The sequence below is a fragment of the Actinokineospora sp. NPDC051303 genome (genome assembly GCF_055586285.1).
On record NZ_JBVJIN010000003.1, the window covers coordinates 197,303 to 252,549 of the forward strand.

Sequence of the window (55,247 nt, forward strand, 5' to 3'; positions counted from 1 at the left end):
GGATGTGGCCGGTCTCGTAGCGGCTAGTTGTTGTCTCTTTGACGCGGAGCAGCTCGGCCGCTTGGTACAGGGTGTGGCCCGCGTCGAGCCGCAGGCGTTCCAGGAAGAGTCCGAGTCGTCGCTTGCGACGTGTTGGTACAGCAGGCATGTTGCGCAGGGTAGCGCGTTGTCAAGCCAGCGCGCTCGCGTCCGACAGTCTGCGTTGCGGGCGCGCTTGCGCCGCAGTAGTGTGGCCAATAGTTGTCATCCGGCGGAGGAAGCAGACATGGGGAACGTGATCTTGTCAGGCGGAACCCGGCCGGTGGCCGACAGATAAAAACGGACGCCCGGCGCCTCGACCTCGCAAGCCCGGCGCCGGGCGTCCTCCGGATAACGGCTCAAGTATAAGGAGAGCACCATGGGAACGCGTATCGGTGGAACCCCCTGGGCGGGTGCGGTCTGATGGGCATGAACTCGATGGGGATGACCCTGCGCCAGCACGACTCGCTCACCCTGCGGGTCAGCCGGTCAACCGGCCAAGCATGGCTGGAAATCCAGGCCGGAGAAACACACGGCGAGATCCTGCTAGACCACACCCACGTCGCAGCACTACAGGACAACCTCCCCGACGCCCTAGCCCGCCTCAACCACTGGCTGGCCGACGACGCCACCCGCCAAAAAGCCACCCTGTCAGCCGAACGCGCCACAGACGCCGCCACCACCGCCCTAACCATGGCGGCAGCCGCAGAAGCCGCAGGCTCCCCCGACGTGGCCGCATCCCTACGCACCGCGGCGGAGGCGGTAACCGCACGCTCCACCGCCGTAAACACCGCCCTCCAAGCGGTAGAACAAGCAGCCGAAGCCGCCGACCACGCCGCCGACACCCTCCTACACCTAACCACCGAAGCCGCCACCACCCCCCGCGCCCCCGCACCCTCCACCGCAAGCTAATCGCGCCCGCCCCCCACCCGACCGACAACACCCCACACACCCCACCCGGCAGCACACTGTCCACCGCCAGCGATCCCGGCCGTGCCCCGGTTCGACTGGCGACCCCCACGCGCGCCCAGGTAGCGGCACGCTGTCCGCCGACGGTGTTCGTGGCGGTGCCCCGGCTCGACCGGCGACCCCTTACGCGCCCCGCGCGGCGGCGCGCTGCCCGCCGGGGGCGGGCGGTCGTGCCCCGACTTGGCCGACGCGCTCTGCGCGGCGGCGCGCCGCTCGTCCCGGGGTGATCGTGACCGTGGGCTGGCCTGGCCAGCGACGTTCTGCATTGCCTGCGCGGCGGCATGCTGTCTGCCGGGGGCGGGCGGTCGTGCCCCGGCTTGGCCGGCGCGCTCTGCGCGGCGGGGCGCCGCTCGTCCCGGGGTGATCGTGGGCGTGGCCTGGCTTGGCGGGTGACGTTCTGGGTGACCTGGGCGGCTGTGTGTCGTCCGCTAGGAGGTGATCGCGGATGTGAACCAGCTTGGCCTGCGACGCTGATCACCTGCCTGCCCGGCGTCGGACGGCGAGGTCACCGGATCTGGGGAACCTCGCCGTCCGCGCGTCGGACTCGCGCGGATCAGGCGGTCGCGCCGCGCAGGCGGGCCGCCGGGGGCTGTGGGGCACGTTCGACGGTCACCGTGGGCTCCGCCAACAGGTTGTGCGGCAGCAGGACCCGGGCGCTGATCCCGGACGCGCCGGACTCGACCAGGTGCACGTCCGCGCTAAGAGCGCCCGCGAGGGCTCCGACGACGTAGTGGCCGAGGAACCGCGTCGGGGCGACCAGGAAGGGGTCCTCGCCGCGGAACTTGGCGTTCGCCGCGGCGATCTGGTCGCGTCCCATGCCGATGCCGTGGTCGGTCACGGCCAGCAGGTAGCCCTTCTTGGTGATTTTGCCGTGGATCTCGACCCGGCGGTCCGGCGGGGAGAAGACCAAACCGTTCTCGATGAGTTCCGCGAGCAGGTGGGCGACCTCGGCCACCACGGAGCCCGCGACGAGCGCGGGCTCGATCCGGCGCAGTTCGACCCGGGTGTAATCCTCCACTTCGGACATGGCGGCGCGGATGACGTCCACGACCGACAGCGGCGCGCCGGGCCTGCGCGGGCCGGTCTCGCCGACCAGGACGAGCAGGCTTTCGGCGTTGCGGCGCATCCGGGTGGCGAGGTGGTCGAGCAGGAACAGCTTGCCCAGCGCGTCGGGGTCCAGTTCGGTCTGCTCGAACTGGCTGATCAGGTCGAGCTGCCTGCGCACCAGGGTCTGGTTGCGCCTGCCCAGGTTCGCCAGGGACTGTCGGGCGTTGCGCCGCAGCAGCGCCTGCTCGCCCGCCAGCGCCATTGCCGAGGTGCGCACCCGGTCGATCGAACTGGCCAGCGCCGCGATCTCCTCGCACGCCTGCGGGTCGACGCCGACCGGGCCGGACGGGGTGGGGTCGGCCACGATGCCGTCCTGCACGGCGGCGATGGCCAGTGGCAGCCGCACAGCCGCGACCGAGTCCGCCTCCTTGGCCAGCCGCGCGAGCGGGCCGATGACGGACTGGTTCACCCGGCGCACCAACTGGATCAGCGCGAACGCGGCCAGCGCGGCGACCAGGACCGCGACGGCGACCTGGATCATCGCCGCGGTGCGCAGCGACCCGGCGTCCCCGGCGATGTCGTCGCCGATGGAGCGCTGCACGGTGCGCAGGTCATCGATCACCGTGGTCATCGCCGACCACCAGGCCAGCGGGTCGACCGGCCGGGGCAGCGGGCCCGCGGCGGCCTGCAGCGCGGTGTGCTCGAAGGCCACCGCGTCGCTGGCCGCGGCGGTGCGCACGGTGGCGGCGTACCGGTCGTGCTGCGCGGGGGTGGCGTGCCGCTCGAACTCGGCCACCGCGGCGAGTTTGGCGGCGCGGATCTCACTGAACCGGGTGTATTCGTCGTCGGTGAACCGTCCCGCGGCGAACACTCCGTTGAGGAACGCGCGCTCGCGGCCCGACTGCTCCTTGATCTCCCCGATGAGCCGCAGCGCCAGCAGACCGGGCCGCAGCGTGGCGTCGGCTGTTTCCTCGGTGCTCGACGTGGAATCGCTCAGCGCGGCGATGACCGACGTGTAGAACTGAAACGTCTCCAGCCGCGGCACCGCGCTCGCGTCGACCCGCGCCCGGATGGTCGGCAGCGCGGCCAGCCCGCGCATGGCCCCGTCGAGCCTGGCGGACGGGTTCTCCCCGGCCGCCTGCCGCAACGTGCCGAGCGCGGCGTCCACGGTCAGCCGCTGCCCCTTCAGCGGCTCGGCGAACCGGGTGTCACCGCCGACCAGGCCGTTGGTCAGCCCGCGCTCGCGCTGCAACTCGTGGATGGAGTCCTGGATCACCAGTGCCAGCGGCACCGCGTCCGCGGCGGCGTTCACCGCCTGGTACCGGCTGACCTCGCTGACCATGATGTACCCGATCAGTCCAAGCAGGACGGACAGGGACACGGCCAGGATCACGGCGAGTCGCTTGCGGACCGAGACCCGTCCGATGTTTCCATGTGTGCTCATCCGGTGTGAGTTCCTAGCTGCTCGGGTACGCGCCGGTCGCATACGTCTCGCCGCTGTCCCCCATTGGCGCAGGCGAGCGAAGCATATGTCGGCGCGGGAAATCCCCGATGGACTCGACCAGCGCGTTTACCGGATCGCGGCAGGTCTTAACGCAAGAGAAATCAGATTCACACTCTTTGTTCTCACGGCCAGGCGAGCCGCGATAGCGCGCGGATATGTTGCGGAATTCGCACGCCCGGGGCCCGCTCGCGGTGAGCGGACCCCGGGCGCGGATCGGCGGGCTTGGGCGCTGTCTAGTCGCGCTTGGTGGCGAGGCCGGGACCCAGGATCTTGCGGGCGATGCGGCGCGGCAGCGACTTGCGCGGGCGCGGGCGGGCCGCCGCGGGCTGCGCGGCGGCGGTCCGGGCGGCGGCGGGCTGCGGGACGGCGGTCCGGGTGGCCGCGGGCTGCGGGACGGCGGCCCGGGCGGCGGGCTGGCCGGGCGGCGCGGAGTCGCGGATGGCGGGGAATTGGACCGTGGGGCGGTCCGTGGTGGCGAGGGCATCGGGCTCGGTGGCGGGGGTGCTGGTCGTCACGCGCCCGATCTTGCCATCCGCCTCGACGCGCGCACGCACCTACCGTGTGTGAGTCGTTACCCAGCGGGGGTGATGATGGTGACCCCCGAACCGGGTGACGTTCCCATGGCGGTGAGCGCGGCTGGGGCGTCGGCGAGGCCGATCGTCGCGGTGATCGTCAACTCCGGGCTGATCACGCCCGCCGTCACCAGGGCGATCAGCTCCGGGTAGGCGCGCGCGGGCATCCCGTGGCTGCCGAGCAGGGCAAGCTCGTAGGCGACGACCCGCCCCATCGGCACCGGCGGGTCGCTCGGCAGCAGGCCGACCTGGACGTGCCTGCCCCGTCTGCGCAAGCTGAGGACCGACGCGGCGCAGGTTTGCGGGCTGCCCAGCGTGTCAAGGGACAGGTGCGCCCCGCCGCCGGTCGCCTCGACCACGGCCGCCACCGGGTCGACCGCCGAGGCGTCCACGCACACCGCCGCCCCCAACTCAGCGGCCAAGTCCAGCGCACCGGGTGAGACGTCCACCGCGACAACCCGCGCGCCCGCCACGGCCGCCACGGCGACCGCGGCCAACCCGACCCCGCCGCACCCGTGCACCGCGACCCACTCCCCGGCCGCGACCCGCCCCTGCGCGGTCACCGCCCGAAACGCCGTCGCCACCCGACACCCCAACCCCGCCGCGGCGGCGAACGTGGTCTCCTCCGGCAGCCCGACCAGGTTCACCTCGGCATGCTCGACCGTCACATATTCGGCGAACGACCCCCAATGAGTGAACCCCGGCTGGGTCTGCCGCTCGCACACCTGCTGATCCCCAGCCGCGCACGCCGCACACCCCCCACACGCGCACACAAAGGGTGCGGTAACCCGATCGCCCACCCGCCACCCGCGCACCCCCGCCCCAACCGCGGCCACCGTCCCCGCGAACTCGTGCCCCGGCACATGCGGCAGCCGGATGCCCGGCTCATGCCCCACCCACCCATGCCAGTCACTACGACACAACCCAGTCGCCTCGACCCGAATCACCGCGCCATGCTCGGTCGGAGCCGGATCAGCCACCGTCCTGACCTCAGGCTCACCACCGAACTCGTCATACACCACCGCCCGCACCGCCCACCCCCATTCCTCTCAGCCCAACCACCGACACCCGCCCGCTCACAAACGTCACCGCCGCGCTCGTCGTATCCCACCGCTCGCGCTAGCGGACCCCGGTTCGTCTCGGCCTGCTTGCTCGGCCACTGGCGCGCGCGTGACCAGGAGTGTCACCGCTGTGCTTGTCGTATGCCACCCGCTCGCACCAGCGGGCCCACTTCTCTCTGCCCGCGCACTGGCACTCGCCTGGTCAGGAGAGTCACTGGTGAATCCGTCGTGCCATCGCTCGTGCCGGCGGGCCCACGTTTCCCGCCCGCGCACCGGCGCTCGCCTGATCAGGAACGTCACCGCTGTGCCCGCCGCAGGCATCGGGCTCGCCCGCTCGGCCAGGAAAGTCACCCCTGAACCGCCGCTCGCGCCGGTCATCCCCGCCCGGCTCAGCGAGCCCGCTCGGCCGCGGGCGCCCGCGCGACCAGGAACGTCACCTCTCTCCGCCGCCGAAACCCCAGCGACTCATAGAGCCGGATAGCCCCCGTGTTGGCTGCGGTGGCATGCAGAAACGGCGTCTCGCCACGCGCCTGGACACCGGCGACGACAGTGCGGACCAGGCTGCCCGCCAGCCCCTGGCCACGCACCGCCGGGTCCGTGCACACAGCGCTGACTTCAGTCCACCCCGGCGGCCGCATCCGCTCACCCGCTATGGCGACCAAGGCCCCGCCGCGCCGAATCCCGTAGTACGCGCCCAGCGCGATAGTGCGGTCGCGGAACGGTCCCGGATCGGTGCGCGCCACCAGATCCAGCATCTCCGGCACATCGTCCGGCCCAAGCCGCACGCACTCGGGGTCAACCGCGCCCCGCACCCCCACGCCGACCAGTTGCACCCCCGGCAACCGCAGCTCGACCTCCCACCCCGCGGGCGGCGCGAAGTCACCCCCACCGATCTGAGCGACTTCCTCATGCCCGGTGAACTCGGCCACCGCCCGCCACCCTTCCCCCGAGGGCGCCGCGGCCAAACCCGAAGAACGGCGCCACGTCCCCCGGATACCGGACCACCGGCCCCTGCCACTCGGCGAGATGCGCGTGCGGCCCGGTCAACGCGGCCCAGACCGGATTGTCCAACACGGATTCGGAAGCGATCACCCTGCGAAATCTACTGCGCCACCGCAGTGGGTGACCGGAGCCCGCGGGAGGATCATCGGGGGCATGAGCACACGAACGCTGCCGCCGCCGGAGATGATCGAGGTCGCCTCGGGGGTGTTCGCCTACATCCAGCCGGACGGGAGCTGGATGGTGAACAACACCGGGATCGTGACCGGCGGCGGCGCGCACGTGATGATCGACACCACCTCCACCGAGGCGCGCAACCGGGCGCTGCTCAGCGCGGTGGCCAAGATCAGCCCGGACGCGCCGCGGGCGCTGGTGAACACCCACCACCACGGCGACCACACCTTCGGCAACTGGCTGCTGCCCGCCCACACGCCGGTCATCGGGCATGTGGCGTGCCGCGAGGACGTGCTGGCCGCCGGGCTGATCGCCGCCGAGGTGCTGCCCGGACCCGACTACGGCCACCAGGAGGTCCGCGCGCCCGAGGTGACCTTCAGCGACCGGATGACCCTGCACCTGGGCGAGCGCTGGGTGGAGTTGGTCCACGTCGGCCCCGCCCACACTCGCGGCGACATCCTGGCTTGGCTGCCCGACGAGGGCGTGCTGTTCGCGGGCGACCTCGCGTTCACCGGCGGCCAGCCCTTCCTGGCCGAGGGCAGCCTCGCCGGATACCGCAAGGCCCTGGCCCGCATCCGCGACCTCGCCCCGGATGTCCTGGTCCCCGGCCACGGCCCCGTCCGCCGCGGCCCGCAGGTGGCCCGGCTGCTCGACGACCTCGGCGCCTACGCCGACTTCGTGGCCGAGACCGCCCGCGCGGGCCACGAAGCGGGCCGGACCCCGCTGGAGGCGGCGTTCGCGGCCCGGGACAACCCCTTCGCGTCCTGGCAGGAAAACGAGCGCCTGGTCGGCAATCTGCACCGGGCCTACTCCGAGCTGAACGGCGACCCGTGGGGGACCAGGCTCCCGCTGAAGGTCATCTGGCCGGACATGGTCGCCTTCAACGGCGGCCCGATCGGCTGCTACGCCTGACTTCCCCCCGCATTGACCTGAAGAAATCGGCGGAAGAAACGGCGAGTCGCCGCGATGATGTTGATTATGAATGCTCGAATGGGTGGCTTGGGTTGCTGTTCCTGTGCGTCGGCTGCACCCTGGGATAGGTGAGCGCGCGTTCCGTCAGACAGCGTCAATAATATCACCCAGAAAGAGGGTTTGACCATGCGCAAACTCGCCCTGTCGGCGGTTTCGGCATTGGCTGTGGCTGGTTCCATCTTGATGTCGGGAGTGGGTCCCTCAGCCGCGGAGGTCACTGACGCGCGTTGCGCCGCCAAGATATCCGGGCCGGAGGCGTCCCTCCGCTGCTGGAACAACGGGCCTGACGACGTGACGGTGCGGGTCATTCTTTTCTGTTCACCGCCGCCGCGAGCATACGCGCACGAGTTCCGCTTGCTGGCTGAAACTCAAGCCAGCCTGCGCCTTACCTGCTCGGTCGGAAACGCGGTCGATGTGCGGTGGGAGATCAAAATCTGATCGTCGCGGAGGAATAGCTCAACAGTCCTGCCTGGCTGAATCGTCGGTCCTTCCGGGAGCGACGAAATGCCGGGCAGGACTGTTGTGATTGATCAGCGCGACGAAGGCCGAACCCGGGCCAGGGGACGCACGACGGCGGCCAGCGCGGTCAGGCAGAGCGCCGCGAAGATCGTCAGGCACCAGCGCGGGTCGAAGAACTGGGTCGCCACGCCGACGCCGATCGCGGGGAGGGACAGGCCCGCGTAGGCGCCGGTGAAGAACAGCGCCAGCGCCCCCGCCCGTTCGTCGGGCCGGGCCAGCCGCGCCACCGTGGTCAGCGCCCCCTGGAACAGCATCCCCGCGCCCGTCCCGGCCAATGCGCCGCCCACGGTGAACAGGGGGAGGCTGGCGAGCCACCCGCCCGCGGCCAAAGTCGTCAGCCCCACCGGCAGCGCTGTCGCCGCGACGCGCAGCGCGCCAAGGGTGCCGACTCGGTGCAGGGTCAGTTGCGCCACCGCGCCGCTGCCCAGCGCCGCCCCGGCGACCGCCCCGGCCAGCAGCGGCGACGGGCGGTGCAGCAGGCCCGCGACGAAGCTGGGGACCATGGCGTTCGCCAGCCCGTAGAGGGCGAAGGCCACCAGACCGCCGAAGGTGGCCGCGGTGAACGCCGCGCGGTCGCCGTCCGGCGCGGCGGGGCGGGTCACCTGGAGCCACGGCCCGGCCGCGCGGTCCCGGGTCTCCGGGGTCAGCGCCGCCACCGCCAGGGCGAGCAGCAGCAGCGCGGCGAGCACCACATAGGGCGTTCGCAGGGGAGCGGGCGCCCACTCGGCGAGCGCGCCCGCGAGGACGGGGCCGAGCGCGATGCCGCCCAGGTTGGCCGCCGTCGTGGCCAGGTCCGCCCGCCGCGGCGAAGCCCCCGGCCGGGCCGTCGCGTGCAGCTCGGCGATCCACGCCGCAGCGGCCCCGGTCGCCAACCCGACCGACAGCCCGGAAATCAGCCGCCCGGTCAGCAATCCCGCCAGCGAAGGCGACGCGAGGAACACCGCGCACGCGGCGAGCTGCGCGACCAGGGCGGCCAGCACCACCGGCCGCCGCCCGATCCGGTCGGAGACGTGGCCCAGGCCCAGCAGCGTCACCACGACGCCGAGGACGTAGATCGCGAACGCGACGGTCAGCATGCCGGTGCCGAAGCCCTCGCGCTGCTGATAGAGCACGTAGAGCGGGGTGGGCAGCGCGCCCGCCACCATCAGCGCGCCGTAGGCGGCGACCGGCCGCCCCCAGGTCGTTGTGCGAAGCGGGTTTTCGACATCGAGAATTGCTTGCATGCCGCAACGGTGCTGCGGCTGGTTAGCATTGTCCAACATGAAATTCGGCTAGGTCTAGCACAACTGGAGATAACCGCATGGAGACCCGCAGGCTGCAGCATTTCCTCGCCGTCGCCGAGGAGCGCAGCTTCACCCGGGCCGCGGCGCGCCTGCACATCGTGCAGTCCGGGATCTCCGCGTCAGTCCGCGCGCTGGAGAAGGATCTCGGCACGCCGCTGTTCGAGCGGACCACTCAGCACGTCGACCTCACCCCCGCGGGCAGCGCGTTCCTGCCCGAGGCCCGCCGAATCCTGCACGCCCTGCGCGCCGCCCGCCAGGTCGTGGACGAGGTCCGCACCGGCCTGCGCGGCACCCTGGAACTGGGCATCCTGTTCGGCCTCACCCCCACCCGGGTGCTCACCGCGCTCGCCGAGTTCCGCGCCCGGCACCCCCAGGTCGAACTCCGCCTCATCGGCCCGGGTCCGCAGGGCTCCACCTCACACGCCAACGCCCTGCGCGACGGCGACCTAGACCTGGCGGTCCTGATGAGCACCGGCGCCGCCCCCGGCCTGCGACTCGACCCCCTGACCACCGAAACCGTCGTTCTAGCCTGCGCCCCCGACCACCCCCTCGCCGCCCACGACACCCTCACCCTGGCCGACCTGACCGGCCACGACCTCATCGACTTCCCCCGCGGCTGGGGAGTCCGCAACGCCGTCGACCGCGCCTTCACCGCCGCGGGCTTCCCCGACCGCCCCACCTCCTTCGAGATGAACGACATCGCCACCATCCTCGAACTAGTCCGCCACCGCCTCGGCATCGCCTGCGTCCCCGAATCCCTGTCCAGGCAGGCCCCGGAACTGCGCTACATCCCGTTCCGCAGGCACATCCCGCGCTACGACATCGCCATCGGCTCCCCCCGCGACCGCCCGCTGAACCCGACCGCCCGCGCCTTCCACACCACCCTGCTCACGGCCTCAGCCGCGAGTTGACGCCGCGAGGCAGGAAGCCTCGCAGCGTGAACCAGGCTGGGGCGTTTCCCACAGGATTCACGTCATCCGGTGGGAATTGGAGATGGGATCGGGTTTGCCGGATCACGATCAAGGGCCAATGTCTGCCCTTGGTCAGCTGTCCAGGGTCAAGGGCGTGTCCGGCAGGCGGCCTGCGAGCAAGGCGTCGAACAGGTCCGGCAGGATTGCGGGCAGGAGTTTATCGGGACAGTGCCGAAGGTCGGCAGCCGACCACCAGCGCCGCTCGATCAGCCCGGCTTTCTCATTCTCGGTGGGCTTGAGCGCGACCCGCGGCACCGTGTCGGCCGCCCGTCCGAGGAAGACGTGCTCGACGCGATGGTGGTCGCGGCCCTGGTAGCGAAAGCGGGACTCACGCACCCACAGCTTGCGGCCGAGAGCCGGGATGACGATCCCGGATTCCTCGGCGACCTCACGACGGGCGGCGTCGACCAAGTCCTCGTCCTGGTCCACGCCGCCGCCAGGCAACTCCCACCAGTGGTGGTCGGGGTCCTGCGGGTCCAGAGCGTGGATGAGCAGCACGCGATCGGCGGCATCGAGCAGCAGCACACGGGCGCCGATGCGGGGCGTGCCTGCTGCGGAGGTGATGGGCATCGGGCGGCGGTTCCTCGCGGTCGGCTGACGGGGCGGCCACCTGCGCGTTCGGACACCAGAGGTTAGAACAGGGTCGGCTCCGGCTCGTTGCGCGCGTCGGCCGCCGTGGCGGGGTCCGACGTTAGCAGTGGCTCCGCCGCGGTCGTCGTCATCCGCACGGCGAGTCCTGAGTGATCGGTGAGCCGGGCGCCGTCCGGCGTAGCCTCCCTGGTCTCATGGACGTACTCACACGAGGCGAGCCTCGCGACGACCGCTGGTGAGCCGTGGGCGTGGTCGTAGCGGTAGCCGAGATCGGCACGGCGCGCCCAGCTGTGTTCGACGCGTTCGGGGTGCAGGTGTCGGAACAGGTCGGCCAGGCCATGCCGGTTGGTGAGCGCGGTGTAGAAGTCGTACTCGAAGGGTGCGAACTGGCCCCGGTGGGCGGGCTGGTGAGCGGGTTCGAGCACGTTGAGATCGCCGAGCAGCAGCAGCGGAACCTCGGACGCGGTGGCATCGAGCGCGGTGTGGAATCGCTCGATCCAGGTCTTCTTGCGTTCGGTCTTGTCCTGGCTGGCGTCGCGAGACGGCACGTAGACTCCCACGACGCGCAATGGCCCGTCGTCGGTTTGGACCACGACACCGACGGCTCGTGCTGGAAGGTAGTCCAGTGCGGCGCCGACTGGATCGAGCGTGGTGGCGAGTTTGCTGACGATCAGCACGCCGAGTTCGCCGGGCGCGTGCTCTGGGAAGGTCACCGAGTAGCCCGCGGCGGTGAACGCCTCGGCCAGGAACACACTGCCCGCGGTGGCCTTGGTCTCGGTCAGGACCAAGATGTCGTCTGGGCGGGCGGCAAGCCACCGCAGTTGCCGGTGGGCTCGCTCGATCGACGGTGCGCCGACGTTGACGGTGATCAGGCTCAACGACATGCCGGGCTCTTCTCCTTGAGGATTCGGTGGATCAGGGACATGATCTTGATGGCGATCGCGGTTGGGGCGTCGGTCGTGCAGTCCAACGTCTCGACCGGCCATCCCCTGGTTCGCAGGTCGACCACGGCATGGACGTAAAGCCGGGATTCCCTGTCACTGCTGTTCTCGGCGCGCTCGAAACGGCTGTGCCCGCCTCGTCCCCGTAGCCTGCCGTTGATCACGCCGGGGTCAGCATTGAGGATGACACACAGGTCAGGCCGGTAGACACCGTGGTTGAGCCGCCAAACAGTATCCGCTGAAAGACCATCGAGTCCTTGCAAGACAAGGGAAGAAGTGACGTAACGGTCGCAGACCACGATCTGCCCGGTCCGCAGCGCGGGCTTGATCTCGGCTTCGAGTTGGTGATGCCGGTCGGCCGCGCACAGGCACGCCAACGCCATGCCTTTGTAGGTGTCCGTGCCGTGGCGAGCCAGTTCGCCCAGCGGCGCTCGCGACGGCTGGGTTGTCGCCAACACCGGCAAGCCCGCCGCGACGAGCATGTCGGCGACCAGTCGTGCGGCTGTGGACTTGCCGATGCCACCGGGACCATCCAGGGTCACCAGCGTCCCGGCCAGGCGGCGGGGCTCAGGGAACGGGGAGCTCATGCGGGCGCCAACGGCAGCGCTCGACGTCCTTCAACGACCCCGCCTTCGGCGATGGGGCACTGCTCGGCGTCGACGTCACCGATCCGGCCACCCGCGGCGACCACGGCGGCAGGGCAGCCCTTGCCGCACCCGGAGTTCATCGAGCACGATCCGCAAATGGCGTTCGCGCCGACCTGATAGCGCTCGTGGAACCGGTAGTCGTCCAATCGTGCCGAGATGTTCGCGTCGGTGAAGATGTTGCCGACGATGAACTCGCTGTCGGCATGTTGGGAGGCTGGTGTCCGTGCGGCGAAGACCAGATACGGACACACCGTGACCTCACCGGGCGTGAACACGTAGATGATCGTCCCAGCCTCGCATCCGGAAAGAGGTTTGCCTTCGGTGTTGGGAAAGCGGATGTGCGCGATGTCGAGGTCCGGGCCGTCGAACGGCGCGGTAAGCGCATAAATTTCCTGCATGTGCAGGGTCGTCTTCGCGAGCCTGCCTTGTGACCTGACCCCGCGCCCCATGTTGCCCAACGGATTGAGCAGCACATAGCGCGCCCCGTTCTCGCGGGCGAACGCGCACAGCCGGACATACTCCTCGTTCTGCGCCAAGGAGTTCGGTGTGCACAGCAGGCCTTGCAAGATCCCGGCGGCGCCGAGCTTGCGCACGGTTGCCGTGGTGATGTCGAAGCTGGCCCGGTCGCCGCGGAATTTGCCGTGCGAGTCGGCGGCGAAGCCGTCGAGAGACACGTTGCAGTGCACGCCCAAGCGGGCGAGTTCGTTGATCTGCTCGTCATCGAGAGTGGTGGCGTTGGTGCAGATTCCGATGTGCATGCCCGCGGCATGGAACGCGCGCACGATGGCCATGAAGTCTGGGTGGATCGTGGGTTCACCACCGGTGAGTGTGACACGCCGAACCCGGGCGGCCGCCAGGCGCGGGATCACCTTGCCGACCACGTCGGCGAGCGGCATCTGGTTGCCGATTCGGGTCGCGGACACAAAGCAATGAGCGCACCTCAGATTGCAGTTCTCATTGATTTGAACGAGTGCCTTGCGGTACGGAATGTCTACTGTGGTCCGAAAGTAACTCGAGGTGGCGAGGGAGTCCTCGGCGACGCTGCGGGCACTGCTCATCGGAACCTCCGCGTTCGCGACACCGTGTTCGCCAGTGCCGCCGGTGGGAGTGTGCCCGGTCGGGCACACCGCACTATATGTTCGGGTGAACAATATCCTTTTTGATGATGTCCTGACGAACATCTTTGGATCACTGTGGGTGGAACTGCGAGCAGTGACAACCCAACTGGCCGCGCGGACAATTCGCGTGCCAAGGTGTGCCCCGCCCGGGGGTTCGAAACGAGGAGGCGTGGTGTCCGACAACGGAGACGACGAGATCGATGCCGCGAATTTGCTGGCGACCCTGCTGGGCTGCCCGCCCGAGATGCTCGACATCAGCCTTGACCAGCTGCGCACCCTTGCTGTGGTGCACACCACCGGCACCGCTCAGCGGGCAGCCCGTGCGCTCGGGCGTGAGCAATCCAGCGTGCAGAAACAGCTCGACAATCTCAACCGGACCGCGACCCGATTGGTGGGTGAGGCGCTGGTGGTCAAACAGGGCCGCGGCAAGGACTTTCTCTTCACCCCGTCCGGCGAGGAAGTCGTCACCCTCGCGACACGTACCTTGTTGGCCTGGACTGAAAGCCTGCACCGCAGCAGGCGACGAGTCGGGTCCACCGTCACCTTCGGCACCACTGAGTTCACCGTCGAGTTCCTCGGCGAGGTCTGGCCCTCGCTGCGCGAAGACTTCCAACGTCGTGACATCCACCTGAACATCGAGCACGTCCGCACCCGCGACCTGTGGCGCAAGCTCGACGCGAAAAAGGTGGATCTGGTGTGCGGTAGCTTCGCGGCCGAACCCGGTAGTCCGCCTGACCTGGACTATGATTTCCTGGAATGGCACCGCGAACGTGTCGCTCTGCTGACCAACCTCACCACCCGTGAACTTCCCGACATCCCAGTCGTCGCGGCCAAGCTGCCCAGTCTGCCGCTACTGGCGCCGACCGCCGGACTGCTCGCTCAATTTCTCGGCCGCTGGTATGGCCCCGACTATCGGGGCAGGCTGGACGTCATCGCCGAGATCGACTCCCTCAACTACGGTCTCAACCTGCTTAACACCGAGCTGCTGCACGGATGCCTGCTCACCACTGAACGGGTCGCCGACGCCGCCCTGGCGGGACGACTTCCCGGCGCGGGCCTCCGTAAGATCGACCTCGCCGACGACTACGAACCCGCGCTGGAGATCGTCACCGGAATCTTCGCCCGCAAAGGCGAACGGGACCGCTACGCCGCGGACCACCCCTTGAACCTGTTGTGGGTCGCTTTTGCAGAGGCCAGTCCCACCCGGCCAGTTCCGGCGGTCTTGCCGGGCTGACGAAACAGGCTTCATTCGTGGTGCGGCAAAGAAACCCTGCGTGGTGGCCCAACCGGATCCGCGGTACGAATGGGTGCGGCGTGCGCGGTTCACGCTCGAACCGCTTCGCCCGCTTCGTGCAGACGGCCCGGTCAGGGGAGTCGGCCCTCGCAGCGGGGGTCGGTGGCGCCCTGGGGGACTTTTACCGGCAGGAGCCAGTCCATGGCGGCGTCCTCGACCAGCCAGCCGCGCGCGGTGACGGCGCTGTAGGGGATCTGCTCCGGGCCCCGGCACAGGGATTTGGCCTCGATCAGGTTGTTGGGCACGAAATGGACCTCGCGGTCGGCGTCGAGGAGGGTGGTCATGGTGTCGTCCACGGTGACGACGTTGCCCAGGACGATGGAGGCGGGGCGGTCGTCGGTGGCGCGCAACTGGACCGCGACCGCAGGCAGCACGGGGACCTGCAGGAACATCGCGATCAGCGCGAACGGGGTGACCAGCGCGCCAACCGACGCGATGGCGTGCGTGGCCGGTTTGGCGACCCGTTCGGGCAGGGGGCCGGTCAGCAGCGGGCCGAACAGCGGCGGCAGGAGCAGCAGCAGGGCCAGCGGCGTCTCACCGCGGCCGAACGCCGCCAGGATCGCGCCGCCGAACCACAGGTATTCCAGCGCCGCGACCGCGATCGGCAGCAGCACGCACACCGGGAACACCAGGTCGTCGCGGCCGCGTCGGCGGGTGGTCAGCCCGACGATCGCGCATGCCAGCAGCAGCAGAGTCGGGATGAACCTCAACTGCCACACCAGCAGCGCCCATGCCACTGACCCGATCACCAGCCAGTCGGGGGTCCGCTCGACCGTGCGCTCCAGCCGGGACTCGCGGCCGGGGGCCCGGCTCACCAGCGACAGCAGGCCGAGCAGGTGCGCGGTCAGCAGGATCGCGGGCGGCACCGCAAGCAGGCTGATGACCAGCGAGCTGGCCAGCTCCAGCGCGTGCACGTGCTGCACCAGCAGCAGCATCGTGTTGCGGTCCTGGCCGCTGAGCTGCCACAGCCGCAGCACCAGCGCGACGATGGGGAACGCCGGGAGCAGGGTCAGCGTCCACTGGAAACCGCGAGCGTCGTCAGACCTGCCGGTCTCGTCCATGGCCGAACCTCCGCGGCGCCGTTCCGCCGGTCCAGTGGGTGGTCGCTCCGCGGCGGGACGATGGGGGACACCGGCGGCGTCAGGGTCCATCGGAGACCGCGAGCGTCGTCAGACCCGCTCCCATGGCCATTGCCGAACCTCCACCTCCACCGCGCCCCGCTGCTGGTCCAGTGGGATGAGCTGCTCGGGACTGTGCTTGGCCATCGGCCGCAGGTGCCGGTTGTGCGCGTCCTCCCAGCGTTTGTCGGCCGGGTCGTTCTGCGACCGGTACAGGGCCAGGTTCACCAGGGTCCGCAGCGCCTCGTTGCCCCCGGTGTTGACCGCCCACAGCTCCTTGGCCTCCAGCGCGATGTCGTGGTGGCGCAGCTCGTCGGGGTAGCGCTGGGCGAAGCCAGCGAGGATCGCCGCGTCCGTGGTGACCGAGTCGACCTTGCCCGCGCGCAGCAGGTTGACGCAGCCCGCGATCGTCAGGTCGTAGACGATCTTCGCGCCCGCCTCTTCCGCGGCCCGCACCGACGTGGAGGTGGTGAGCGTGCATACCGTCTCACCGGCCAGTTCGGTGAGCGCCAGCACCGGCCGGTGGTCTTCGCGGGTCAGCACCGACTGCTCGGTTTCCAGATACGGGAACGAGAAGCTGACCCCGCCGACCGCCGCGCGCTCCGGGGTGTCGCTGTAGGTCGCCACCACCAGGTCGACGCGCCTGCCGTCGGCGCCGCGCATCTTCGAGCGGTCCTCGTTCTCGATCTCGACCAGTCGCACCTTGCTCGGCTCGAACCCGAGGTCGGCGGCGATCAGGTAGGCGATGTCGATGTCGAACCCGGAGAGCACCCCGGTGTCCGGGTCGAGGTAGCCGATGCCGGGCATGTCGGTCTTCACGCCGATGACCAGCTCCGACTTCCCTTTGAGCCCGGCCTGCTCCTTGAGCTCGTCCTCGGTGGGCACCTGCTCCCACCACACCGCGACCGCGATCCCCACCGCGACCAGCGCCGCGGCGATCAGGGCCGCGAACCGCACCCACTTCGGCCTATGGTCCCCATCCGCCATGGGTGAATCCTTTCACGATCAACTAGGGCGTGACCTAGGATTCGCGACTTTCGCCGCACCCTAGTGATGCTGATGGGGCCAATGAGGCTCCAGTGGGGGCGCTCACTTCGGGTGAAGACCGGCCGGTAGGCGCGCGCGGCGGACGAGCATGCGGAGGACGACCAGCGCTCGCGTCCGATTTTCCGAGGATGGCCACGATGACCACCGACCTCCAGCAGACCGCACCCCCTCGTTCCCTCGCCGCCACCGCCGCCTACCGCACCGACGGCGACCTCACGCTGCACGGAATCCAGCTCGCATGGACCGTCGGGGCGAACAGCGGCGGCGACTGGCCCCCGCCACCGGACTGGAACGACGGGACGAACCCGCCCTACCCCCACGTCTATGAGGTGTGGCTCGACGGGGGCCGGATCAAGCAGACCGCCCTGCTGCACTGGCCCACCTGGGCCCCGGGCTGGCAGTGGGCCCGCACGCACTGGGTGTGCCTGGGCACTGAGCCCGCCCCCGAGTACCGGGTGAAGATCCGCGCCAAGCTGGACGGCGGCGCGTGGAGCGAGTTCACCGAAGAGGTCACCGTCGCCACCACGGACACCCGGCCCTACACCGCTCTCCCCGGCCGGGAGGAGACCGCCCTGTCCGCGAGCCCTCGGCACGGCAACGTCGATCACCCGGTGAGCCGCGCGATTCGGGCCCTCCGCGACAACGACCCGTCCGAGATTTGCCGCCGCGCCCGCGAGCTGTGCACCAGCACCTCCTGGCACGAGGTCGTGCCGCCCGCCGAGGCGATGCTCGCCGACCCGCCGTGGAACGGCTCCTACCTGGAGTACCGCAAGTTCTTCCACGGCCCCGACGTCGCGTCCGCGGGCAACGCCGCCTTCGCCGGTCTCGACCTGGTCGGCGACTGGCCGGTCTCCTACCTGGCGGGCGGGGAGACCACGCACACGTTCACCTACGCCTACGAGGCCCACCACGTCGACCACACCTGGACCCACCAGTGGTTCGTCACCAAGGACGGCTGGGACCGCCAGGGCGGCGTGACCTGGGACGCCCTCGAACCGGTGCCGTTCATGACCGAGACCCACGGCGACCCCGCCGTCACCAGCTACACCACCGAGACGCTTCCCCCGAAGTCCGGCAGGCACGTCATCGTCGACGTGTGGGGCGGCCACGGCGGCCTGAGGGACCAGCACGGCAACCTGGTGGGCGAGTTCTTCATGTCCTGCTCCGACGTCGAGTTCGACTGACGGACCCCGCCCGTTCTCCGGGTTCAGAGCAAGAGGCGCCTGCCGCGTCGCCAGGTCGGCGCGGCTATGGCGGGCGGCGCCTGCACTCCGCGCCGGACGGCCTGCCAGGTCGCGTCCCACCGGTTCAGCGGACCGGCCAGGTTCTTGCACACCGCGTGGGCCAGGTCCTCGGGGGCGCGGCCCTGCCACTGAGTGGCCACATAGACCTGGTAGTCGTCCGCCAGCCGGAGAGTCACCTTGAACAGGTCCTGGTCTTGGCCGTCGTTCCAGACGGACGTGAGTTTGAGGCCGAGGCGGCGCAGCCGTTCCCGGTCGACGTTCGCCAGCACGAGCCGCCCAGCGGTCCGCTCCGGCGTCTCCCACGAGTGGTCGGCGAAGGCGCGGGCGACCTCCGCGTCGTACTTCGCCGCCGGGAAGACGAAAGTGCGGCTCTCGGCCGTCCGGTGCCGCCATTCCCAGCGCACCCAGTCGTCTTCCCGCACGATCCGCACCTCGGTCGGCCCGCAACCGAAGTCGCCGCATGAGCAGCGCCCGACCGGCACCGTCCGCGCCTCGTCGGTGGCCACCAGGCGGTTGTCGGGAACGAGGATGTCGTACGGGTCCATCCCCCGGCCCCCGCCCTCCGCGGTCAACTCCTCCCCGCTGACGTGCACCCGCACCTCGAAACCGGTTTTGATGGTGGTGGTCGCGGGAGCCACCTCCAGCCGGAGCCAGTCGACGGTGCCCCAATGGTTTTCAATCATGGGCTTATCCGATCCGCTGGCGTCGCCAGGACGGCGGGGCGATCGCGGGCGGAGTGTTCACCCGGGCGTTGGTCGCGTGCCAGGTCGCGTCCCACTGGTCCAGCGGGCCTGCCAGGTTCTCGCACACCGCGCGGGCCAGGTCCTCGGGGGAGCGGCCTTGCCACGGCGTGGTCACGAAGACCTGGTAGTCGTCCGCTGTCCAGAGAACCACCTGGAAGCGCTCCGGATCGCGGTAGTCGTTCCCGGCGGTATAGGGCGTGATACCGAGGCCGAGCAGCCGTTCCCGGTCCACGTTCGTCAGCACGAGCCGCCCGGCGGTCCGCACCGGGGTCTCCCACGAGTGTTCGGCGAACGCCCGCGCGATCTCCGCGTCGTACGCCGCGGCCGCGAAGACGAAGACACGGTCCTCGTCGCCCCGGCGCAGCCATTCCCAGCGCACCCGGTCGCCCTCCCGGACGATCCGGACGTCGGTCGGCCCACAGCCGTAGACACCGCACGAGCAGCGCCCGATCGGCACCGTCCGCACCTCGTCGGTGGCCACCAAGCGATTGTCCGGGACGAGGACTTTGTACGGGTCCATTCCCACCCCACCGCCCGCGGCGGTCATCTCGACTCCGTTGACGTGCACCCGCACCTCGAAACCGGAGTAGGCGGGAAGATTCGCCGCCGCCACCTCCAGCAGGAGCGAGTCGACCGGGCCCCCATGGTTTTCGATCATGGGCCCATTGTCGTCCGTTGCCCGCGCGCCTGCGCGGCATTTTCAGCGCGCCAAGGCGGCGTCCAACTCGGCCAGCAACACGGCCTTCGGGCGCGCGCCTACCAGAGACCACACCGGCTTACCGTCACGGAAGACCAGCAGCGTCGGCAGGGACATGACCTGGTAATCCCGGGCGACGAGGGGGTTCTCGTCAGTGTTGACCTTGCGCACGGTAAGCACGTCGGCGCGCTCGCGGGCGATCTCGGCGAGCACCGGGGCGATCATGTGGCAGGGCGGGCACCACCGCGCCCAGAAGTCCACCAGCACCGGCTTGTCGTGGCGCAGGACGTCGCGCTCGAACGTCGCGTCGGTCACCTCGTGCGGGGTCACGACCGACCTCCCGGCACGCCGCAGGTTCCCGGGTCGCGGGCCAGCGCCTTGGCCAGCTTGCCCAGCAGCTCGGCCCGCACCGCGCCGAGCCGTTCGAGGCAGGCCTCCACCTCGGCGAGCTTGCGCTGGTAGACCTCGATCGAGTCGGCGCAGGCGTCCCCGGCCGCGTGCCCGGCGCGCAGGCACGCCACGAACGGCCGGGTGTCCTCCAGGCTGAGCCCGACCGCCCGCAGGGTCAGGATCTCGTTGACCAGCCGGAAGTCCTCTTCGCCGTACTCCCGGTAGCCGTTGGCCGAGCGCTGGGCCGCCAGCAGCCCCTGCGACTCGTAGAAGCGCAGCGCCCGTGTCGTCGTTCCGGCCCGTCTGGCCAGGTCGCCTATTCGCATACGCCGACGGTAAACGTTGCCGCCCACGTCAAGGCAAGCCTCACGGGCGTCGCAGGATCTCCGCCAGCTCCGCGGCGAAACCGTCCTCCAGCTTCCCGTTGTCGTTGAGCGCGCGCAGGACGCCCTGCCGGAACACCCGGCTGAACTCCGGGTAGTTCCGGGTGACCGGGCGCGGCCGCGCGCCGTCGAGCGCGGTGCGCACCGCTTGCCGGTCGGGCCGTTTCGCGTTGCTGAACGCGGACTGCCGGGTCGGGGCGAACCCGCCGATCTCGGACAGGATCAACTGGCTCTGCGCGCTGGTGAGGAACTCGATGAGCGCCTGCGCCGCCCGGGGCTTGTCCGTCGACGCCGAGACCGCCAGGTTCTGGCCGCCGAGCACGCTCGGGCTGGGCGGGACGGCGACCTCGAACGGCACGCTGTCGCCCACCCGGTCGACGGCGACCGGCCAATTGCGCATGTACAGCGTGCGCCCCTCCCGGAACGCGTCCGACGCCGAGGTCTCCGCGGTCTTCCTGGCCTCGTCGTCCTCGGTCAGCACGATGTCGGGGTCCCGGGAGGCCGCGGCCAGGTTCGCGATCCCTTTCAGGTCGGCCTGGCCGAAGTAGACCTCGCTCTTGTCCGGGTTCTGCAAGACCTGCCCGGTCTTGTCGACCACCTCGCCGCCCGCGGCCCAGATCGCCTCGAACGCGGTGATGGTCAGCACTTCCTCGTTGGCCAGTTGCGCCGCGTTCGCCGCCGCGACCCCGGGCGTGCGGGCCGCGGCGGCCTTGGCGGCGGAGCCGTAGTAGTCGTCCCAGGTCTTCGGGCTGACGGCGTCGGGAATGTCGGTGCGGCGGAACAGCAGCCCGACGTCGGTGTTGAACGGCAGCGCCCACAGCGTCCCGCCGCGCTTGCAGGTGTCGAGCACCTTGGGCACGAAGTCGCCGATGTCCTGCGCCGAGAGCCGGGTCTGGTCCAGCGGGCGGATATAGCCGCGGTCGGCGAACTGCGCCATCCACACCACGTCGAGGGCGTAGACGTCGGCCTCGTGCTCGCCGTCGGGCTTGGCGTCGTTGACCATCCGGGCGTTCTGCTGGTCCGGCTCGCCCGGCGAGACGTTGAACACGACCGGGTTGTCGGGGTTGAGCTGGTTCCACTGGTTGACCAGCATCGACCTCGGGTCGCTCGCGCTCTCGCTGAACCCGGTCATCAGCACCAGCGGCCCGGGTTCCAGGCCGGTCGACGCTGGCCGCAGAGCGACCCCGGCCGCCACGATCGCGACCACCGTGAGCACGATCCCGACCTGCTTCAACGGCCGCCGCAGCGCCCGGCCGAGCCTGCCGGTCAGGTCCACGAACCCGATGTTGGCCCGCTCGGGGTTGTGCCAGACCGTCCGGATCGCCTTGGGCAGGAAATTGACCGAGACACCGGAAAGGATCACCACCACCCCCACGGCCAGCAGGCGCAGGACCGAGCCGGGACTCCACCGGTGGTCGGTCTCCTCGGCCAGCAGCAGCGAGGTCAGCAGCACGGACATCGAGGTGATGGCGATGACCACGACCAAGACCAGCGCGACCACGAAGATGCGATAGCGGGGACTCCATCGTCCCCCGGATGCAGGCATTCCCCCCACCTTTCCCATGATCGGGCAAACCAGGCAACACCAGCCGGGCAACGCTGTCAATCCACCGATAAAACGATTCGGCGACCGGTGATCAACCGCACCGTCAGCAGGCGAACCCGTTCGGGTGTAAGGAAAGCCGTCTCGATCGTGGTCGCCGCCCCCGGTCTACCTTGGCTCTCCCGCACACCCCAGGGAGGCCGTGATGGCGCAGGAGAAGCCGGAGACCGCGGTCACCCTCACCCACCAGGCGATCGGGCTGGCCGAGTCCGACTCGCAGCGGGCCCGCGCGCTGCTCGGGCTGGCGCTGGCCAAGGACGAGGACTACGAGCCAGCGTGGCGCTGGCTCGCCGAACTGGTGGACGACGACGGCGAGCGCCGGTTCTGCCTGGACAAGGCCTACGCCATCAAGGCCGACCCGGCGACCGACCGGATTCGCAAGGAGTTGGGCCGGGTCACCCCGGTCCCTCCGGCCGAGGTCGCCGACCTGATCGAGCCGCCCCGGCCGGAGGCCGTCGCCGAGGCGCGGCGTCGGCGGGCGGGCGCGCGGACGTGGATCGCGGCCGCGGTGGCCGCGCTGGTCGTGCTCACCGCGGTCGGAGTGTGGGCGTTGTCCGCGGGACAGCAGGGCAAGCCGGTCTATGTCGCGCTGGTGGCCGGGATGACCGGGGAGAGCGCGAAGACCTCCGCGCACCTGGAACGCGGCGTGCGGACGCACCTGGAGGAGGTGAACCGCACGGGCGGGGTCGCCGGGCGCCCGGTCGAACTGCTCGTCTACGACGACGCCGACCAGGCGGACAAGGCCGCCGCCATCGCCGAGGAGATCGCCCGCGAGAACAAGGTGATGTTCGTCGTGGGCCACGGGATCAACGAGACCTCGCTCGCGGCGCAGCCGATCTACCAGCGGGCGCGGATTCCGGCCATCACCCCGGCCGCAGGCGCGCCGCGGGTGACCGACGACAGCGACTGGTACTTCCGCAGCATGTTCGGCACCCGCACGGAAAGCGACTTCCTCGCCGTCTACGCCGCCCGCGTCCTGGGCTCGGCGACGGCGGCCATCGTGTTCGAGGACACCGAGGCGGGCCGCGCGGGCGACGAGACGTTCTCGGCGTCGTTCGGCCAGTTCGGCGCGGTCGCCGCCCGGGTGCCGGTCTCGGCCAAGCCCGGACAGTCGGTGGACGACGCCGTGACGGCGCTGCGCGCGCTCGGCTCCGGCACCCCGATCGTGCTCGCCATGCACGACTACCACGGCCTGGCGATGATCGACCGGCTGCGCTCGTCGGGGGTCACCGCGCCCATTCTCGGCACCGCTTCCCTTGGCGCGGAAGCGTTCCACGACGACCTCGTGCGGACCGAGCGGCAACGGGGCCGCCCCGGGCTGCTCACCGGCAATCTCTACCTGGGCACGCCGCTGGCGCCCGACTCGCTGTCCGGCCCGGCGCTGGCCTGGGCGCAGGAATACACGCGGTGGTACGGGGAACACCCGCTCTGGCACGCCGCGACCGGCCGCCAAGCGCTCAACGTCGGCTTGCACGCGATCACCAAGGGGAACCTGAGCCTCGCCGAGGACCGCGTCGGCGAGGACCGGCAGCGGCTGCGGGACACGCTGGCGTCGTTGAAGGACAAGCGAAACGCGTTCCCGGCGCTGCTCGGCCCGCTGTACTTCTCCGCGCACGGGTCCGCGCAGATGCCGGTGACCATCGTGACCAGCGACGGCGCCCGCCTCGTCTCCGCGCCGACCCAGCTCACCATCTACGAGCCGACCTCCGACGAGGCGCTGCGGTCCGGCTTGGCGGACGGGAGCGTCATCGCGGTGGGGGACCGGCTGCTGACTCGCCGCCAGGTCGTGGCGACCGGCGTCAACCTCAACGAGGTGCGCGACCTCGACACCCGCGACGGCACGTACTTCGTGGACTTCTTCCTGTGGCTCAAGTACTCCGGCGACCACCGGGCCGCCGACGTCCAGTTCGTCAACGCGGTCGACCCCGACCTCAAACTGGGCGAGCCGCTGCGCGACGTCACCAAGAACGGCGGCACCTACCGCCTCTACCGGGTGGCCGACCGGTTCAAGAACGGCTTCGAGTTCCGCTCCTTCCCGTTCGACCACCAGAACCTGACCGTGCTGCTGCAGAACCGAACCCAAACCGCCGACGAGGTGGTTTACGTGACGGACCGGGAAATCCTGAACCAGTCACCGGAGGACTACCTGCGCAGCGGCACCGACGCCGAGGCCAGCATCAACCAGTTGCCCAACTGGCTCACCACCTCCGCCCGGTTCTTCCAACGGACCGTCGGCAGCAGCGACGCCCTGGGCGCGGGCACGGCCGCGGGCATCTACTACAGCCAGTACGCCGCCGACGTGGAGATCCAGCGGGACGTCCTGCCGTTCCTGGTCAAGAACCTGCTTCCGTTGGTGCTGCTCATTTGTGTCACCTACCTGCTGCTGTTCTTCTCGCCGACAGACGGAACGGCCCCGGTGTCCATGGGCGTCACCGCGATCCTCAGCACAGCGGTCCTGCTCAACAACGTGACGTCCCAACTTCCGTCCGTCAGCTACACCGTCGCCTTGGAATGGGGCTACTACGCGTTCATCCTGCTGGCCTCGGTCTGCGTCCTGATCGCCATGCTCCGCAAACGCCTGGCCACCATCCGCCGCGGCGACCTGGAACGCAAGCTGACCAAAGCCGCCCGCGTCGGCTATCCGGTCTACATCTTGGGCCTGGTGCTCACGTACCTGGTCGCCTTCGCCTGATCAGGCGCCGGTGGTGGAGCCGGGGCGCACGATCATCAGGACGGTGACCGTGGCCCACAGGATGTTGAAGACGCCGGTGTGCATGGCCAACCGCGCGGTCAGCGCGGGCGCTGGCGCGGTGACCGCGGTGAGGATCTGGTCTTGGCGGGGGAGGATCAGCAGCGCCAGCACGCCCGCGGCGGCGGCGGTCAGCACGATCGAGACGACCACCCACGGGTCGCCCATCACCCGCATGCTGCCCGCGGTGGCGAAACCGAACACCGGGACCGCGATCCCGACCGCGGCGTAGACCCGGCAGACGCGGTGCAGGGTGCGCAGGGCGCCGACCTCGCTCTCGCCGGGGTAGGCCCAGGCGCGGCGGGCGGCGGCGGGGAACATGCTCGCCGCGACGGTCACCGGGCCGATCGCGACGATCGCGGCGAGGACGTGCAGGATGAGCAGGATCTTGGTCACGCCGCGCTCGCCGACCAGACCGTGCCGCGGCGCTCGTGCGCGATGAGGGTCTCGACCTCGTGCGCGACGCGCGGGCTCACCTCGCGTTCCAGCAGGTACAGCGCCACATCCAGGCCGGAGGTCACCCCGGCTCCGGTCACCAGGTCGCCGTCGTCGACCACCCGCGCGTCGATCGCGACCGCCCCGGCCGCGGCCAACGCCCCGCGCCCCAGGTGATGCGTGGTCGCGGGCCTGCCTGCGATCAGGCCCGCCATGGCGAGCAGCAGCGAGCCGCCGCACACCGTGGCCACGGTCAGCCCCGGCCGGGCGACGGATTCGGCGAGCAGGGCGCGTAAACCGGTGCCGAGCGCGCGGGCCAGGATCGCCGGGATGCTGTCGTCCCGCATGTCCTGCTCGCCTTCGGGCAGCCGCCCCGCCGCGCCCGGCACGACGATCAAATCGGCGCGCGCGGGCTCCAGTCGGGTCGTCGCCCGCAGCGACAGCGGGCTGATCCCGCTGGGCACCTCGCGCGCGCCCTCGGCGGAGACGAGTTCGACGGTCAGCGCCCCGCTCGCGGCCAGCACCTCGTAGGGGGCCACGACATCGAGCGGGTCGAAGCCGTCGAACAACACGACCTGGGCAAGCATGCGCACTCTCCTCATCTGGGGGTGAGCAGAACGCTAGGGACGGCGCGCGATCCGGAGAAGTGGCCGGATTGCCAGGTTCCAACGGATTCTCGCCATCGGCCAGGTCGGGCCAGTAGGTTCCGGTCATGCGCACCGTCGCCGTGCTCGCCCTGGACCAGGTCATCCCGTTCGACCTCGCCACCCCGATCGAGGTCTTCGCCCGCACCCGACTGCCCGACGGCGGCCCCGCCTACCAGGTCCGCGTCTGTGGCGCGACGCCCACCGTCCACACCGCCGCGTTCACCTTCCACCCGCCGCACGACCTGACCGCCCTGGTCGACGCGGACACGGTCATCGTCCCCGGCCGGACCGACCCCACCGCCCCGATCCCGCCGGAAGCCCTCGACGCGCTCCGCCAAGCCGCGGCCACCGGCGCCCGCATCGCCTCGATCTGCGTCGGCGCGTTCACCCTCGCCGCCACCGGCCTGCTCGACGGCCGCCGCGCCACCACGCACTGGCTCGCCGCGGCCGCGCTCGCCGCCCGCCACCCCGAGATCGACGTCGACCCGCACGTCCTCTACGTCGACAACGGCCAGTTCCTCACCTCCGCGGGCGCCGCCGCCGGACTCGACCTGTGCCTGCACCTGATCCGCCGCGACCACGGCTCAGCGGTCGCCGCCGACGCCGCCCGCCTGTCGGTCATGCCCCTGGAACGCGAAGGCGGCCAAGCCCAGTTCATCGTCCACGACCAGCCGCCCGCCCCCCGGGGAGCCACCCTGGAACCTCTCCTGCGCTGGCTGGAGGAGAACGCCACCAAAGACCTGGCGTTGGACGACATCGCCGCCCACGCGGGCATGAGCGCCCGCACCCTCAACCGCCGCTTCCGCGAGCAAACCGGCACCACACCCCTGCAATGGCTCCACCGCACCCGCGTCCGCCGCGCCCAACACCTCCTGGAAGCCACCACCCACCCGGTCGACCGCATCGCCACCGAAGTCGGCTTCACCTCCCCCACCACCTTCCGAGACCGCTTCAAACGCGTCGTCGGCACCAGCCCCAACGCCTACCGCGCCGCCTTCCGCCGCCCCACCGCGGGCTGAGGAGGCATGAGCCGCCCCGAAGCCGGGTTCTGGCGGGATCTGTGCGCCCTGCTGCGGTGGCTGTCGTTCGCCGGGGTGGTTCCGGGGGTGCGACGGCGGGCGGCGGGGTACGTGGCGGCGTTCGACCAGGTGGTCGCGCCGGTCGTGGCGGCCGCGGTGCCGGAGCGGGGGGCGCGGGTGCTGGCGGTGTTGCGGGCGACGAGCGTCAAGCTGGGCTTTCTCGTCGCCGGGTATGCGGCGATGGCGCGGGTGCCGGTGCGGTCGGATCTGCTGGTGCTGACCGGCGCGATCACCCGGGTGTACGACGACCTATTCGACCATTTCGGCGGGCCGGAACTCGACGACCGGCTGGCGGTGTTGTTTCGCGGTGGGGAGTTCGAGCCGCGCGGTGACATGGAGCGGCTTTTTCTCGGGCTGTACCGTGAAGTGCGGCGGCGGCTCGATCGCGGCCCCGACGACGTGGTCTTCGCCGCCTTGGCCGCCGTGCACGAGCACCAGGCGTGGTCGCGCAGGCAGGCCGACCCCGACATCGGGTCCGCGGAGATCGCGCGGATCACCGAGGGCAAGGGCGGCCACGGCATGGTCGTGCTGCTGTCGCTGGCCACGCCGCCGATGAGCAGGGGCGACGCGGACCTGGTCTACGAGCTCGGCGCGATCCTGCAACGGCTCGACGACTACCAGGACGCCGAGCCGGACGCGGCGACCGGGGTGGCCACGGCCGCCACGCGGGGAGAGTCGACCCTGGGCGACATCTGCGGCCGCCTGCGCGACCTCGCGCCCCGGCTGCGCGCCCACTACGGCAGTGAGCGGCCCCTTTACGCGGTCCTGCACGCGACCCTGTGGATGTCGTTCGCGCGCAGGCGGTGCCCGAACCTCGGCCGGGTCCTGCTCGGGTTCCGCACGCCGCTGGCGATCCTGTTGCGCCGCGCGGAAAGCTTGGCGGACGGAAAGCCGCGCAAGCCCCGTCACGCGCGGCCAGACTGAGACGAGAAGGGAAGGTGTGACCGTGGCCGATGGGACGTGGGGCGACTGGGAGACACCCCGCCCCGACCTGGCCACGCCCCTCGCCGCCCGCCCGAGCGTCCTGTCCCGGGTCATGGCCGCGCCCCGCGACCCCGCTTTCGGCCGGGCGCGCGACCAGACGCTGGTCCTCGCCCTGTCCGCGGGCGCGCTGATGCTGGCGGCCAAGACCGTGGTCGTGGACTCCGCGCGGGCGCCGGTCATCGCCGCCGCGGTCGTGCTGGTCCTCTACGCCATCGTGCGCTCGCTGTACCTGCTGGCGCTGGAGCGACGACAGCGCGCCTTCGAGCCGGACTGGCTGGCACGGCGGTCGGAAGCGTTGCGGGACAGCGAGTTCGAGGTGATCCGCTGCATTGTCGGCGGCCGGGTCTACGACCTGTCCGACGGCGAGCACACCGCCCGGCTACTGGGCCTGGCCGACGCCGACACCCGCGTCGAGATCGACTTCACCTACCCGCCCGCCGCCATCGAACGCGCCAGCAGCAGACTCGGCGACATCCGGCTCCGCCCGGTTCCCGCCGCAGCCCCGCCCATGGCCCGGTTCCCCGACGCCCGCTACGGGCTGCAAGCCTGCGGTCGCAAGACATTCTGGCGGCTGGGCGCGCGCGTGGTGCTCACCCTCGCCGAGCCAGTCGGTCCCGCAGCAACTCGTGCCGGAACTGGTACGTCGGCCCGACCAGGCGCAGCACGCCCAGCCGGTGGGCGTCCTGCAGAAAAGCCATGAGCCGCACCGGGGTCCGCCCGCGCAGCGCCAGCCACAGCCGGGCGGTGTTGAACCGGCTGGACGCGCTGGTCGAGTAGACCGTCAGCCCGAGCCCGGCCGCCCCGAGCACGCTGGCCACCCCCGCGCCGAGCAGGCCGACGAGCACCGGGTGGGTCACCGGCACCACGAGCCCCAGCCCGGACACCCCGACGACGCCGCCGAGGAACGCGCCCGCCAGCGCGCCGAGCACCGCGCCGAGACCGGCGGCGAACAGCACCGCGCGCTTGTCGTCGCGGTGCACGGATTCGGGCGTGACCGCCTCGGTGGGCTCGGTCGGCTCGGTGAACCGGCGCACCATCCCGTAGGCCACGCCGAAGACCAGGCCGATCGCCACCCCGTAGCCGCCGCCGTAGAGGCTGCCCACCGCGACCCCGCCCGCGACCGCGCCGACCGCCCCGTAGAGCAGGTCCCGGCCGAGGTCGCCGCGGCGCAGCACCCGGGGGACGAACCGGCGCGGGGGCTCGGCCGGGAGCAGGCGCAGCCCGATCCCGACGCCGACGCCGAGTGCCGCGCCGAGCAGCAGGCCCAGGCCCGGCTGGCCGAACAGCCCGAGCAGCAGCCAGCCCAGCAGCGCCGCGAGCGGCCCCCCGACCAGCACGCTGCGCACGACGAACACCGCGGTCGGCACCGCCCGCCACAGCTGCCACCACGACAGTTCCCGGAACTCCTGCGCCAGGAAGGCCAACCAGCGCTCGGCCTGCTCGGGGTCCCAGCGCGGCGGCTCGTGCGCCGGGTTCTGCAGCGGCGACGGCGGCCGGGTCGTGAACGCCTGGCGGGTGAACTCGTCCAGCAGGGTGGCCTCGACCTGCTCGGAGTCCGGCAGCCGCAGCAGGTCGGCCGGGTCCTTGCGCGGGTCGCCGTACACGGTCCGCGCCAGCGACAGCATCAGCGGCGTGCGCAGCGCGTGCCCAACGGGGGTGCCGGTCCGCTCGGTGAGGTCGGCCAGGATCGGCGCCCACCGCTCGGCGCCCGCGCGCGGGGTCGACTCGCGCAGGTAGCCCGCGATCGCCTCGTCGGGCAGCGGCAGCAACTCGACCACGTGCGAGTCGCGGATCACGCCCCCGGCGTTGGCCGAGGCGAACTCGGCGGCGCGGCAGGTGAGCACCGACGGGCGGGCGCTGCCCAGGTCGGCGTCCAGCGCCCGCAGCGCGGCGGGCCGCTGTTCCTCGGCGAGTTCGTCAAGCCCGTCGAGCACCAGCAGTATCCGGTCCTGGTTCAGCAGTTCCCGGGCGGCGGTGGGGCCGTATCGCGACTCGTTGCCGAGAAACGGGTAGATGTCGAGCAGGCTGGCCAACAGCCAGGAGTCGATGTTCTCGGCGGGATTCCACGTGGAGATTTGGAGCAGCACCGGCAGCCGGCGCGCCTCGGGCCGCCGCAGCAGTTCCAGCGTCAACAGCAGGCACAGCGCGGTCTTGCCCGAGCCCGGTTCCCCGACGACCACGGTGCGCCGGGGGTCGTCGGCGAAGTCGGCGACGAACTGGTCGAGGTCGATCTCGGCTGACTCGGCTGACTTGTCGTTGCTGGGCGGGACTCGGCAGCGCACGGGTAATCGGCGCGACCGGTCCAGCGACCGCCTGCGCGCCTCCGGTTCCCACTGCTTGCGCACCTCGGCGGCCAGCGCGTCGGCCGCGGCGTCCACCTGTTCGGCGGAACTGCTCCGCGCGGCGGGTTTCCACTTGGTGGCGGACAGGAACTGGGTAACCGCGGCGGCGCCGGACAGGATCGTCAGCAGCGTCGCCGCCGCGCCCGCGTCCTTGCGCGCCCACATCAGCGTCAACCCGAGAACCAGCAACCCCCACACGGCGACCTGGGTGAGCGCGACACGTCGGGACACCCGGACAGTTAACCCAACCTGGATGGTGAACGCCAGTAACTCGGTGGCGGGCGCGGCTGGCGCGTGGCTAGCCTCGCCCGGGTGATCCACGAGCACCCGCTGGCTTATCTGCTTGGTGTCGAAGGAATCGCGCTGCTGCGCGCCTTCCGTGGCGAACACGATCGCGACTTCGTGGCGGCACGTCTCGCCGAGATCCGCGGGCTGCTTGACGACAAATCGCTGGCGGACGCCGGGGTAGACGTAGAGCTGGTCGACACGGTCACTGGCTACCGCCTGTGGTCGCCAACCTATGACGACGGCAACACCGCGTTCGACGTCGACGGCCCCGTGGTCGAGGAGATCCTCGGCGCGCTGCCCCCCGGCCTCGCCCTGGACGCCGCCTGCGGCACCGGCCGAATGGCGCGGACGCTCGCCGCGCACGGGCACAAGGTGATCGGCGTCGACAGCTCACCCGACATGCTCGCGCTGGCCAGGAAACGACTCCCCGAAGCCGAGTTCCGGCGCGGCGACCTGCGTCGGCTGCCGGTTTCCGACGTCGAGGTGGACGTGGTCGTCTGCTCGCTGGCGCTGACCCACGTGCCCGACCTCGCCCCGGTGCTGGCGGAGTTCGCCCGGGTCCTGCGCCCGGGCGGACACCTGGTGATCTCCGACATCCACCCCGAAAGCGTCGCCCGCGGCTCAGTCCCCACCGTGCGCGACGCAAATGGCAAGCCCGGCAGGCTGATAGCCCACCAACACCGAGTCGGCGATTTCCTCCGCGCCGCCCTCGCGGTGGGCCTGCGCCCGCTGCGCTGCGAGGAACCCGGTTTGCCCGCACCGCAACAGAACTCGGAATCGGTCGCCACCGCGCGGCCGTCACCGGCGCGGGAACCCGCTGGGGACAGGTTGTCCGCCAAGCCTTTGTCGACGCTGGAACCTGCTGGGCATGGTGCTTCCGCGCGGCCTTTGTCGGCACCGGAATCCGCCGGGCATGGCTCGTCCGCGCAGTCTTCGTCGGCGCTGCCGTCCGTTGGTGGCAGTTCGTCTGCGCAGCTTGTGTCGGGACCTGCTGGGCACAGCGTGTCCGCGCGGCTTTTGTCGACGCCGGAATCGGCTGGGCATGGTTCGTCTGCGCAGTCTTCGTTGGCGTTGTCATCCGGTGGGGGCAGTTCGTCTGCGCAGCGTTGGTCGGAACCTGCTGGGCACAGCGTGTCCCTGCGGCCTTCGTCGGGGCCGGACACCGCTGGGCGCACTCCTTCCGCAGCGGATCTTCCGGCCCGGGAGCCGTCTGGGCGCGGCCTTTCGGCGCAGGACACCCGGCAGGCTCCTTCGGCCCACGACTCCGCCGAGCAGACCGCCAGCGACACCCCGCGGGAGCTGGGGCCGTGGGACGTATGGCCGTGGTCCCTGGCCACCCTGATCCCGGAAGCGGCCCAAGCCGCCGCGGCGGGCGTGCCCGCGGCGATCATCTGGCACTTCCAGGCGGCCGACTAGAAACCGGATTGGTCGAACCAGTCGCGGACCGCGGGGACGCCGCCCGCGCCGAGGGCGACCATCAGGGCGATCCGCGCGTGTCCCGGGGCCAGGCCGCGGGCGCTGATGGCGCCGACCTTGGTCGCCAGGCCGGTGGCGTCGTGCGCGTCGGCCAAGGGGCCATGCTGTGCGCGGGACGCGAGCACGACCGGGATGTCCCACTCGGTCAGCTCGCCGATGGTGGTGAACAGGTCGACCGGCACGTTCCCGGCCCCGGTGCCCTCCAGCACGACGCCGCGCGCCCCGGCGTCGACGGCCGCGGTCAGCAACGCGGGCGGCATACCCGGGTAGGTCTTGATCAGCGCGACATCGGTTTCCGGCAGCCCGTCCACAAACCGCGGCCGCGGGGGCGGGGGAGCGGTGATCGTGACCGCGCCCGCGACCCGCCCGACCGGCGGATGCGGCGCTGAGGTGAACACCGCGCCGGCGGTGGTGTCGGCCAGCCGCGCCCAGCGGGCCGCGTGGAGTTCGCCGCTCGCGCAGACCAGCGCGCCGAGCCCGCGCGCGGCCGGATCGGCGGCGCAGGCGATGGCGGCGGCCAGGTTGGCCGGGCCGTCGCCACCGGGCTCGTCCAGACAGCGGGCGGCCCCGGTGAACACGATCCCGCCCCGCCCGGCGGCCGACCCGGCGGTCAGGTCGGTGAGGAACGCCGTTTCCTCCAAGGTGTCGACACCGTGGGTGACGACCACGCCGTCGAACCCGTCATCGAGCAGCGCGGCCCGCGCCCGCCGCGCCAGTGCCAGCATGGTCCCCGGAGAGGTGTCCCAACTCGGCTCGGCCCGCACGTCCTCGACCCGCACCACCGCGCTCGGCGAGCCAGCCGCCGCGAGCAATTCGGCGCCCGAGGCGACCGACGGCCTGTCCGAATGCTGCCGGTAGGCGATCGTATCGCCGGTGGCCACGAGCAGAACCCGTGCCATCACACCACTCCCATCATGATCGACAGCGCCGCTGAGTCCGAACAGGACACTTAAACTCCCCGTTGTTCCAACCGGTCGAGCCGGTCGAGCACCGGCCGCAGTTCCCGCTGCACCACGGCGGCGATCGCCTCCGCACCACCGGATTGCGCCCGCAGGTGCGCGTAGCCGCTGAGCGCTGCCTCGACCGTGCGCCGGGTAGAACGCAGGTCGACGCCCAGGCTCCGCAGGACGTTCCCAGCGGTCCCCTCCGGCTCGCCGACGAGGCCGAGCAGCAGGTGCTCGCAGCCGACATAGTTGTGCCCCAGGGAAATCGCCTCGGTCACGGCCAGTTCCACCGCGTTGGCGGCCGGTCCGCTGAACCGCGTCGCGTCCCCGGCCACCGCGCGCCCGGCGCTGGCGAGCGCCCGGCCCACCTGCTCGGAATCGACTTCCAAGACGCGCAGCACTTGCAGGGCAAGGTTTCCGCCCTCGGCGAGCATGCCGTGCAGCAGGTGCTCGGTGCCCACGGCGGCGGCCCCGTCCGCCCGCGCCCGCTCGATCGCCAGCCTGAGCACCGCCCGCGTCCGCTCCGTGAACTGCGACAGCCGCGCTGTCGGGTCGTCATCGGCGAGATCGCCCAGCACGGTCGCCCGGATCGCGGCCACCCGCTTCACCGACTGCTCCAGCGCCCGCTGGCAGATCGCCGACACCGGCACCCCGGTCGCCTTGACCGCCTCGGCCAGTTCGTCCGGCAGGTACACATTGATCTTCGGCATGCCCCTCCCTTCAATAACCCCATATATAACCCCAGAGAGGGGTATGGTCAAACCGCATTTACATACATACGGTATGTATGTAACCGACATGGGGGAGGACGGACATGCTGGACCGGACGCGCCAGGCCCACCTGAGCCAAGGGGTGCTGGACTACGTGGAGATGGGCGAGGGCCGCCCGGTGGTGTTCGTGCACGGCCTACTGGTCAACGCCGACCTGTGGCGCGAGGTCCTGCCGCTGGTCGCCGCCGCCGGCTACCGCTGCCTGGCTCCCGACTGGCCGCTGGGCGCGCACCGGCTGCCGATGGCCCCCGACGCCGACCTGAGCCCACCCGGCCTGGCCCGCCTCGTCGCGGACTTCCTGGCCGAGCTGAACCTGCGCGACGTCCTGCTGGTGGCCAACGACACCGGCGGCGCGCTCACCCAGATCCTGATGGCCGAGCACCCGGACCGGGTCGCGGGCGTGGTCCTGACCCCGTCGGACTCCTTCGAGCGCTTCTTCCCGCCGATGTTCGCCCCGCTGCCGCTCCTGGCGAGGGCGCCGGGCTCGATGCGGCTGGTCGCGGCGGCGCTGCGCAGCCGGTTCGTGCGCGGTCTCCCGTTCGCCTTCGGCTGGGTCGCCAAACGCCCCATCCCCGACGCGGCGATCCACTCCTACATCGACCCGGCGTGGCAGACCCCCGGCGTCCGCGCGGACCTGGCCAAGTTCCTGCGCGGCGTGCACCGGCGGCATACCCTCGCCGCCGCGCGGAAACTGGCGGCCTTCCCCCACCCGGTCCTGCTGGCCTGGGCGACCGAGGACCGACTCTTCCCGCTGTCGCTGGCCCACCGCCTCGCCAACGTCCTGCCGAACGCCCGAATCGTGGAGATCCCCGACAGCTACACCTTCGTGCCCGAGGACCAGCCCACCGCCCTCAGCGAGCTGATCGTCGGGTTCGCGCGGGAGAAGGTGTTCCCCTTGGCACACTGACTGGCCATGCGCCGTAGCCAGCAGGACCGCTCCCGTGGCACCAAGACCGCCCTGACGACGGCCGCCCGCGCCCTGTTCGCCACCCGCGGCTACGACGCGGTGCCCGCCGACGAGATCGTCCGCGCCGCGGGCGTCACCCGAGGCGCCCTCTATCACCACTACACGGACAAGAAGGCCCTCTTCCGCGACGTCGTGGTCACCCTGGAAGCCGAGATCACCACCGAGATCCGCACCGCCATGACCACCGCCCCAGACCTGTCCACCGGCCTAGCCGCCGCCCTAACCGCCTTCCTGGACACCTGCACCCGCCCCGAAGTCCGCCAGATATCCCTCCTGGACGCCCCCCGAGTCCTAGGCTGGCACGACTGGCGCTCCATAGAAGCCGAGTTCGGCCTAGCCCTCCTAACCGAGGCACTCACCCTGGCCATAGACGCAGGCCTGATCCGCCCCCAACCAACCAAGGTCCTGTCCCGCCTCATCCTCAGCGCCCTCATCGAAGCCGCCCTCCTCATCACCGACGCCGACAACCCACCCCAGACCCGGGCGGAAGCAGAACAGGCACTGGCCGCCTGGATCGCCGGACTGGTCGCCTAGCTGTACTGAGCCAGCGGGCGAGCAGGGCACCCCGGCCCCCAACCAGACCGCACCCAACCCCGCCAGGTGCCAGATGGGGCGGACCGAGCAGCAACAACCAGCCCCCCACGAAGCCGCACGAACCCTGCCAGGTGCTCGATGGGGTGGAGTGGTTTCTTTGGGGGAGAAGGAAGATCCCTAAACTTGCCGTGGTCGTGGGGCCGAAGGCTCCCCACCCGTCTTTCCCACGACGGGATCTTCCTTCGTAGGGGCCCCAAAGAAACCACTCCACCCCATCGAGCAACCCCACCCAACCCACGCCACCCAGAGCAACCCCGAACCCCGCCACACCAGCCCAAATGCACCCCACGACACCATTGCTCCCCGCCCACCCCGATAAATAACACCCCCCAAAAGTAATCGAATCTGACAAAAATCTTCCCTTAGTGAAGCGAATCCGCAGATGCTACGCTCATTCCAGCAAAGTGAATACACGTTGATTTAGTCACGATGCCACACATGTCCCTCCCGAACTTTGTGTCCACCGCGCAAACCGGGCAGGGCGGAGCGGTCTCGTGACCCGTCGTCGCTCGGAGGTACATGCGGTGCTGAGTATGTTCGCTCGCTCGCGGCAGAGTCGCCGCCCGAAGTCGTCCGCGCGTGCCGCGCGTCTCGGGCGGGTGTTCTCGGCCGTCATGGCGACCGTTGTGGCCGGGTCCGCGGTCGTGGCGCTCGGCGTGACCCCGTCCAGCGCGGCTCCCGTCAGCGGGAACCCGCCGCTGCCCGGCGGCACCGGGCCCGCCGACGACAGCTTCTACATTCCGCCGTCACCGCTGCCGCAGGGGCAGCCGGGCGACGTCATCCGCTGGCGGCCCGCGAAGCCGGGCGCGCGTGGGGCGCTCGCCAACTCCTGGCAGATCATGTACTTGTCGAACAGCGCGCTGGGCAAGCCCATCGCGGTGACCGGCACGATCATCATGCCGAAGAGCGCGAACCCGGCCACCGCGCCGATCGCGGCTCTCGCGTCCGGCACCCAGGGGCCCGCGTTCCTCTGCGCCCCCTCGATCATGCAGCAGACCGGCTCGCACTACGAGCAGCCCGCGATCGATGACTTTATCAACGGCGGCTACGTGATCGCGATGCCCGACTACGAGGGCTACAAGCCGGACCCGAAGACCACCTACATGACCGGCCAGTCCATGGGCCGCACCACGCTCGACGCGGTCCGCGCGGCGCAGAAGTTCTCCGAGACGAAGGTCGCGGCGAACGCGAAGGTCGTGCTCAAGGGCTACTCGCAGGGCGGCGGCGCGGCGATGTGGGCGGGTCAGTTGCACCCGACCTACGCCCCTGAGCTGAACCTCGTCGGTGTCGCCGCCGGTGGCGTGCCCGCCGACCTGGTCATGGTCGGCCTGCCGCTGGACGCCAAGTGGGGTTCGGGCTTCTTCCTCTACGCCCTGCTCGGCCTGGCCAACGCCTACCCCGAGCTTGACCTCTACGGCGCGCTCACCCCGGCGGGCAAGGCCGCGTACGACGACATGAGCAAGGACTCCTGCACGTTCGAGTTGCTCACCAAGTACGCGAACAAGAAGATCTCGGACTACTTCACCCAGTCGGTGTTCGTGACTCCGGCGTGGGCGGCGCGGCTGGCCGAGAACAAGCTCGGCGCCACCCCGATCAAGGTTCCGGTCTACCAGTACCACGGTTCGGCCGACAACATCGTCGCCTTCGGCCAGGCTGACACGCTGCACAAGACCTACTGCGACGCCGGGGTGAACCTGACCTGGAAGGTCATCCCCAACCAGGATCACATCACCCCGATCTACATCGGCAACGCCGAGGCGTTCGCCTTCCTGCAGGACCGGGTCGCGGGCAAGCCCGCCACCGCCAACTGCTGAGTTCCCCGCACGTCCGTCCAACGGCCCGCCGGTGACACCGGCGGGCCGTTGGCGTTTCCCTGGGTCCGAGAGGTCCGCCGCGGGTTCGTGATCCGGTCGCGGCGGCCTCGGGCGGGCATGGTTTGATCATCGTGGTCGGGGATGACCGCACTTGTCCTCGGGAGCACGTGTGCGAAATGCCAATCAGACCAGTGATCCGCTCGCCCCGGCGCGGTCGGGCAGCCGCCGGGTCGTCGTCATCGTTGTGATCGCGGCCCTCGCCCTGACCGTCGCCATCATTGGGGCGTACGCGGCTGGCCGCAAACAGGGCGCGGCCGCGGCCGCGACGGCAACTAAAACCGAGACCGTCACCGTGGCGCCTGACCCCGGCTCGTCCCCGGTCACCTCGTCGCAGGGCACCGCGCCGTCGAGCACGTCGCGCCCCAGCCGCTCGTCCACTGGTTCGTCCGCCCCCAGGGCGGCGGACGACGACGTGTCTGCGCAGATCCGACTCGACCCGGGACACGGGGTCGACCTCGACGTGCCGGAAGCCACGGCGGAGCAGGTCTCCGGCCCCAACGGCGACATCGACCTGTATTTCGGCGACGATCTGACCATCACGGCCAACCGGGCCGCCCTGTACTACTACTACTACGGCACCGAACCCGCCGCTAAGATCGACTGCCCCAAGACGGTGAGGGCGGGACAGTCGACCACCGGGCCGCTCACCCCCAGCACCATCGGCGCCCAGTACTGCTTCCGGACCTCCAACGGCGCCTACGGTTGGTTCAGCGTCAACTTCGTGAAACTGGGCGGTCAGCCCGACAAGCACGTGGTGATCAATTACCGCGTCGGCCTGTGACGGCGCCCGCGCGGCCGCTGCCGTTCGCCGCGGCCGCGCGTCAGGCGGTCCGGCGGCGGTCAGCGGCTCGATAGCACCTCGCCCGCCTTGGCGAGGTCGGCGACCAGTTCGGCGCGGTCTTGGGGTCCGCCGCCGTCGCGTTCCACCACCGAGCCGCGCACCGGGGCCCGGGTGACCAGGTCCGCCAGCAGGTCCCAGGCCGGGGGCGGCACCGGCTCGCGGTGCGTCTCCACCGCGGCCCCCTTGGGTGCGGCGCCCGCGGTGAGGTGCACCTCCACCACCCGTTCGACGGGAATCCGGTCCAGGAAGCCCGCCGGGTCCGGGCAGTCCCTGGCGAGCAGGGCCAGGTTCAGCACCAGGCCGCACTCGCAGTGCTCCAGCACCTCGGTGACGAACTCCGGCACGCCGGGCGCGGCGTGTTCCACGTTCTCCAGCAGGAACGGGGCCCCGACGCTGTCCCGCAGCCGTTGGGCGGCGCGGCCGAGGTCGCGCGCCCGCTGGCGCGGCGCCGGGTCGGGGAACCAGAGGTGCCCGCTGAACCAGGGCGCGCCCAGGTCGGCCACCAGCGCGGCGCACGCGGCCAGTTCCGTGTCGTCCGGCTCGCCGGGGACGTCGACCGCCCGGCCCACCCCGTGCGGCACCACCGGCATGGTCCGGGCGAGTTCCCGCAATCCCGCCCGCACCCCGGCGGGCACGTCCGCGCAGCGCTCCACGATGAACTCCACCCACCGCGCGCCGAGAGTCCCCTGGCGGAGCCCGGGTTCCCATTCGTCCCGGTGCCCCAGGCCGGACCCCAGCGTCGGCAACTCGGCCAGCGACCCCATCCCGAACCCCGCCTTCGTCGTCCGGGTCGCCTACCCCGCGCCGAGGGCGGCAAACGACCCGTTCAGGTGTCACCCGGCGGTGTGGATTCAGGAATGGCGAAGATCAACACGGTTACCTCCGACCTGTGTCGAGAGACGCACAGGCTGTCGGTCGACCCGTAGGTAAGAGCAGGTCTGACCGGGTTTCACCGGCACGACCCAGGTCGTGACGCCGGAAGCAGAGGACGGGTGGACCCACCTGCCGCCGTCAGCCGACCAAATCCCAGCGGCGACCGGTCAGTCGAAGAACCGCGCCATGTGCTCGCGGGTGGGCGCGGGCGCGTCGGCGTCGATCTTCATCAGGTCCGCGAAGATGCTGGCGCCGTCGCAGCCCGCGTGCAGCGGGTGCCAGCGCAGGTCGGTGTCGGCGCGCTCGCAGATCCCCTTCATCGTCTGCACGTCGAGCAGCCGGACATGGGTCGGGTCGGCCACCGCGTTCACATACCGCCACCAGGGGGATAGCACGTGCAGGATGCCGCCGGGGCGCAGCACGCGGTGGCACTCGTCCACCAGGGGCAGGAAGTCGACCAGGTGCTCCAGGACGTGCACGGCGAAGATCCGGTCCGCGCTGGCGTCCGGGAACGGCAGGCCGTCGCGCAGGTCGGCCACCACGTCCACGTCCCGGGCCGCGCGCAGGTCGACGCCGATGTTGTCCGGGTACTGCTTGGTGTCGCCGCAGCCGATGTCGAGGATCACCGGCGCCCGGTCCGCGACCAGCACCCGGTCCCAGACCGCGAGCACGCCCGCCAGCCGCCCGAGCAGGTCCCGGGCCAGGCGCAGGTGCCCCGGCTCGGCCACGGCTCCGGTCAGATGGGCGACGCCGCCGCGGAACTCGGCCTTGAGGTCGAGGCCGCGCAGGCGCCGGTCGTGGTCGAACAACTCGTGGGCGGCGGTGTCGAGGTAGCGGTCCAGGTGCTGGAGGCGGGTGTCGCCGAGCGGGGCGTGGAGCACGGGCGGTCCTTTCCGCGGGCGGGCAGTCCGAGTCGCGGTTACCCGGCGGGCGGTGAAGTGAACGCGCGGCCGTATCTTTGCTCAGGTGAGCGACAAGACGCCCGCCGTGCCGGACGGGGTGGGGATGACCGCGATCGGGGTGGCCGCCCTGCGGGCGCAGGAAAGCGCGCGCCCGGACCGGTGGTTCGCCGACCCGCTGGCGGCCCGGTTCCTCACCGCGGCCGGGTGGCCGCAGCCGCCCGCCGACATCGCCGAGGCCGAACGGCAGGCGCCGCCGAACTGGCTGGTGCTCTTGCGCTCGGTCCCGGTCCGCACCCGCTTCCTCGACGAGTTCGCCCACACCGCCGTCACCGCGGGCTGCCGCCAGGTCGTCCTGCTCGGCGCGGGTCTGGACACCCGGGCGTTCCGGCTGGACTGGCCGCCCGGCACGCGGCTGTTCGAGCTGGACCTGCCGGTGATGCTGGACTTCAAGCAGGACGTGCTCGCCGCGGCCGACGCCACGCCCCGGTGCGGGCGGATCACCGTCCCCGCCGACCTGGTCGCCGACTGGCCTGCCGCGCTCACCGTGGCCGGTCTGGACGCCGCCGTCCCCACGGCGTGGATCGCCGAGGGCCTGCTCATGTACTTCACCGCCGAGCAGAACGAGGAGCTGCTCGGCCGGATCGGCGCGCTGTCCGCACCGGGCAGCAGGCTGGCGCTGACCGTGGTGAGCCAAAACCGGCTGGACAAGTCCAAGAGCACCCTTGAGCGGGACGACGCCCCCGGCGCGGAGGTCGTGCGCATGTGGCGCTCTGGCGCGCCGGAGGACCCGGTGGCGTGGCTGGCCGGGCACGGCTGGCAGGCCACGGTGTCCGACCCGGCAGAACGGGCCGCCGCCTACGGCAGGCCCGGCCTCTTCGACGGCCTCGGCCGCGAGCCGGGCGGCGGTGGCCTGATCAGCGCCGTCCGCGCCTGATTCTTGTCGGTCCCCTGGGGCACCCTCGTGCCATGACGACCCGACCGATGCCGCCGCTCGACGCCGACGAGCGCGCGACCCTGGCGGGCTGGCTCGACTTCTACCGGGCGACCCTGGTCGAGAAGTGCGCCGGGCTCACCGAGGACCAGCTCCGGACCGCGTCGGCGCCGCCGTCGCCGCTGACCCTGCTCGGCCTCGTCCAGCACCTGACCGGGGTCGAGCGCAACTGGTTCCGCCGCGTCCTGGCCGGGGAGGACGCCCCGACCCTGTACGGCACCTCGACCGACCCGAACGGCCACGACGGCGGATTCACCCTCTCCGCCGACGTCACCTTCGAGACCGCCCTGTCCGCTTGGGAAACCGAGACGGCCCACGCCCGAGCCAACTGCGCCGCCCGCGACCTGGCCCAGACCAGCCCGTTCCCCGGCGGCGCCGTCACCCTGCGCTGGATCTACACCCACATGATCGCTGAATACGCCCGCCACATCGGCCACGCCGACCTCATCCGCGAACGCATAGACGGCGCGACCGGCGTCTGAGGAGGCTGTGTGGACTGGTGACGTGTTTCAGCGCCCGGTTCGCCGTGGTCACGGCGCGGATGGTGTGCCCCGGCAGGCCGTGACCGCCGCGCCGTCGAGCGGGCAGTCGCCGCAGACGGGGCCGGTGGGGGTGCGGTAGTAGAGGCAGCAACTGCGCCGGGTGCCGTCCGGGGACAGCGCGGCCGCGAGTTCCGGGGTGGCGAACAGCCGCCGGGCGGGCGCGCCGCCGGTGTCCGCCGCCATCCGCAGGGCGGCTGCCGCGTTGCCCCACAGCAGCCCCTCGGCCACCCGGGTCGCGGCCCGCAGCGCGTGGTGCAGTGGCCGTAGGTGCCCGTCGACGACCAGGCGCGACAGCAGCGGCGCTGGGTCGGCGGGCGCGGTCCAGCCGCCGGGCTCCGGCAGCGACAGCCGCACGAACGCGTCCCCGGTCAGCCGGAACCGCACCCGGTCCACATCGGGCACCACCCCGCCTGCCAGCGCGCCGACCGCGACCGACCACACCCGGGTCACGATCCCGAAGTGCAGCGCCGACGCCGCCACCCGGGTCTCGGTGACGCCCAGCCGCGCGCCGACCCGCGCCACCGCCTCGCCCAGCGCGGCGCGGTCGCTATAGAGCGCGCGCAGAGGCACGCCGTCAGCGTTGTCCGTGGTGAGGTAAGCGCTGACTACCGCCGCGTCGGCAAGCGCCGCCGCCACCCGCCCCGGATCGGCCCGGCGCGCCACCCGGTCCGACCGGGACACCGCCGCCGCCCACCCGGACACCGCCACCGCGTCCGATAGCGTTGTCGCCTGCCCGTCAGCGAGGCCGAGATACCCCTGGCCGACCCGGCGGACCTCGATGTCGGCGTCCCCGGAGCCCGAACACGTCCACCCGGTCCGGGCCAGCAGCGGCGCGAGCCCGGCGCAGTCCGGCCCGAGCCGACAGGTCCCGCCGGTGTCGGCGACCAAGTCGGCGACGGGGCGCGGCAGGCTGGTCAGGCGGGGGCTCATCGAGGCCCGTTTTCTCGGTCCGGCTGAAGCGAGGAATTACCCACAAGCCGGTAGTCGTGGTGAATGCCCCCCGAGTTCCCGCCTTGATGTGACACCCGGGCCGCTTAGCTGCCCAGGTACTTCACCACCGCGACCACCCGCCTGCTCAGCCCGGTCGAGCGGGCCAGGCCGAGCTTGTCGAAGATCGCGTTGATGTGCTTCTCCGCCGCGCTCTGCGAGATGTGCAGCTCCTCGGAGATCCGGGCGTTGGTGAGCCCCTGCGCCATGAGCGCGAGCACCTGCTTCTCGCGCGGGGTGAGCCGCTCCAGCGGGTCGACGCGCGTGGTGCGGCTCAGCAGCCTGCGCACGACCTCCGGGTCGAACGCGGTGCCGCCCGCGCCGACCCGGCTCAGCGCGTCGAGGAACTCGTCCACCTGGGCGACCCGGTCCTTGAGCAGGTAGCCGACCCCGCCCGCGGCGCTGGTGATCAACTCGGTGGCGTAGCGGTTCTCCACGTACTGGGAGAGCACCAGCACGCCGATCTCGGGCCACTCGCCGCGGATGCGCAGCGCGGCCCGGAGGCCGTCGTCCTTGTGCGTCGGCGGCATCCGCACGTCGGTGACCACGACGTCGGGCCGGTGGGCCGCGGTGGCGCGCAGCAGGTCCGGGGCGTTGTCGACGGCGGCGAGCACGTCGTAGCCCTCTTCGGTCAGCAGCCGGACCAAGCCCTCGCGCAGCAGGGTCGAGTCCTCGGCCAGGATCACCCGCACGGCAGGCTCGCCGTCACCTCGGTGGGGCCGCCGCGCGGGCTGCGCACCGAGAACAGCCCGTCGACGGCGGCGACCCGGCGGGCCAGGCCGGACAGGCCCGTCCCGGTCGGGTCGGCCCCACCGACGCCGTCGTCCCGGATCACGACGCGCACCCGGTCGTCGCGGCGGGCCACCGACACCTCGACCAGGCTGGCGTCGGCGTGTTTGGCCGCGTTGGTCACCGCCTCGGACACCACGAAGTAGACCGCCGTCTCCAGCGTCGAGCGCAGCCGCCCGGTCAGCCCGAAGTCGAGCCGCACGGCCACGCTGGACCGCTCGGCCAGCGACTCCAGCGCCGCGGCCAGGCCAGCGTCGTCCAGCCCGACCGGGTACACCCGGCTGGCCACCTCGCGCAACTCGCTGATCGCGTCCTGCGCGGCGGCCTGCGCCTGCTCCAGCAGGTCGCGCTGCGGGTCGGCGCCAGCGGCCGCCCGGCGCGCGCGCCCGACGAGCATCCCCAGCGCGACCAGCCGCTGCTGCACCCCGTCGTGCAGGTCGCGCTCGATGCGCCTGCGCTCGTCATCGACCGCCTCGACCACCTCGGCGCGGGTGTTGGTCAACTCGACTACCCGCTGCCGCAGCAGCGCCTGCTGGCTGGTGCCCAGCGTCTCTGCGGCCAGCCAGCGGTCGAGCGTGCCGACGCCGAGGACGCCCGCGGCGCTGGCGAAGGTGAGCATCGCGCCCGGCAGCGCCGCGAGCGCCACCAGCCAGGTGTCGACCCGGTCGCCGCCGCTCTCGATGAGCCCCCAGCCGCCGTCGAAGACCCACGCCGAGAGCATCGAGGCCGCCACGACGAAGCACAGCAGCAGCATCAGCAACACGCCCAGCCCCAGCCCGCCGACCAGCCAGCGCAACGCGAGGTAGCGGCGGCAGCGGCTCGGGGTGAGCACATCGGCGGGCACCGGGCCGTGGAACCGGGCGACCCGGCGCAACTCCATCCCGGCCAGCCGGACGGCCTGCTTGTCCACCGCACGCGCGATCCGCTCGCGGTGCGGCCCCGGAATCACCCGCGGCACGGCGGCGAGCACCGTCCACACCAGGTAGCCGAACCCGACCAGCCCGGTCGCCGCCCCGGCCAGGATGCTCGCCACCGCCCGCAGCCAGCGCGCGGCCAGCGCGCGTGCGCTCAGGTCCTGGGGCAGCGGCGCCCAGGCGGCGGTGTCGTCCACCCCGCCAAGGTAGCCGACCGCGCGGGCGACGGTACTGCGGTTTACCGCACCATTCCTCTGGTGGTTTTCCCCGCGCCCTGGGTGGTTTCCCGCATTGTCGGCGTGTCGAACGGTCCATAGGTTTGCCACCAGCCGCTGATCCGCAGCGCGAAAATCACCGGGGGGTATTCATGACACACTTTCCGCTAGCCGAAAACACCGCCGAGCCAGTGGGCGGATTGGCGGGCTGGGCGGTCGACGTGATGGATTCGCTCGGCGGGCCCGGCGCGGCCATCGTGGTCGGCGCGGACAATCTCTTCCCACCCATTCCGAGTGAACTGGTGCTGCCCCTGGCGGGATTCTCGGCCAGCCGGGGGACCTTCGGCATTGTCGAGGCCCTGGCCTGGACGACGGCGGGCTCGGTGCTCGGCGCGGTCGTCGTCTACCTGCTCGGCGCACTGCTCGGCCGCGAGCGGACCCGCGCGCTGATCGCCAAGATCCCCCTGCTGAAGGTGGCCGACTTCGACCGCGCCGCGGCCTGGTTCGCCAAACACGGCAGCAAAGCGGTGTTCCTCGGCCGCATGGTCCCGCTGTTCCGCAGCGTCATCTCCCTCCCCGCAGGCGTCGAGCGAATGCACGTCGGCAAGTTCCTCCTGCTGACCACCCTAGGCAGCCTGATCTGGAACACCATCTTCGTCGGAGCCGGATACGCCCTCGGCGCCAACTGGCACCTAGTCAGCGATTACGCCGACGTCTTCCAAAAGATCGTCATCGGAGCGCTCGCCATCGCCGTGGCGTTGTTCGTGGCGGTCCGGCTTTCTCCGAAATCACGCACGACCCGGCGTTGACGGCGCTACGAGGCATGGACCGTGAAGAGGGAGAAATACGCTTTTCAGGGCACGAGGTCGATCAGCCAGATTCGGTTCGGCTGGCTGGCGTCATTGAGCTTGGGCAGCCCGAGCGTCTCGAATACCTCGGTTTTCTGCAGCATGCTCCGCGCCAGGGCCGGTTTCCATACCCCCTTGGCCGAGGTCTGCGCCTCCTTGATCGCCGCGGCCGCGATTCGGAAGGCGTCGCGGCCGGTGGACTCCTCGCTTTCCACGGCGCTGGGCGCGAGGCTGGTCATGGTCAGGCGCGCCCACGGGTAGCGCTCGGCGAGCGTGCCGGTGGCCGCTTCCACGATCAGGCCGGGGCCGGACAGGATCGGCAGCGGGGTGGGGCGGCGGGTGCAGCTATCGATGTTCTTCGCGCGGTCGAGGAACTTCAGCACCTGGTCGGCGCGGTTGGTGAGCACCGGGATACGGCTGTCGGCGTTCGCGCACATCGCCGCGATGTCGCGGTCGGCGATGTCGGCGCTGTCGCCTTCCTCGATCTCGATGTCGGTTTCCGGCGAGCCGATGCCCCGGGCGCGCAGCAGGTCGCGCAGCTCCCGGCTGAAGTAGTCGTCGGCGGGGTCGTAGACGACCGCGGCCCGCGAGCCGTAACCGCGCTCGCCGAGCCAGGCCGCCATCCGCTCCGCGAACGCCGCGTTCAGCGGGGCGGAGAGGAACATGTTGTCGTTCTCGGCCATCCGGCTGCCGTACATGCTGCTGCCGATCACCGGAATGTCCTTGAGGTGGTCCCGGATGGCCTTGCTGGCGATCGGCCTGCTCTGCGAGATGCCGATGACCGCGGCCAACCCCTTGTTGTCCGACTGCGGCCGCTTGGCGATCTGGGCCGCCACCCAGTCGCCCTCGGCGAACCGGTCGCCGCTGTTGGCCAGGATGAGCTTGATCGGCACCCGGTTGACGTCGCTCGCCGCGTCGTCGTTGTGCTCGCGCTGGGCCTCGACGGCGCCGCGCAACTGCCAGATCGAGTTCGGCGGGGCCGTGCTTTCCGCGGTGTTCGGGCGGGTCAGCGGCGCGAAGAACACGATCTCCCGGTAGTAGCGCTTCTGGTTGTTCTTGTCCAGCATCCGGTCCACCACGGCGTTGTTGGCGAACACGGCCTGCTCCAGGTCGGACAGGTTCGGCACGCCGGGAGCCGAGGCGGGCTGGTCGAAGCTGCAATCCTCCTCGATGATGCCCACCCGCTGCCCCAGCGCGTCCACGCGCGTGTCGGAGCAGCCGCCGAGGGCGAACTGGTAAGCGGCGATCCCGCCGACCGTCGCGATCAGCAGCGCGGTGAGGGCGAGCGGCGCCCAGGCCGACAGGCGTCCGGGGGTCTTCGGCGTCACGCGGCGATGCGTGCGCAAGTAGGTCTTGGCGCTCTGGTCCACCGGCGGGTCCGGCGGCAGGCGCAGCGCCAGGCGGCGCGGTGGGTCGGCCTCGGTCTTGTTCACCAGGGAACGCAAGGCGGGCGCGGCCTTGTCGATATCGAGGACGGTCGCAGTGGCCCCGGTCGCGTTCTCACTCAGCGCGGCCATGACCAGCAGCGGCATGGTCTGCGTGGTCCTGGTCAGCTCGACGTACAGGTCCACTAGGTCGGCGGCGGGGGAGCCGGTGGCGTCCAACAGCAGCACCGGCGTCCACTGCCGCCGCCTGCGGTGCGGCAGGAACCGTCGGCGCCGGACGAACAGGGCGATATCGTGCAGCAGCGCGTCGAACAGCACGCGCCTGCGCAGGGCCGTGACGTCCTCCAACCCGCTGTCGGGCAACAGATACACGGCCTGGTCGAGGAAGTCGCCGTGTTGCAGCCCGGTGGCGTTGGCCAGGTGCTCGCCGAACCAGCGGAGCCTGCGGCTGTTGAGTCGTCTGCCGAACCACCAACGGGTGGGCCCGCTTAGCAGGGCGTTGAGGATGAACCCGATGATGCTAACCGGCAGGTCACCCGCGGCCATCGCCTTCACCCAGGAAAGTAGCTTCGTCCGCTTCTCCCACCGGGAATAGAGCCAGGTCAATAGTTGATCGCGGGCGCCGTCCGCCGTCGTCGTTTCGACGTTCCCCGAAGCCCGGATCACGTCCAGGCAGAGGCGGAATTGCTTGGTACGCCATCGCTTGCCCGCGCCAGTGGGCACGCTCAACCGCAGTTGCTTGGCGATCTCGTCCAGTAGGCTGACGTCCGGGGATGTCGCTACCTTGGCGATGCCCGCAGTCACCTTTCCGGCATGCGCGCTGGGCACCAAGGAACGCCGTCCGATGTCGGATAATCGGTCGCGGTAGCCCGCGACGAACACGCGGGCCTCGTCGGGGTCCGCCGAGAGCACGCCGATGACCAGCGGCGGCAGGTGCGGCCTGGTCTCAACGATGTGGTCGATCAAGGGGAGAACCGACTGCACACCACTGATCGGCTTGATCATCGCCACCTCCCGGGTTGTTACGACCTATCCCGGTTCAGGCGGAGAACGTGACACTTTTCGTGGTGATGTGTCGCTTTTCGACCGGTGTCAGGGCGGGGGATCGGCGCGGGTGAAGCGCAGCAGCCACGCGTCCGGGCCGATGTCCTCCGCGTGCGGGCGCCAGTGGTGCTTTTCGGCCAGGGCCAGCAGGTCCGGCTTCGGGATTTCCCCGTAGCGCAGCCAATCCAGCTCCAGGCTCGCGCCATCGGACCGGGCCAGGATGTCGGCGAGGTCGGCGCGGTGCCGGTTCTGGCGGGCGCGGCGGGAGCCGGTCGTCGGCCAGACCATGGTGGCGATGGCGGTGAGTAGCAGCAGGGCGAGCGCGGGAAGCAGAATCCACAGCGCGGTCCGGTCAGTCAAGGGACCTCCTCACCGGTTTCGTCTTGCGCGGCACGAACCGCAGCACGCGGGCGCCGTTGCGGCGGCTGAACCCCTCTTCGGTGAACCGGTAGCGCTGCCCGGCCGCCACCTCTTTGATCATCGGAACGGTCAGCGGGTGGCAGTCCCAGATTTCCACCGACGTCTCGCCTTGCGGAGTCATGTTGGCGCGCAACTGCTTGCCCACCCGGGCGATGCCCTGCTCCAGGTTCTGGAACCGGGCCCGCACCCGCCCGACGAGCACCCAGAGCGCGACCAGCGCGAGCAGCGAACTGCCGATGACGGCGCCCACCGCGCTACTCCGCGAGCCGGTCGGCGATTGAGCGCTCGCCGGGGTTGCGGAACGACACGCTGCGGGCGATGCCGTCGAGGATGGCGACGTACTCGCCCCAGTCGGCGAGCTGCTCGCTGGAGACGGTGAACAGCGCGATGTGCGCGCGGTCCGGGCAGGCGAAGATCACCTGCGCCTGGCGGACCAGGTGCGCGTTCGGGATCTCGGCCCCGGTGGGGGTGGTGGGCAGCAGCACCCGCAGTTCCTCGCCGACGACCAGCGCCTCCCCGGCCGGGTAGTCGGCGAAGCCCACCTCGCGGCGGGAGCCGGGCTGGCGCAGCCCGTCGGCGACCGCGCGCAGCGGCGCTTCGGCGTCCAGGACCGCGGGCTTGACCAGCACGCTGAACTGGGCCATCGCCAGTTTCGCCGGGTCGGCGTCCGAGCGCGCCACTAGCTGCCCCGCGTACACCGCGCCCTCGGACAGCAGCCGCGAGATCATCAGCTCCTGGGTGTAGACGACGTGCACCAACTGCTGCTCGGTCGCGCCGCGCATGACCGCGGCGGCGTTGCGGTAGGCGCGCTGGACGCGTTGCTCGGCGTCCTCGGTCAGGTCGATCTCGTGCAACTGCTCCGGCACGGTGAACCGCATTGGCGTGGCGCGGTGCGGTTCCAGGGTGGTTGTCGTGTTGATCCCGCCTGTGCTCATGCCGCCTACCTGATCTGGATGCCGTTGAGGATGCCCGCGGCCCAGCCTGCCGCGTTCTTCACGTCGGAGACCGGCTGGCTGTTGTCGAACAGGCCGACCGCGCCGGGCACCTGCAACCCGACGTTCGCGCTGCTCTGCAACGCCTTCGCGGCCAGGTCCACGCTGTCGCCGACCAGCAGCGGGTTGCCCACCGTCTTCTCGGCGATCCACTGGAACGCCTTGGCTGGCTCGGCCACCTGGCCCGCCTCCCGGGCGAACGCCTGCCCGCCCTTGACGATGGCCTCGCCCGCGTCGTCGAGCACCGCCGTCGCCCCTCGGCTCACGTCGACCAGCCGGTCCGCGCCGCTGAGCACGTCGGCGGCGGCCCCGAACCCCTTGCTGACCGCGCCGACGCCGGGGATCACCCCGAGGATGTCGCCGCCGAGCGACACCCACGCGTTCGGGTCGTCCCACTTGTCGTTGACGACCATGTCCGCGCCGTGCGCGGCGAGCGCGATGCCGCCCGCGATCAGCGCGATCGGCCCGGCGACCGGGGCCAGCACCGGGATGAACGCCAGCGCTCCGGCCACCGCCGAGACGATGCCCGCGATGTCGCCGATGTCGCCCAGGTGGTCTTTGAACCACTTGCCCGCGTCATCGAACAGCTCCCCAAAGGACTCGAAGAACGCCTTGTTGGGGGCCTTGCCCGCGGCCTTGCCGAGCGCGTCGGCGCAGGCGCGGCCGTCGTCCTCCCAGGTGTCGCGCAGGGTCTTGGCCTTGCCGCGGAGGTCTTCGAGCCGGTCCCAGGCCGCGTTCGCGGCGTTGATCTTGTTGACCGCGTCGTTGTGCAGGTCGGCGTTATCCGACTGCTGCGTCGCGGCGCTGCGCGCGCTCGTCGCCGCGGTGCTCTTGGCCTCGTAGTCCGCCTTCGCCGCCTGGGCCTGGCGCTCAAGGTCCTGCGCGGTCCGCTGGTGGGCCTCCAGCCGGTCGCCCCAGGTAGTGAGCGCCTTGCCCGCGTCCACCAGGGACGAGTGCGCGTCATCGAGGTACTTGGGCAGCTCGCCGAGCTTGCGGCCGAACGCCTGCGCCGCGTCGCCGGTCCAGATGTCCTGCTTGTCCTGGATGCCCTTGAGGACCTCGTAGGCCTCCTTGGCGTAAGTGCCGGTGGTGCTCATCTGCTTGGCCAGGTCGCGCACCGAGGCCACGTTGCCGACCGCGGGGTCGAACCCGATCGCGGGGAAGTCCGAGTCAGCCACTGGTCGGCCCCGATCCCAGGTCGGCCGCCATCTTGGTGAACCCCTCGCGCAGGGCGTTCTCCAGTTCGGCGTAGGACTGCTTGGTCTGGTCGATGCCGCCGCGGACCTTCTCGACCGCGTCCCGGATCTTGTCGAGCCCTTCCTCCCAGTCGGACCGGAAGTCCGCGCACGCCTCGTCCAGCTCCTCCGGGCCGATCGAGTCCGGCCCCAGATCCGCCAGGTTGCGGGTGGCGCTGTCGATGTTCTCGACTGTCCGGTCGAGATTCTCGCCCAGCGCTTGCAGCCCGCCGATGTCGACGGTGAAGTCCATTCGCCAAACCCCCGTGTTCAGCTTCGGCCCGCCCCGGGCCGGTGGTGCCAGCGACAATAGCGGAGCGCGCCGACAGTCCTTTTGTGACTCGGCGGCTCACGCCGCGCTCGAATCGTCGCCCGCGCGCTCGGCGAGCCGAGGGGCGAGCGCACGCAGCCGGGTGATCAGGTGCGCGAGGTCCTGCCGACAGTGGTCGTGGCGCAGCCGGGCGAACTGGGTGCGCGCCAGCCAGCGGATGCTGGGCGGCAACGCGGCCTCGGTCAGCCGGGGCGCGCCGTCGACCAGCACCGGCACCACGTGCGCGCCCGCGCGGCCCGCCTCGGCGATCTCCCGGCGGACCCAGTCGCCGCGCCGGTCGATGAGCCTGCGCCCGTGCTCGTCCAGCGCCGTGAGCCACCGCTCGCCGATGACCACCAGCAGGACGTCACAGTTGCGCACCGCGGTCAGTAGAGCCTTGTCGAAGCGGGTGCCCACGGCCATGGACCGGCCGTCGAGAAACACCCGCTCGGAGCCGAAACCCAGGCACAATGCGGTGTCCAGCAGTGCGGCGGCCAGCGGCTCGTCGGAGGAGCGGTAGTTGATGAAGAAGGAAGTGGAAGGCTTCTCGGTCATGGCCACAGCGTGGAACAGGACCAATATTGCGCACTAACCTAACCACCGCGGCTGGCCGGGCCGCCCGCGCCGTGCTGCGCGGCCGACCGCCCGCGCCCGCGCCGGTCCACGTCCTGGCCAACCGCGAGCTGTCCGTGGCGATGCGCCAGCTGCGCATGGCGGTCGGGATCAACCTGGGCGAGACGGTGGCGATCCTCAACGAGACCATCGACGACCTCTACACCGACGTGCGCGACGCGCCGACCCCCGGCGGGCGGGCGCCCTCGACGCCGCACCGGGTCACCGGCGACTACGTCCGCCGCGTCGAGCGCGGCGACCACGGCCGCTTCGACCTGGGCACCCTCCCCGCGTGGGCGCGGCACAGCCAGGTCGAGAAGAACCGGCTCAACGCCAGCCGGGTCCCCGCCTGGCTCGTGCGCGCCTACGACGTCGCCTTCGGGGCCGACGGGTTCCTGGTGGACATGCACACCTGGAGCGTCGCGTTGCAGGCCGACCAGCTCCGCGACCTCCCGCGCAGGCTGCGCGACCTGCCCGGCCACGTGCCGCCGGGCGGCGAGTACGAGTTCCTGGCCCGCGACCTCGGCGAGTTGGACGAGCCAGCCCGGGACCTGCTGCGCGCCCAGGCCAGGGAGCTGGCCGCGCTGCGTGACCGGCAGCCCCGGGACGCGTCCTGGCTGCCGTTCGCCCAGGACGCCTCGCTCAACGCGGGCGAGGTCGAGGAGCCGGAGGGGACGCTTGTCGCGCCCGGCAGCCTGGTGACCACCTGTTACGTGCTGCGCAACGCCGGGTCGGTCCCGTGGCGCGACCGCCTGCTGTACCGGGTGGGCGACACCGCCACCGGCATCGCCTCCCCGCCCCTCGCGCCGGTCCCCGACACCGAGCCCGGTGCGGACACCGCCGAGATCCGCTTCGTCCTGCGCGCGCCGACGACCCCGGGGACGTACCGGGTGTGCGTGAAAATGGGCTGGCCGGACGGCACCTACTGCTTCCCGACGACTCTGCTGGGCTTGGTCTCGACCCTGATCGTGCCGCCAGCGGACCTCATCGACCCCTACCCGGAGTGGCCGGACCATGTCGGATGAGCGGGTGGCGGCGCTGCGCGCCCTGCGCGGCGAGCTGTCTCTGACCGCGTTCCTGGACCGCCTGGTCGAGCACGGGCTCCCCGCGAACCGGTTGAGCAGGCAGCGGCTGAGCAGGCTGGAGAAGGGCGAGGCCCAGCTCCCGGCCACGCTGTGGGAGGAGATCGCGGCGGCGCTGACGGCGGCGGGCGCGCCGCTGGAGCAGGTCGCCGTGCTGCGCGGCCCGGTCGCCCGGATCGACCCGGCGCCGCCGTCCACCCCGGCGCTGCGGCTGCGGCAGTGGACCCGGGTGGTCTCCCGGCTGGCCGGGAACAAGTGGTGGCACGCGCCGCTGCTCTTGGTCGCCCGGCACATCGGCGTGCGGCACGCCGCCCACTACCAGCAGTTGTTCGACCGGTACGGCGGCCAGCAGGAGAGCATGCTCCAGCAGTTGCAGGCGCGCCTGGCCCTGGGGAACTCCGGCGCCCGCTTCGCCCCGGTCCCCGGCGACGCCGCCGCGATCGACCGCGCCGCGTCCACGGTGTCCGTCCGCGTCGAGCGCGGGGAGCTGTTCGTGCTCACCGCCCGCCTGGTCAACACCGGCACGGCGCCCTGGCGCGACCGGGTGCTGCTCCGCCTCGGCGCCCCGAACACCTCCAGCCTGCCGCTGACCCCCGCCGTGCTGCCGCTGCCCGACACCGACCCCGGCGGGCACTGCGAGGTTCCCGTCCCCGGCCGCGCCCAGTGGTTCACCAACGCGGCTGAGGTGACCTACGTGATGGTGTTCGCCGACCTGTCCTCCTGCCTGCCGGGCCGGATCGTGTTCCACATCGACACCCGCGCGGGCGAGTTGGACCGCAGTTTCGACCTGCCGCCCGGTTTCCCCGCCGCTGACTCGCCGCCCTCCTGACTCCACTGCGGCATCCGTCCGCGTGTTCGCTGAGTCAGGTGACCGGGTCGTGCGCGGAAACCGGCGGCCAATCGTGTCACCCGCATTCGGCCGATCCGCGCACTGAACGTGATCATGGTCGGCGCGCTGCCGACAACCAGGTGAACCCGACCTGGATCGCGCATGGTTTGCGCCGATGGATGGAATCCGGTGCCCGCCAGATGCCGTACCGACGGCTGGCGAATGCCACTGGGCCGATGAAGGGAACGGGGCTCTTGTTGCGGGTTTCATCGTGTGGTTTCCAGAAAACAGCGTCGCCGTTATCGCGGCGCGTGGCGGTCGTCCTCAGCGCCTGTGTGGTGGCAGGGGTGGTGGTCGCTCCCGTTGCCCGGGCCGGGCCCGCCGCCGGGGACGAGCGGGATTTCGCGAAAGCGGCGGCGCGGGCAGTGGAAGAGGCTGGTGAGATATCCATCGCGGACACCAAGGTGCCCGTGCTGGAAATCGCCGAGTCGTGTGCCGAGGGCAGCACTGACAAGGTGTGTGAACTTGACAGTCGCGCCTGGGAAAGAATACCGGAGCTGGTTCGGAAGACGGCTTCGGAGGTCGTGGATTTCCAGGCGTTCAAGGACGCGGTCCCGCGGCCGCCCCGGGGCGCCAAGGTGACTCCCGGGGCGACCAAAAAGTTCTTCAATCTCGCGTTCGACAAAGCTCTGACCACGCCGCCACTGCAGAAGTACGCGAACAGGCTCAAGCCGACCAAGGGGCAGTGGCTGGTGTGGGGCGTCAACGCGGTGGGGGCGCTGGCCGACAGCGGCGCCTCGACCATGGACAAGGTGGAGGCCATCGCGGGGATCGTTCCCGTCCTGGGGCAGACTGTCAGCTTTGCCAACTCGGTGCAGAAACAGGATATCGAGGGCGTCATCGTCGCCACCCTCTCGCTGGCCGCGGTGGCGGCCACGATGAGCCTTCCGCCACTGGGTGCGGCCATCACTTTCGCGCTGACCACCTACGGGCTCGCCAAGGCGGCTTGGGACGCGTACACCTCCAACGAAGGGCGACGTGATTGGGCCAAGGAACCTCCCGGCACCGTCGCCGAGCTCTTGTCGCAGGGCGCGAAAATTAAGTGGGAGAATACCGAAGGCGATGTCGCTTTCGCGGTCGGCCCGAAGGGTGGGAAGCGTTCGGTCGATGTCATCTTCAGCTCGGAATGGCCGGAAGACGTTGTGTCCGATCATCCTCCGGTCTCGTACGAGATCCCCAAGTCCGTTTCTTCGGGCAGTGTCCTCGGCAGTGACGGGACGCTCGCGCATAATGACGGAACCTCCGGAGCTCTTTCCGGGTTCGTTCAGGCGTCGGAGATGTCGCTGACCGGTCCGGGGAAGCAGGTGCTCGCCTCCTGCGATGACTACTTTGACAACTCCCTGGGTGCGTTTCAGGTGTGTCATCCGCAGCAGGGCATCTGGGTGAGCTATGGGAAACCGGTGCGTATGCGGCTCACGTTCGACACCGAGCCCGGGTATTGCCAGTGGTACGGAGAATCGAAGGAGAACTGTCTGGTGAAGTATTCGTCCACCTCAATCGACGTGCGGCCCGCGGGCGGCCACAAGATCGAGGTGCCGCTGCCGATCAAGTACACCGGCTAGTTTCGCCTGGCGAGTAAATCAACGGAAAGGTGCGCAAAATGGTGAAGAAGGCAGTTTTCGCGACCGGATTGGCCATCGTGTTGTCCGGCATGTGGATTCCGGGAGTCGCGGTGGCGGCCACCGACGAGCGGGCAGCGACGGTCAGCGAGATCGGAAAGGTGGCGTCTCAGGCGCTGGACGGGGTCAGCCAGGTCGCCGGAACCGGTGGAGGCGTCGTGGACGACGCGCTGGGGCAGGGCAACCTCACGGCGGGGACGGTCAGTTCCACCGTCGTGCAAGGGCTCGACCAGGTGAACCAGATCGTCGGAACGGTCAAGGGCTGACTTCCCTCGTCAGCCATGCTGTTCGCCCTCGTGCGGCCCGGTGCGGTGGAGCCCGCCGCACGAGGGCGATCTCAGCGTTTTACCGTGCCGACGCGCGCCGTGTGCCACTGGCCGCCGCGCACCTCGTACACGGTGAGCGTGGGGTTGGTCGTGTCGCCGTACTCGTCGAAGCCGAGCGGGCCGGTGGCGCCCGCTCCGGTGTGCGCGCCGATCGCGGTGAGCAGGCGGGGGCGCAGGCCGGGGTCCCAGTCGCCGTCGCCGACGGTCGCCGCGACGCTGGCGATGATCACGTTGGCGGCGTCGTAGGCCATCGGGCCGTAGGTCGAGAACGGCTCGCCGAAGCCGCGCGCCTGGTACGCCGCGACGAAATCGGCCGCGGTCGCGATCTCGCTGGCGGGCGCCCCGACCGCGGTGGCCAGGTCGCCGTCGCGGCCGC

General features: G+C 70.9%; 57 protein-coding genes (2 of these 57 running past the window's edge). 22 read left to right on the forward strand and 35 right to left on the reverse strand.

Annotated features, from left to right (window positions below; all coding sequences use genetic code 11):
- Positions 1-148 carry the beginning of a helix-turn-helix domain-containing protein gene (locus tag ACZ6SD_RS04095; RefSeq protein WP_465315413.1) on the reverse strand. The gene continues 710 nt to the left of window position 1, outside the view, so only the first 148 of its 858 coding nucleotides appear in the window; its start codon is at positions 146-148; its stop codon lies off the left edge, out of view.
- 293 nt (positions 149-441) lie between these two features.
- On the opposite strand from ACZ6SD_RS04095, the gene ACZ6SD_RS04100 reads away from it, so the two are divergent.
- A complete protein-coding gene (locus tag ACZ6SD_RS04100; protein WP_465315414.1) occupies positions 442-930 on the forward strand; it encodes a hypothetical protein in 489 nt (162 codons plus the stop codon).
- Between the two features lie 610 nt (positions 931-1,540).
- Here ACZ6SD_RS04100 and ACZ6SD_RS04105 read toward each other — a convergent pair.
- The 4 genes from ACZ6SD_RS04105 to ACZ6SD_RS04120 form a co-directional block, all read right to left on the reverse strand.
- Positions 1,541-3,478 carry a sensor histidine kinase gene (locus ACZ6SD_RS04105; protein WP_465315415.1) on the reverse strand — a complete coding sequence of 646 codons (1,938 nt, stop codon included), beginning with the start codon at positions 3,476-3,478 and terminating at the stop codon, positions 1,541-1,543.
- 293 nt (positions 3,479-3,771) lie between these two features.
- Positions 3,772-4,053: a hypothetical protein gene (locus ACZ6SD_RS04110; RefSeq protein WP_465315416.1), complete on the reverse strand. Its 282-nt coding sequence runs from the start codon at positions 4,051-4,053 to the stop codon at positions 3,772-3,774.
- Between the two features lie 56 nt (positions 4,054-4,109).
- Positions 4,110-5,141, reverse strand: coding sequence for an alcohol dehydrogenase catalytic domain-containing protein (locus tag ACZ6SD_RS04115; protein ID WP_465315417.1), 1,032 nt, complete (start codon positions 5,139-5,141; stop codon positions 4,110-4,112).
- 419 nt (positions 5,142-5,560) lie between these two features.
- Positions 5,561-6,100: a GNAT family N-acetyltransferase gene (locus ACZ6SD_RS04120; protein WP_465315418.1), complete on the reverse strand. Its 540-nt coding sequence runs from the start codon at positions 6,098-6,100 to the stop codon at positions 5,561-5,563.
- 226 nt (positions 6,101-6,326) lie between these two features.
- Between ACZ6SD_RS04120 and ACZ6SD_RS04125 the strand changes: the two genes are divergently transcribed.
- Together ACZ6SD_RS04125 and ACZ6SD_RS04130 are read left to right on the forward strand one after the other, a co-directional pair.
- The gene (locus tag ACZ6SD_RS04125) at positions 6,327-7,256 is read left to right on the forward strand and encodes an MBL fold metallo-hydrolase (RefSeq protein WP_465315419.1); all 930 of its coding nucleotides are present in this window, start codon (positions 6,327-6,329) and stop codon (positions 7,254-7,256) included.
- 186 nt (positions 7,257-7,442) lie between these two features.
- Positions 7,443-7,754, forward strand: a complete 312-nt coding sequence (locus ACZ6SD_RS04130; protein WP_465315420.1) for a hypothetical protein — start codon at positions 7,443-7,445, stop codon at positions 7,752-7,754.
- 92 nt (positions 7,755-7,846) lie between these two features.
- On the opposite strand, the gene ACZ6SD_RS04135 is transcribed toward ACZ6SD_RS04130, so the two are convergent.
- Positions 7,847-9,058 (reverse strand): MFS transporter, encoded by a 1,212-nt coding sequence (locus ACZ6SD_RS04135; RefSeq protein ID WP_465315421.1) that lies wholly within the window; start codon positions 9,056-9,058, stop codon positions 7,847-7,849.
- A gap of 77 nt (positions 9,059-9,135) precedes the next feature.
- Between ACZ6SD_RS04135 and ACZ6SD_RS04140 the strand changes: the two genes are divergently transcribed.
- On the forward strand, positions 9,136-10,029 hold the full coding sequence (locus ACZ6SD_RS04140) for a LysR family transcriptional regulator (protein ID WP_465315422.1): 894 nt from the start codon (positions 9,136-9,138) through the stop codon (positions 10,027-10,029).
- Positions 10,030-10,161: 132 nt separating this feature from the next.
- Here ACZ6SD_RS04140 and ACZ6SD_RS04145 read toward each other — a convergent pair whose 3' ends face one another.
- The 4 genes from ACZ6SD_RS04145 to ACZ6SD_RS04160 form a co-directional block, all read right to left on the reverse strand.
- Positions 10,162-10,659, reverse strand: coding sequence for an NUDIX hydrolase (locus ACZ6SD_RS04145; protein WP_465315423.1), 498 nt, complete (start codon positions 10,657-10,659; stop codon positions 10,162-10,164).
- Positions 10,660-10,721: 62 nt separating this feature from the next.
- Positions 10,722-11,564 (reverse strand): endonuclease/exonuclease/phosphatase family protein, encoded by an 843-nt coding sequence (locus ACZ6SD_RS04150; protein ID WP_465315424.1) that lies wholly within the window; start codon positions 11,562-11,564, stop codon positions 10,722-10,724.
- Positions 11,555-12,208 carry a dTMP kinase gene (tmk, locus tag ACZ6SD_RS04155; protein ID WP_465315425.1) on the reverse strand — a complete coding sequence of 218 codons (654 nt, stop codon included), beginning with the start codon at positions 12,206-12,208 and terminating at the stop codon, positions 11,555-11,557. Before tmk ends, ACZ6SD_RS04150 begins: the two co-directional genes overlap by 10 nt.
- Positions 12,205-13,326, reverse strand: a complete 1,122-nt coding sequence (locus ACZ6SD_RS04160) for a radical SAM/SPASM domain-containing protein (RefSeq protein WP_465315426.1) — start codon at positions 13,324-13,326, stop codon at positions 12,205-12,207. The genes tmk and ACZ6SD_RS04160 overlap by 4 nt, the downstream gene beginning before the upstream one ends.
- A 229-nt stretch (positions 13,327-13,555) precedes the next feature.
- Here ACZ6SD_RS04160 and ACZ6SD_RS04165 point away from each other — a divergent pair, with 229 nt between their 5' ends.
- Positions 13,556-14,620 carry a LysR family transcriptional regulator gene (locus ACZ6SD_RS04165; RefSeq protein ID WP_465315427.1) on the forward strand — a complete coding sequence of 355 codons (1,065 nt, stop codon included), beginning with the start codon at positions 13,556-13,558 and terminating at the stop codon, positions 14,618-14,620.
- A gap of 131 nt (positions 14,621-14,751) precedes the next feature.
- Here ACZ6SD_RS04165 and ACZ6SD_RS04170 read toward each other — a convergent pair whose 3' ends face one another.
- Together ACZ6SD_RS04170 and ACZ6SD_RS04175 are read right to left on the reverse strand one after the other, a co-directional pair.
- The gene (locus ACZ6SD_RS04170) at positions 14,752-15,741 is read right to left on the reverse strand and encodes a hypothetical protein (protein ID WP_465315428.1); all 990 of its coding nucleotides are present in this window, start codon (positions 15,739-15,741) and stop codon (positions 14,752-14,754) included.
- A 108-nt stretch (positions 15,742-15,849) separates the two neighbouring features.
- Positions 15,850-16,785 (reverse strand): transporter substrate-binding domain-containing protein, encoded by a 936-nt coding sequence (locus ACZ6SD_RS04175; protein WP_465315429.1) that lies wholly within the window; start codon positions 16,783-16,785, stop codon positions 15,850-15,852.
- Positions 16,786-16,982: 197 nt separating this feature from the next.
- Between ACZ6SD_RS04175 and ACZ6SD_RS04180 the strand changes: the two genes are divergently transcribed.
- On the forward strand, positions 16,983-18,029 hold the full coding sequence (locus tag ACZ6SD_RS04180) for a lytic polysaccharide monooxygenase auxiliary activity family 9 protein (RefSeq protein WP_465315430.1): 1,047 nt from the start codon (positions 16,983-16,985) through the stop codon (positions 18,027-18,029).
- 23 nt (positions 18,030-18,052) lie between these two features.
- On the opposite strand, the gene ACZ6SD_RS04185 is transcribed toward ACZ6SD_RS04180, so the two are convergent.
- From ACZ6SD_RS04185 to ACZ6SD_RS04205, 5 genes are read right to left on the reverse strand one after another with little or no spacing between them, the layout of a single operon-like run.
- The gene (locus ACZ6SD_RS04185) at positions 18,053-18,772 is read right to left on the reverse strand and encodes a hypothetical protein (protein WP_465315431.1); all 720 of its coding nucleotides are present in this window, start codon (positions 18,770-18,772) and stop codon (positions 18,053-18,055) included.
- Between the two features lie 4 nt (positions 18,773-18,776).
- Positions 18,777-19,490, reverse strand: coding sequence for a hypothetical protein (locus ACZ6SD_RS04190; RefSeq protein WP_465315432.1), 714 nt, complete (start codon positions 19,488-19,490; stop codon positions 18,777-18,779).
- Between the two features lie 42 nt (positions 19,491-19,532).
- Positions 19,533-19,859 carry a thioredoxin gene (gene trxA, locus ACZ6SD_RS04195; RefSeq protein WP_465315433.1) on the reverse strand — a complete coding sequence of 109 codons (327 nt, stop codon included), beginning with the start codon at positions 19,857-19,859 and terminating at the stop codon, positions 19,533-19,535.
- Complete coding sequence (locus tag ACZ6SD_RS04200; protein ID WP_465315434.1) at positions 19,856-20,245, reverse strand: MerR family transcriptional regulator; 390 nt, start codon at positions 20,243-20,245, stop codon at positions 19,856-19,858. The genes trxA and ACZ6SD_RS04200 overlap by 4 nt, the downstream gene beginning before the upstream one ends.
- A gap of 40 nt (positions 20,246-20,285) precedes the next feature.
- Positions 20,286-21,848 (reverse strand): extracellular solute-binding protein, encoded by a 1,563-nt coding sequence (locus tag ACZ6SD_RS04205; RefSeq protein ID WP_465315435.1) that lies wholly within the window; start codon positions 21,846-21,848, stop codon positions 20,286-20,288.
- Positions 21,849-22,050: 202 nt separating this feature from the next.
- Between ACZ6SD_RS04205 and ACZ6SD_RS04210 the strand changes: the two genes are divergently transcribed.
- Positions 22,051-24,597, forward strand: coding sequence for an ABC transporter substrate-binding protein (locus ACZ6SD_RS04210; protein ID WP_465315436.1), 2,547 nt, complete (start codon positions 22,051-22,053; stop codon positions 24,595-24,597).
- On the opposite strand, the gene ACZ6SD_RS04215 is transcribed toward ACZ6SD_RS04210, so the two are convergent.
- Both ACZ6SD_RS04215 and ACZ6SD_RS04220 read right to left on the reverse strand, forming a co-directional pair.
- Complete coding sequence (locus ACZ6SD_RS04215; protein WP_465315437.1) at positions 24,598-25,050, reverse strand: hypothetical protein; 453 nt, start codon at positions 25,048-25,050, stop codon at positions 24,598-24,600.
- Positions 25,047-25,676: a DJ-1/PfpI family protein gene (locus ACZ6SD_RS04220; protein ID WP_465315438.1), complete on the reverse strand. Its 630-nt coding sequence runs from the start codon at positions 25,674-25,676 to the stop codon at positions 25,047-25,049. Before ACZ6SD_RS04220 ends, ACZ6SD_RS04215 begins: the two co-directional genes overlap by 4 nt.
- 125 nt (positions 25,677-25,801) lie before the next feature.
- Between ACZ6SD_RS04220 and ACZ6SD_RS04225 the strand changes: the two genes are divergently transcribed.
- Genes ACZ6SD_RS04225 through ACZ6SD_RS04235 form a run of 3 tightly spaced genes read left to right on the forward strand, consistent with a single transcriptional unit; the run spans position 25,802 to position 28,499 of the window.
- A complete protein-coding gene (locus ACZ6SD_RS04225; RefSeq protein WP_465315439.1) occupies positions 25,802-26,755 on the forward strand; it encodes a GlxA family transcriptional regulator in 954 nt (317 codons plus the stop codon).
- 6 nt (positions 26,756-26,761) lie between these two features.
- Complete coding sequence (locus ACZ6SD_RS04230) at positions 26,762-27,739, forward strand: hypothetical protein (RefSeq protein WP_465315440.1); 978 nt, start codon at positions 26,762-26,764, stop codon at positions 27,737-27,739.
- 22 nt (positions 27,740-27,761) lie between these two features.
- Complete coding sequence (locus ACZ6SD_RS04235) at positions 27,762-28,499, forward strand: hypothetical protein (protein ID WP_465315441.1); 738 nt, start codon at positions 27,762-27,764, stop codon at positions 28,497-28,499.
- Here the strand turns inward: ACZ6SD_RS04235 and ACZ6SD_RS04240 are convergent.
- Positions 28,390-30,372 (reverse strand): NACHT domain-containing protein, encoded by a 1,983-nt coding sequence (locus ACZ6SD_RS04240; RefSeq protein ID WP_465315442.1) that lies wholly within the window; start codon positions 30,370-30,372, stop codon positions 28,390-28,392. The genes ACZ6SD_RS04235 and ACZ6SD_RS04240 overlap by 110 nt on opposite strands.
- Before the next feature lie 81 nt (positions 30,373-30,453).
- Here ACZ6SD_RS04240 and ACZ6SD_RS04245 point away from each other — a divergent pair, with 81 nt between their 5' ends.
- Positions 30,454-31,845, forward strand: a complete 1,392-nt coding sequence (locus tag ACZ6SD_RS04245) for a class I SAM-dependent methyltransferase (protein WP_465315443.1) — start codon at positions 30,454-30,456, stop codon at positions 31,843-31,845.
- Here the strand turns inward: ACZ6SD_RS04245 and ACZ6SD_RS04250 are convergent.
- Together ACZ6SD_RS04250 and ACZ6SD_RS04255 are read right to left on the reverse strand one after the other, a co-directional pair.
- Positions 31,842-32,804 (reverse strand): asparaginase domain-containing protein, encoded by a 963-nt coding sequence (locus ACZ6SD_RS04250; RefSeq protein ID WP_465315444.1) that lies wholly within the window; start codon positions 32,802-32,804, stop codon positions 31,842-31,844. The genes ACZ6SD_RS04245 and ACZ6SD_RS04250 overlap by 4 nt on opposite strands.
- Positions 32,805-32,854: 50 nt before the next feature.
- Positions 32,855-33,559: a Clp protease N-terminal domain-containing protein gene (locus ACZ6SD_RS04255; RefSeq protein ID WP_465315445.1), complete on the reverse strand. Its 705-nt coding sequence runs from the start codon at positions 33,557-33,559 to the stop codon at positions 32,855-32,857.
- A 104-nt stretch (positions 33,560-33,663) separates the two neighbouring features.
- Between ACZ6SD_RS04255 and ACZ6SD_RS04260 the strand changes: the two genes are divergently transcribed.
- The 4 genes from ACZ6SD_RS04260 (at position 33,664) to ACZ6SD_RS04275 (ending at position 37,836) form a co-directional block, all read left to right on the forward strand.
- Positions 33,664-34,527, forward strand: a complete 864-nt coding sequence (locus tag ACZ6SD_RS04260) for an alpha/beta fold hydrolase (protein WP_465315446.1) — start codon at positions 33,664-33,666, stop codon at positions 34,525-34,527.
- A gap of 6 nt (positions 34,528-34,533) precedes the next feature.
- Complete coding sequence (locus ACZ6SD_RS04265; protein WP_465315447.1) at positions 34,534-35,121, forward strand: TetR/AcrR family transcriptional regulator; 588 nt, start codon at positions 34,534-34,536, stop codon at positions 35,119-35,121.
- 674 nt (positions 35,122-35,795) lie between these two features.
- Entirely contained in the window at positions 35,796-36,995 is a 1,200-nt protein-coding gene (locus tag ACZ6SD_RS04270; RefSeq protein ID WP_465315448.1) for a lipase family protein, read from the forward strand.
- Positions 36,996-37,164: 169 nt separating this feature from the next.
- The gene (locus ACZ6SD_RS04275) at positions 37,165-37,836 is read left to right on the forward strand and encodes a hypothetical protein (protein ID WP_465315449.1); all 672 of its coding nucleotides are present in this window, start codon (positions 37,165-37,167) and stop codon (positions 37,834-37,836) included.
- Positions 37,837-37,895: 59 nt separating this feature from the next.
- Here ACZ6SD_RS04275 and ACZ6SD_RS04280 read toward each other — a convergent pair whose 3' ends face one another.
- Together ACZ6SD_RS04280 and ACZ6SD_RS04285 are read right to left on the reverse strand one after the other, a co-directional pair.
- Positions 37,896-38,660, reverse strand: coding sequence for a multinuclear nonheme iron-dependent oxidase (locus ACZ6SD_RS04280; protein ID WP_465315450.1), 765 nt, complete (start codon positions 38,658-38,660; stop codon positions 37,896-37,898).
- 276 nt (positions 38,661-38,936) lie between these two features.
- Entirely contained in the window at positions 38,937-39,650 is a 714-nt protein-coding gene (locus ACZ6SD_RS04285) for a methyltransferase domain-containing protein (RefSeq protein ID WP_465315451.1), read from the reverse strand.
- 85 nt (positions 39,651-39,735) lie between these two features.
- On the opposite strand from ACZ6SD_RS04285, the gene ACZ6SD_RS04290 reads away from it, so the two are divergent.
- The gene (locus ACZ6SD_RS04290) at positions 39,736-40,605 is read left to right on the forward strand and encodes an SAM-dependent methyltransferase (RefSeq protein WP_465315452.1); all 870 of its coding nucleotides are present in this window, start codon (positions 39,736-39,738) and stop codon (positions 40,603-40,605) included.
- Between the two features lie 32 nt (positions 40,606-40,637).
- Positions 40,638-41,144 (forward strand): DinB family protein, encoded by a 507-nt coding sequence (locus ACZ6SD_RS04295; RefSeq protein WP_465315454.1) that lies wholly within the window; start codon positions 40,638-40,640, stop codon positions 41,142-41,144.
- Positions 41,145-41,192: 48 nt separating this feature from the next.
- Here ACZ6SD_RS04295 and ACZ6SD_RS04300 read toward each other — a convergent pair whose 3' ends face one another.
- The 3 genes from ACZ6SD_RS04300 to ACZ6SD_RS04310 form a co-directional block, all read right to left on the reverse strand.
- A complete protein-coding gene (locus ACZ6SD_RS04300; protein ID WP_465315455.1) occupies positions 41,193-42,134 on the reverse strand; it encodes a (2Fe-2S)-binding protein in 942 nt (313 codons plus the stop codon).
- A 104-nt stretch (positions 42,135-42,238) separates the two neighbouring features.
- The gene (locus ACZ6SD_RS04305) at positions 42,239-42,883 is read right to left on the reverse strand and encodes a response regulator (RefSeq protein ID WP_465315456.1); all 645 of its coding nucleotides are present in this window, start codon (positions 42,881-42,883) and stop codon (positions 42,239-42,241) included.
- Entirely contained in the window at positions 42,874-44,091 is a 1,218-nt protein-coding gene (locus tag ACZ6SD_RS04310; protein ID WP_465315457.1) for a sensor histidine kinase, read from the reverse strand. Before ACZ6SD_RS04310 ends, ACZ6SD_RS04305 begins: the two co-directional genes overlap by 10 nt.
- Positions 44,092-44,261: 170 nt before the next feature.
- On the opposite strand from ACZ6SD_RS04310, the gene ACZ6SD_RS04315 reads away from it, so the two are divergent.
- A complete protein-coding gene (locus tag ACZ6SD_RS04315) occupies positions 44,262-44,918 on the forward strand; it encodes a DedA family protein (protein WP_465315458.1) in 657 nt (218 codons plus the stop codon).
- A gap of 44 nt (positions 44,919-44,962) precedes the next feature.
- On the opposite strand, the gene ACZ6SD_RS04320 is transcribed toward ACZ6SD_RS04315, so the two are convergent.
- The 7 genes from ACZ6SD_RS04320 to ACZ6SD_RS04350 form a co-directional block, all read right to left on the reverse strand.
- On the reverse strand, positions 44,963-47,347 hold the full coding sequence (locus ACZ6SD_RS04320; protein ID WP_465315459.1) for an ABC transporter substrate-binding protein: 2,385 nt from the start codon (positions 47,345-47,347) through the stop codon (positions 44,963-44,965).
- An 87-nt stretch (positions 47,348-47,434) separates the two neighbouring features.
- Entirely contained in the window at positions 47,435-47,746 is a 312-nt protein-coding gene (locus ACZ6SD_RS04325) for a hypothetical protein (protein ID WP_465315460.1), read from the reverse strand.
- Positions 47,739-48,056, reverse strand: coding sequence for a hypothetical protein (locus tag ACZ6SD_RS04330; protein ID WP_465315461.1), 318 nt, complete (start codon positions 48,054-48,056; stop codon positions 47,739-47,741). Before ACZ6SD_RS04330 ends, ACZ6SD_RS04325 begins: the two co-directional genes overlap by 8 nt.
- 4 nt (positions 48,057-48,060) lie before the next feature.
- On the reverse strand, positions 48,061-48,741 hold the full coding sequence (locus ACZ6SD_RS04335) for a hypothetical protein (RefSeq protein ID WP_465315462.1): 681 nt from the start codon (positions 48,739-48,741) through the stop codon (positions 48,061-48,063).
- A 5-nt stretch (positions 48,742-48,746) separates the two neighbouring features.
- Positions 48,747-49,976 (reverse strand): hypothetical protein, encoded by a 1,230-nt coding sequence (locus tag ACZ6SD_RS04340; protein ID WP_465315463.1) that lies wholly within the window; start codon positions 49,974-49,976, stop codon positions 48,747-48,749.
- On the reverse strand, positions 49,969-50,286 hold the full coding sequence (locus ACZ6SD_RS04345) for a hypothetical protein (RefSeq protein WP_465315464.1): 318 nt from the start codon (positions 50,284-50,286) through the stop codon (positions 49,969-49,971). Before ACZ6SD_RS04345 ends, ACZ6SD_RS04340 begins: the two co-directional genes overlap by 8 nt.
- A 96-nt stretch (positions 50,287-50,382) precedes the next feature.
- Positions 50,383-50,898: a toll/interleukin-1 receptor domain-containing protein gene (locus ACZ6SD_RS04350; protein WP_465315465.1), complete on the reverse strand. Its 516-nt coding sequence runs from the start codon at positions 50,896-50,898 to the stop codon at positions 50,383-50,385.
- A 26-nt stretch (positions 50,899-50,924) separates the two neighbouring features.
- Here ACZ6SD_RS04350 and ACZ6SD_RS04355 point away from each other — a divergent pair, with 26 nt between their 5' ends.
- The 4 genes from ACZ6SD_RS04355 to ACZ6SD_RS04370 are packed head-to-tail and all read left to right on the forward strand — an operon-like array spanning position 50,925 to position 54,811.
- On the forward strand, positions 50,925-51,980 hold the full coding sequence (locus ACZ6SD_RS04355; RefSeq protein WP_465315466.1) for an NBR1-Ig-like domain-containing protein: 1,056 nt from the start codon (positions 50,925-50,927) through the stop codon (positions 51,978-51,980).
- Complete coding sequence (locus ACZ6SD_RS04360; RefSeq protein WP_465315467.1) at positions 51,970-52,866, forward strand: hypothetical protein; 897 nt, start codon at positions 51,970-51,972, stop codon at positions 52,864-52,866. The genes ACZ6SD_RS04355 and ACZ6SD_RS04360 overlap by 11 nt, the downstream gene beginning before the upstream one ends.
- A gap of 38 nt (positions 52,867-52,904) precedes the next feature.
- Positions 52,905-54,488, forward strand: a complete 1,584-nt coding sequence (locus ACZ6SD_RS04365) for a hypothetical protein (protein WP_465315468.1) — start codon at positions 52,905-52,907, stop codon at positions 54,486-54,488.
- A gap of 38 nt (positions 54,489-54,526) precedes the next feature.
- Positions 54,527-54,811, forward strand: coding sequence for a hypothetical protein (locus ACZ6SD_RS04370; RefSeq protein WP_465315469.1), 285 nt, complete (start codon positions 54,527-54,529; stop codon positions 54,809-54,811).
- A 71-nt stretch (positions 54,812-54,882) separates the two neighbouring features.
- Here the strand turns inward: ACZ6SD_RS04370 and ACZ6SD_RS04375 are convergent, their stop codons facing one another.
- A protein-coding gene (locus tag ACZ6SD_RS04375; RefSeq protein ID WP_465315470.1) for a bifunctional serine/threonine-protein kinase/ABC transporter substrate-binding protein crosses the window boundary here: on the reverse strand, positions 54,883-55,247 show its 3' end. 1,789 nt of this gene lie beyond the right edge of the window; the window shows 365 of its 2,154 coding nt (coding positions 1,790-2,154); the start codon falls outside the window, past its right edge — the gene reads right to left on this strand; the stop codon is at positions 54,883-54,885.

Coding starts and splice junctions, on each gene's coding strand:
- ACZ6SD_RS04100 (WP_465315414.1), top strand. CDS start 442: ATGGGCATGAACTCGATGGGGATGACCCTGCGCCAGCACGACTCGCTC.
- ACZ6SD_RS04105 (WP_465315415.1), bottom strand. CDS start 3,478: ATGAGCACACATGGAAACATCGGACGGGTCTCGGTCCGCAAGCGACTC.
- ACZ6SD_RS04125 (WP_465315419.1), top strand. CDS start 6,327: ATGAGCACACGAACGCTGCCGCCGCCGGAGATGATCGAGGTCGCCTCG.
- ACZ6SD_RS04130 (WP_465315420.1), top strand. CDS start 7,443: ATGCGCAAACTCGCCCTGTCGGCGGTTTCGGCATTGGCTGTGGCTGGT.
- ACZ6SD_RS04135 (WP_465315421.1), bottom strand. CDS start 9,058: ATGCAAGCAATTCTCGATGTCGAAAACCCGCTTCGCACAACGACCTGG.
- ACZ6SD_RS04140 (WP_465315422.1), top strand. CDS start 9,136: ATGGAGACCCGCAGGCTGCAGCATTTCCTCGCCGTCGCCGAGGAGCGC.
- ACZ6SD_RS04145 (WP_465315423.1), bottom strand. CDS start 10,659: ATGCCCATCACCTCCGCAGCAGGCACGCCCCGCATCGGCGCCCGTGTG.
- ACZ6SD_RS04150 (WP_465315424.1), bottom strand. CDS start 11,564: ATGTCGTTGAGCCTGATCACCGTCAACGTCGGCGCACCGTCGATCGAG.
- tmk (WP_465315425.1), bottom strand. CDS start 12,208: ATGAGCTCCCCGTTCCCTGAGCCCCGCCGCCTGGCCGGGACGCTGGTG.
- ACZ6SD_RS04160 (WP_465315426.1), bottom strand. CDS start 13,326: ATGAGCAGTGCCCGCAGCGTCGCCGAGGACTCCCTCGCCACCTCGAGT.
- ACZ6SD_RS04170 (WP_465315428.1), bottom strand. CDS start 15,741: ATGGACGAGACCGGCAGGTCTGACGACGCTCGCGGTTTCCAGTGGACG.
- ACZ6SD_RS04175 (WP_465315429.1), bottom strand. CDS start 16,785: ATGGCGGATGGGGACCATAGGCCGAAGTGGGTGCGGTTCGCGGCCCTG.
- ACZ6SD_RS04180 (WP_465315430.1), top strand. CDS start 16,983: ATGACCACCGACCTCCAGCAGACCGCACCCCCTCGTTCCCTCGCCGCC.
- ACZ6SD_RS04185 (WP_465315431.1), bottom strand. CDS start 18,772: ATGATTGAAAACCATTGGGGCACCGTCGACTGGCTCCGGCTGGAGGTG.
- ACZ6SD_RS04190 (WP_465315432.1), bottom strand. CDS start 19,490: ATGATCGAAAACCATGGGGGCCCGGTCGACTCGCTCCTGCTGGAGGTG.
- ACZ6SD_RS04200 (WP_465315434.1), bottom strand. CDS start 20,245: ATGCGAATAGGCGACCTGGCCAGACGGGCCGGAACGACGACACGGGCG.
- ACZ6SD_RS04205 (WP_465315435.1), bottom strand. CDS start 21,848: ATGCCTGCATCCGGGGGACGATGGAGTCCCCGCTATCGCATCTTCGTG.
- ACZ6SD_RS04210 (WP_465315436.1), top strand. CDS start 22,051: ATGGCGCAGGAGAAGCCGGAGACCGCGGTCACCCTCACCCACCAGGCG.
- ACZ6SD_RS04220 (WP_465315438.1), bottom strand. CDS start 25,676: ATGCTTGCCCAGGTCGTGTTGTTCGACGGCTTCGACCCGCTCGATGTC.
- ACZ6SD_RS04225 (WP_465315439.1), top strand. CDS start 25,802: ATGCGCACCGTCGCCGTGCTCGCCCTGGACCAGGTCATCCCGTTCGAC.
- ACZ6SD_RS04230 (WP_465315440.1), top strand. CDS start 26,762: ATGAGCCGCCCCGAAGCCGGGTTCTGGCGGGATCTGTGCGCCCTGCTG.
- ACZ6SD_RS04250 (WP_465315444.1), bottom strand. CDS start 32,804: ATGGCACGGGTTCTGCTCGTGGCCACCGGCGATACGATCGCCTACCGG.
- ACZ6SD_RS04255 (WP_465315445.1), bottom strand. CDS start 33,559: ATGCCGAAGATCAATGTGTACCTGCCGGACGAACTGGCCGAGGCGGTC.
- ACZ6SD_RS04260 (WP_465315446.1), top strand. CDS start 33,664: ATGCTGGACCGGACGCGCCAGGCCCACCTGAGCCAAGGGGTGCTGGAC.
- ACZ6SD_RS04265 (WP_465315447.1), top strand. CDS start 34,534: ATGCGCCGTAGCCAGCAGGACCGCTCCCGTGGCACCAAGACCGCCCTG.
- ACZ6SD_RS04270 (WP_465315448.1), top strand. CDS start 35,796: ATGGCGACCGTTGTGGCCGGGTCCGCGGTCGTGGCGCTCGGCGTGACC.
- ACZ6SD_RS04280 (WP_465315450.1), bottom strand. CDS start 38,660: ATGGGGTCGCTGGCCGAGTTGCCGACGCTGGGGTCCGGCCTGGGGCAC.
- ACZ6SD_RS04295 (WP_465315454.1), top strand. CDS start 40,638: ATGACGACCCGACCGATGCCGCCGCTCGACGCCGACGAGCGCGCGACC.
- ACZ6SD_RS04300 (WP_465315455.1), bottom strand. CDS start 42,134: ATGAGCCCCCGCCTGACCAGCCTGCCGCGCCCCGTCGCCGACTTGGTC.
- ACZ6SD_RS04315 (WP_465315458.1), top strand. CDS start 44,262: ATGACACACTTTCCGCTAGCCGAAAACACCGCCGAGCCAGTGGGCGGA.
- ACZ6SD_RS04320 (WP_465315459.1), bottom strand. CDS start 47,347: ATGATCAAGCCGATCAGTGGTGTGCAGTCGGTTCTCCCCTTGATCGAC.
- ACZ6SD_RS04335 (WP_465315462.1), bottom strand. CDS start 48,741: ATGAGCACAGGCGGGATCAACACGACAACCACCCTGGAACCGCACCGC.
- ACZ6SD_RS04345 (WP_465315464.1), bottom strand. CDS start 50,286: ATGGACTTCACCGTCGACATCGGCGGGCTGCAAGCGCTGGGCGAGAAT.
- ACZ6SD_RS04350 (WP_465315465.1), bottom strand. CDS start 50,898: ATGACCGAGAAGCCTTCCACTTCCTTCTTCATCAACTACCGCTCCTCC.
- ACZ6SD_RS04360 (WP_465315467.1), top strand. CDS start 51,970: ATGTCGGATGAGCGGGTGGCGGCGCTGCGCGCCCTGCGCGGCGAGCTG.
- ACZ6SD_RS04370 (WP_465315469.1), top strand. CDS start 54,527: ATGGTGAAGAAGGCAGTTTTCGCGACCGGATTGGCCATCGTGTTGTCC.